At 70.0% G+C, this 57,671-nt stretch carries 49 protein-coding genes and 3 pseudogenes (1 of these 52 running past the window's edge); 33 read left to right on the top strand and 19 right to left on the bottom strand.

The window, feature by feature from the left end; all coding sequences use genetic code 11:
- The 4 genes from AB0D57_RS24725 to AB0D57_RS24710 all read left to right on the top strand — a co-directional run.
- Positions 1–158: the final stretch of a CinA family protein gene (locus AB0D57_RS24725; protein ID WP_362076836.1), read on the top strand. The gene continues 388 nt to the left of window position 1, outside the view; 158 of the gene's 546 nt are visible here — the last part of the coding sequence; the start codon falls outside the window, past its left edge; the stop codon is at positions 156–158.
- A gap of 109 nt (positions 159–267) precedes the next feature.
- Positions 268–645 carry a helix-turn-helix transcriptional regulator gene (locus AB0D57_RS24720; RefSeq protein ID WP_362076833.1) on the top strand — a complete coding sequence of 126 codons (378 nt, stop codon included), beginning with the start codon at positions 268–270 and terminating at the stop codon, positions 643–645.
- A 198-nt stretch (positions 646–843) separates the two neighbouring features.
- On the top strand, positions 844–1,314 hold the full coding sequence (locus AB0D57_RS24715) for a DNA starvation/stationary phase protection protein (protein ID WP_362076830.1): 471 nt from the start codon (positions 844–846) through the stop codon (positions 1,312–1,314).
- Between the two features lie 167 nt (positions 1,315–1,481).
- The gene (locus tag AB0D57_RS24710) at positions 1,482–1,739 is read left to right on the top strand and encodes a hypothetical protein (protein ID WP_362076827.1); all 258 of its coding nucleotides are present in this window, start codon (positions 1,482–1,484) and stop codon (positions 1,737–1,739) included.
- A gap of 96 nt (positions 1,740–1,835) precedes the next feature.
- Here the strand turns inward: AB0D57_RS24710 and AB0D57_RS24705 are convergent, their stop codons facing one another.
- From AB0D57_RS24705 to AB0D57_RS24695, 3 genes are read right to left on the bottom strand one after another with little or no spacing between them, the layout of a single operon-like run.
- Entirely contained in the window at positions 1,836–2,597 is a 762-nt protein-coding gene (locus AB0D57_RS24705) for an SDR family NAD(P)-dependent oxidoreductase (RefSeq protein ID WP_362076824.1), read from the bottom strand.
- 32 nt (positions 2,598–2,629) lie between these two features.
- Complete coding sequence (locus AB0D57_RS24700) at positions 2,630–3,466, bottom strand: DNA-formamidopyrimidine glycosylase family protein (RefSeq protein WP_362076821.1); 837 nt, start codon at positions 3,464–3,466, stop codon at positions 2,630–2,632.
- A gap of 35 nt (positions 3,467–3,501) precedes the next feature.
- The gene (locus AB0D57_RS24695) at positions 3,502–8,469 is read right to left on the bottom strand and encodes an ATP-dependent helicase (protein WP_362076818.1); all 4,968 of its coding nucleotides are present in this window, start codon (positions 8,467–8,469) and stop codon (positions 3,502–3,504) included.
- Positions 8,470–8,603: 134 nt separating this feature from the next.
- On the opposite strand from AB0D57_RS24695, the gene AB0D57_RS24690 reads away from it, so the two are divergent.
- Genes AB0D57_RS24690 through AB0D57_RS24680 form a run of 3 tightly spaced genes read left to right on the top strand, consistent with a single transcriptional unit; the run spans position 8,604 to position 10,554 of the window.
- Positions 8,604–9,497 carry an AraC family transcriptional regulator gene (locus tag AB0D57_RS24690; protein WP_362076815.1) on the top strand — a complete coding sequence of 298 codons (894 nt, stop codon included), beginning with the start codon at positions 8,604–8,606 and terminating at the stop codon, positions 9,495–9,497.
- On the top strand, positions 9,467–10,249 hold the full coding sequence (locus AB0D57_RS24685) for an AzlC family ABC transporter permease (protein ID WP_362076812.1): 783 nt from the start codon (positions 9,467–9,469) through the stop codon (positions 10,247–10,249). Before AB0D57_RS24690 ends, AB0D57_RS24685 begins: the two co-directional genes overlap by 31 nt.
- Positions 10,246–10,554 (top strand): AzlD domain-containing protein, encoded by a 309-nt coding sequence (locus tag AB0D57_RS24680; protein WP_362076809.1) that lies wholly within the window; start codon positions 10,246–10,248, stop codon positions 10,552–10,554. The genes AB0D57_RS24685 and AB0D57_RS24680 overlap by 4 nt, the downstream gene beginning before the upstream one ends.
- Positions 10,555–10,599: 45 nt before the next feature.
- Here AB0D57_RS24680 and AB0D57_RS24675 read toward each other — a convergent pair whose 3' ends face one another.
- Positions 10,600–11,544 (bottom strand): hypothetical protein, encoded by a 945-nt coding sequence (locus AB0D57_RS24675; RefSeq protein ID WP_362076806.1) that lies wholly within the window; start codon positions 11,542–11,544, stop codon positions 10,600–10,602.
- 80 nt (positions 11,545–11,624) lie between these two features.
- Here AB0D57_RS24675 and AB0D57_RS24670 point away from each other — a divergent pair, with 80 nt between their 5' ends.
- The 8 genes from AB0D57_RS24670 to AB0D57_RS24635 all read left to right on the top strand — a co-directional run bounded on the left by AB0D57_RS24670 (position 11,625) and on the right by AB0D57_RS24635 (position 21,382).
- Entirely contained in the window at positions 11,625–11,819 is a 195-nt protein-coding gene (locus AB0D57_RS24670; RefSeq protein WP_362076803.1) for a DUF3046 domain-containing protein, read from the top strand.
- A gap of 60 nt (positions 11,820–11,879) precedes the next feature.
- Complete coding sequence (locus tag AB0D57_RS24665) at positions 11,880–13,094, top strand: AI-2E family transporter (RefSeq protein ID WP_362076800.1); 1,215 nt, start codon at positions 11,880–11,882, stop codon at positions 13,092–13,094.
- A 602-nt stretch (positions 13,095–13,696) separates the two neighbouring features.
- Positions 13,697–14,821: a recombinase RecA gene (gene recA, locus AB0D57_RS24660; RefSeq protein ID WP_362076797.1), complete on the top strand. Its 1,125-nt coding sequence runs from the start codon at positions 13,697–13,699 to the stop codon at positions 14,819–14,821.
- A gap of 3 nt (positions 14,822–14,824) precedes the next feature.
- Positions 14,825–15,799 carry a recombination regulator RecX gene (gene recX, locus AB0D57_RS24655; RefSeq protein ID WP_362076794.1) on the top strand — a complete coding sequence of 325 codons (975 nt, stop codon included), beginning with the start codon at positions 14,825–14,827 and terminating at the stop codon, positions 15,797–15,799.
- Positions 15,800–16,358: 559 nt separating this feature from the next.
- A complete protein-coding gene (locus AB0D57_RS24650; RefSeq protein WP_362076791.1) occupies positions 16,359–17,990 on the top strand; it encodes an IS200/IS605 family accessory protein TnpB-related protein in 1,632 nt (543 codons plus the stop codon).
- A gap of 75 nt (positions 17,991–18,065) precedes the next feature.
- Positions 18,066–18,497 (top strand): helix-turn-helix domain-containing protein, encoded by a 432-nt coding sequence (locus AB0D57_RS24645; protein ID WP_362076788.1) that lies wholly within the window; start codon positions 18,066–18,068, stop codon positions 18,495–18,497.
- A 171-nt stretch (positions 18,498–18,668) separates the two neighbouring features.
- Positions 18,669–18,851 (top strand): hypothetical protein, encoded by a 183-nt coding sequence (locus AB0D57_RS24640; protein WP_362076785.1) that lies wholly within the window; start codon positions 18,669–18,671, stop codon positions 18,849–18,851.
- Positions 18,848–21,382 (top strand): FtsX-like permease family protein, encoded by a 2,535-nt coding sequence (locus tag AB0D57_RS24635; protein ID WP_362076782.1) that lies wholly within the window; start codon positions 18,848–18,850, stop codon positions 21,380–21,382. Before AB0D57_RS24640 ends, AB0D57_RS24635 begins: the two co-directional genes overlap by 4 nt.
- A 78-nt stretch (positions 21,383–21,460) precedes the next feature.
- On the opposite strand, the gene AB0D57_RS24630 is transcribed toward AB0D57_RS24635, so the two are convergent.
- The 7 genes from AB0D57_RS24630 to AB0D57_RS24600 form a co-directional block, all read right to left on the bottom strand.
- Positions 21,461–21,865, bottom strand: coding sequence for a rhodanese-like domain-containing protein (locus tag AB0D57_RS24630; RefSeq protein ID WP_362076861.1), 405 nt, complete (start codon positions 21,863–21,865; stop codon positions 21,461–21,463).
- Positions 21,856–22,404: a cysteine dioxygenase gene (locus tag AB0D57_RS24625; protein WP_362076779.1), complete on the bottom strand. Its 549-nt coding sequence runs from the start codon at positions 22,402–22,404 to the stop codon at positions 21,856–21,858. Before AB0D57_RS24625 ends, AB0D57_RS24630 begins: the two co-directional genes overlap by 10 nt.
- A gap of 326 nt (positions 22,405–22,730) precedes the next feature.
- Positions 22,731–24,515, bottom strand: a complete 1,785-nt coding sequence (locus AB0D57_RS24620) for an FAD-dependent monooxygenase (RefSeq protein WP_362076776.1) — start codon at positions 24,513–24,515, stop codon at positions 22,731–22,733.
- Between the two features lie 221 nt (positions 24,516–24,736).
- Positions 24,737–25,633: an amino acid ABC transporter permease gene (locus AB0D57_RS24615; protein ID WP_362076773.1), complete on the bottom strand. Its 897-nt coding sequence runs from the start codon at positions 25,631–25,633 to the stop codon at positions 24,737–24,739.
- Positions 25,630–26,298, bottom strand: a complete 669-nt coding sequence (locus tag AB0D57_RS24610; RefSeq protein WP_362076770.1) for an amino acid ABC transporter permease — start codon at positions 26,296–26,298, stop codon at positions 25,630–25,632. The genes AB0D57_RS24615 and AB0D57_RS24610 overlap by 4 nt, the downstream gene beginning before the upstream one ends.
- Positions 26,299–26,413: 115 nt before the next feature.
- Positions 26,414–27,259 (bottom strand): glutamate ABC transporter substrate-binding protein, encoded by an 846-nt coding sequence (locus tag AB0D57_RS24605; protein WP_362076767.1) that lies wholly within the window; start codon positions 27,257–27,259, stop codon positions 26,414–26,416.
- A gap of 82 nt (positions 27,260–27,341) precedes the next feature.
- On the bottom strand, positions 27,342–28,118 hold the full coding sequence (locus tag AB0D57_RS24600) for an amino acid ABC transporter ATP-binding protein (RefSeq protein WP_362076764.1): 777 nt from the start codon (positions 28,116–28,118) through the stop codon (positions 27,342–27,344).
- 283 nt (positions 28,119–28,401) lie between these two features.
- Between AB0D57_RS24600 and AB0D57_RS24595 the strand changes: the two genes are divergently transcribed.
- Positions 28,402–29,088, top strand: a complete 687-nt coding sequence (locus AB0D57_RS24595; protein WP_362076761.1) for a response regulator transcription factor — start codon at positions 28,402–28,404, stop codon at positions 29,086–29,088.
- Positions 29,089–29,097: 9 nt separating this feature from the next.
- Positions 29,098–30,504, top strand: coding sequence for a HAMP domain-containing sensor histidine kinase (locus AB0D57_RS24590; protein ID WP_362076758.1), 1,407 nt, complete (start codon positions 29,098–29,100; stop codon positions 30,502–30,504).
- Positions 30,505–30,525: 21 nt separating this feature from the next.
- Here AB0D57_RS24590 and AB0D57_RS24585 read toward each other — a convergent pair whose 3' ends face one another.
- Complete coding sequence (locus tag AB0D57_RS24585) at positions 30,526–31,524, bottom strand: TAXI family TRAP transporter solute-binding subunit (RefSeq protein WP_362076755.1); 999 nt, start codon at positions 31,522–31,524, stop codon at positions 30,526–30,528.
- Positions 31,525–31,620: 96 nt separating this feature from the next.
- Here AB0D57_RS24585 and AB0D57_RS24580 point away from each other — a divergent pair, with 96 nt between their 5' ends.
- Complete coding sequence (locus AB0D57_RS24580) at positions 31,621–32,058, top strand: MazG nucleotide pyrophosphohydrolase domain-containing protein (RefSeq protein ID WP_362076752.1); 438 nt, start codon at positions 31,621–31,623, stop codon at positions 32,056–32,058.
- Between the two features lie 33 nt (positions 32,059–32,091).
- Here AB0D57_RS24580 and AB0D57_RS24575 read toward each other — a convergent pair whose 3' ends face one another.
- Both AB0D57_RS24575 and AB0D57_RS24570 read right to left on the bottom strand, forming a co-directional pair.
- Complete coding sequence (locus AB0D57_RS24575) at positions 32,092–33,381, bottom strand: cation:proton antiporter (protein ID WP_362076749.1); 1,290 nt, start codon at positions 33,379–33,381, stop codon at positions 32,092–32,094.
- Between the two features lie 4 nt (positions 33,382–33,385).
- A complete protein-coding gene (locus tag AB0D57_RS24570) occupies positions 33,386–33,871 on the bottom strand; it encodes a TrkA C-terminal domain-containing protein (RefSeq protein WP_362076746.1) in 486 nt (161 codons plus the stop codon).
- A gap of 230 nt (positions 33,872–34,101) precedes the next feature.
- On the opposite strand from AB0D57_RS24570, the gene AB0D57_RS24565 reads away from it, so the two are divergent.
- The 4 genes from AB0D57_RS24565 (at position 34,102) to AB0D57_RS24550 (ending at position 38,251) form a co-directional block, all read left to right on the top strand.
- Positions 34,102–35,127, top strand: coding sequence for a HAMP domain-containing sensor histidine kinase (locus tag AB0D57_RS24565; protein ID WP_362076858.1), 1,026 nt, complete (start codon positions 34,102–34,104; stop codon positions 35,125–35,127).
- Positions 35,124–35,792 carry a response regulator transcription factor gene (locus tag AB0D57_RS24560; protein WP_362076743.1) on the top strand — a complete coding sequence of 223 codons (669 nt, stop codon included), beginning with the start codon at positions 35,124–35,126 and terminating at the stop codon, positions 35,790–35,792. The genes AB0D57_RS24565 and AB0D57_RS24560 overlap by 4 nt, the downstream gene beginning before the upstream one ends.
- 119 nt (positions 35,793–35,911) lie before the next feature.
- The gene (gene miaB / locus AB0D57_RS24555) at positions 35,912–37,432 is read left to right on the top strand and encodes a tRNA (N6-isopentenyl adenosine(37)-C2)-methylthiotransferase MiaB (RefSeq protein ID WP_362076740.1); all 1,521 of its coding nucleotides are present in this window, start codon (positions 35,912–35,914) and stop codon (positions 37,430–37,432) included.
- A gap of 99 nt (positions 37,433–37,531) precedes the next feature.
- Positions 37,532–38,251: a class III extradiol dioxygenase subunit B-like domain-containing protein gene (locus AB0D57_RS24550; RefSeq protein ID WP_362076737.1), complete on the top strand. Its 720-nt coding sequence runs from the start codon at positions 37,532–37,534 to the stop codon at positions 38,249–38,251.
- Between the two features lie 110 nt (positions 38,252–38,361).
- Here the strand turns inward: AB0D57_RS24550 and AB0D57_RS24545 are convergent, their stop codons facing one another.
- Positions 38,362–38,625, bottom strand: coding sequence for an antitoxin (locus tag AB0D57_RS24545; protein WP_362076734.1), 264 nt, complete (start codon positions 38,623–38,625; stop codon positions 38,362–38,364).
- A gap of 24 nt (positions 38,626–38,649) precedes the next feature.
- Positions 38,650–38,913, bottom strand: a complete 264-nt coding sequence (locus tag AB0D57_RS24540) for a hypothetical protein (RefSeq protein ID WP_362076731.1) — start codon at positions 38,911–38,913, stop codon at positions 38,650–38,652.
- A 183-nt stretch (positions 38,914–39,096) separates the two neighbouring features.
- On the opposite strand from AB0D57_RS24540, the gene miaA reads away from it, so the two are divergent.
- The 6 genes from miaA to hflX all read left to right on the top strand — a co-directional run bounded on the left by miaA (position 39,097) and on the right by hflX (position 47,501).
- Entirely contained in the window at positions 39,097–40,035 is a 939-nt protein-coding gene (miaA, locus tag AB0D57_RS24535) for a tRNA (adenosine(37)-N6)-dimethylallyltransferase MiaA (RefSeq protein ID WP_362076728.1), read from the top strand.
- A gap of 303 nt (positions 40,036–40,338) precedes the next feature.
- Entirely contained in the window at positions 40,339–40,785 is a 447-nt protein-coding gene (locus tag AB0D57_RS24530; RefSeq protein WP_362076725.1) for a hypothetical protein, read from the top strand.
- A gap of 48 nt (positions 40,786–40,833) precedes the next feature.
- On the top strand, positions 40,834–41,703 hold the full coding sequence (dapF, locus tag AB0D57_RS24525; protein ID WP_362076722.1) for a diaminopimelate epimerase: 870 nt from the start codon (positions 40,834–40,836) through the stop codon (positions 41,701–41,703).
- 302 nt (positions 41,704–42,005) lie between these two features.
- Positions 42,006–44,162, top strand: a complete 2,157-nt coding sequence (locus tag AB0D57_RS24520) for an HD domain-containing protein (RefSeq protein ID WP_362076719.1) — start codon at positions 42,006–42,008, stop codon at positions 44,160–44,162.
- A gap of 175 nt (positions 44,163–44,337) precedes the next feature.
- Entirely contained in the window at positions 44,338–45,837 is a 1,500-nt protein-coding gene (locus AB0D57_RS24515; protein ID WP_362076716.1) for a M1 family metallopeptidase, read from the top strand.
- A gap of 170 nt (positions 45,838–46,007) precedes the next feature.
- The gene (hflX, locus tag AB0D57_RS24510) at positions 46,008–47,501 is read left to right on the top strand and encodes a GTPase HflX (RefSeq protein ID WP_362076713.1); all 1,494 of its coding nucleotides are present in this window, start codon (positions 46,008–46,010) and stop codon (positions 47,499–47,501) included.
- A gap of 109 nt (positions 47,502–47,610) precedes the next feature.
- Here hflX and AB0D57_RS24505 read toward each other — a convergent pair whose 3' ends face one another.
- A complete protein-coding gene (locus AB0D57_RS24505; protein ID WP_362076710.1) occupies positions 47,611–48,840 on the bottom strand; it encodes a hypothetical protein in 1,230 nt (409 codons plus the stop codon).
- Between the two features lie 537 nt (positions 48,841–49,377).
- A pseudogene (locus AB0D57_RS24500) lies at positions 49,378–49,548 on the bottom strand (GTP 3',8-cyclase MoaA); the annotation flags it as partial.
- A 257-nt stretch (positions 49,549–49,805) separates the two neighbouring features.
- Between AB0D57_RS24500 and AB0D57_RS24495 the strand changes: the two are divergent.
- Entirely contained in the window at positions 49,806–52,097 is a 2,292-nt protein-coding gene (locus AB0D57_RS24495) for an FdhF/YdeP family oxidoreductase (protein ID WP_362076707.1), read from the top strand.
- A gap of 131 nt (positions 52,098–52,228) precedes the next feature.
- Positions 52,229–52,378 (top strand): annotated as a pseudogene (locus AB0D57_RS24490) (formate dehydrogenase accessory sulfurtransferase FdhD); the annotation flags it as partial.
- A gap of 36 nt (positions 52,379–52,414) precedes the next feature.
- Here the strand turns inward: AB0D57_RS24490 and AB0D57_RS24485 are convergent.
- A complete protein-coding gene (locus tag AB0D57_RS24485) occupies positions 52,415–53,335 on the bottom strand; it encodes a LysR family transcriptional regulator (RefSeq protein WP_362076704.1) in 921 nt (306 codons plus the stop codon).
- A 156-nt stretch (positions 53,336–53,491) separates the two neighbouring features.
- Here AB0D57_RS24485 and AB0D57_RS24480 point away from each other — a divergent pair, with 156 nt between their 5' ends.
- The 3 genes and pseudogenes from AB0D57_RS24480 (at position 53,492) to AB0D57_RS24470 (ending at position 56,914) form a co-directional block, all read left to right on the top strand.
- Positions 53,492–54,481: a Dyp-type peroxidase gene (locus AB0D57_RS24480; RefSeq protein WP_362076701.1), complete on the top strand. Its 990-nt coding sequence runs from the start codon at positions 53,492–53,494 to the stop codon at positions 54,479–54,481.
- The gene (locus tag AB0D57_RS24475; protein WP_362076698.1) at positions 54,478–55,320 is read left to right on the top strand and encodes a family 1 encapsulin nanocompartment shell protein; all 843 of its coding nucleotides are present in this window, start codon (positions 54,478–54,480) and stop codon (positions 55,318–55,320) included. Before AB0D57_RS24480 ends, AB0D57_RS24475 begins: the two co-directional genes overlap by 4 nt.
- A gap of 219 nt (positions 55,321–55,539) precedes the next feature.
- Positions 55,540–56,914: pseudogene (locus AB0D57_RS24470) on the top strand (AAA family ATPase).
- Positions 56,915–57,671: the final 757 nt, after the last annotated feature.

Here is a 57,671-nt window from a genome sequence, read left to right as displayed (position 1 = left end):
GTGGCGGGAAAGTGGCAGCGCTGCGGTTGAACGGCGGGCGGGCGGAAATCCGTATGGAGAGTGTACGGAGCGTACTCGCGCTGCTCCTGAAGGAGCTCGCGGGCGAACAGACCGGGAATGAGCGGGCACAGGATACGGAACAGAACGGGGGGACTTGATGTTTGCAGCCCTGAGTGAACACGACATCGCTCCCCGCACGGCCGCCGCGCAAGGCGGTACGGTGGGGCGTGAAGGATGCGGCTACGCGGTCCGAGGAGGGAGCCACCGATGATTCTGCTCCGTCGCCTGCTGGGTGACGTGCTGCGTCGGCAGCGCCAGCGCCAGGGCCGTACTCTGCGCGAAGTCTCCTCGTCCGCCCGAGTTTCACTCGGCTATCTCTCCGAGGTGGAGCGGGGGCAGAAGGAGGCATCCTCCGAGCTGCTCTCCGCGATCTGCGACGCGCTGGACGTACGGATGTCCGAGCTCATGCGGGAAGTGAGCGACGAGCTTGCTCTTGCCGAGCTGGCTCAGTCTGCAGCGGTTACCCAGCCGGTGCCTGCACCGGTGCGCCGTCCGATGCTGAACTCCGTATCGGTCACCGGTGTGCCACCGGAACGGGTCACTATCAAGGCGCCTGCCGAGGCGGTCGACGTCGTCGCCGCCTGACGCTCACGAGTTCGCGCTCATGAGCTGAACATGCTCGAGCGAAAGCCCCGGCCGGGGCTGCTTCAGGGAGACCTGGAGGAGGATCGGCCGGGGCTTTTGCTGTTCAGGGTGGGTTGCGTTGTCTTCGAACACCTTCGAGTGACCTGAATTGTGCGTATATGCCATGGTTGGTGGGGTCGAAAGAATCGGAGGATCCCGATGTACGTCGTGAAGAGCCCGTTGGCCGACGCCGACCTGAAGACCGTGGCCGAGGCGCTGCAAGGCGCACTGGTCGACCTGGTGGACCTCGCCCTCGTGTCGAAGCAGATCCACTGGAACGTCGTCGGACCGCGCTTCCGAACCGTCCATCTGCAACTCGACGAGGTCGTGGACACCGCGCGGCTGCACTCCGACACCGTGGCGGAGCGGGCCTCGACGCTGGGTGTCCCGCCCGACGGACGGGCCGCGACGGTGGCCGCCAGCAGCGGCATCGGCGCGACACCCGAGGGCTGGGTCAAGGACACCGACGCCGTGGGGGCACTCGTGAACGCGCTGGGCGCGGTGATCACCCGGATGCGGGAGCGGGTGGAGGCGACCGCCGAACCGGACCCGGTGAGCCAGGACATCTTCATCCAGATCACGGCCGACCTCGAGAAACATCACTGGATGTTCCAGGCGGAGAACGGGTGACGTCTGTGGGCTGCGGGCGGCTGCCTTCGGCGACCGCTGGGCGCTTCTTGGTGCCCACCGAGCGCCGCGGCCGGCCCCGCATGTGCCTGGGGTGCGCCGTTGTGCCGTTGGTGCGCCCTGCCGGTGGGTGAGGGCGCAGGTCTAGCTTCGGGCTGGAGGTGGACACCATGGCGGGGCGAATAGTGCGCTGGGGGGTGGCGCTGGGGCTCGGTGCGCTGTGGTGGTGGGGGGTGCTCCGGCTCGTGCTGGTGCCCGATGCCGGGGTGTTGGAGGGAGCGGTCGCTGCCGGGGGGTGGGGGCTGAGTCTGCTGCCGGTGCACTGTATGCCGAAGGCGCAGGCGGTGGGGGCCGCCGGGTCGGCTCAGTGGCTGGCGGGGTGGCGGCGGCGTGGGGTGCGCGGGGGGCGGGCGCCGGGCGCGCGGTAGGGGGTCGAGGCGTTCGGGTGGGGTGGGTGCGGGGGTATTGCGGCGGGGTGGTGCGTCAGGGGTGGTGGGGTGCGGCGGCGCCGAGGGGGGGGCGGGTTACCAAGGCATCGCGACGCCGCCGTTCGGGCGGAGGATCTGGCCCGTCGTGAACGCCGAGGCGTCGCCGGCCAGGTACAGCACGGCGTGGGCGACGTCCTCGGGTTCGCCGACCCGGTCGAGTGGTGACAGCCGGGCCATGGCCGCCTCGGTGCGGGCCTGTGCCTCACCGTGGCGGTCGGTCATCGGCGTACGCGTCCAGCCGGGCGCGACAGCGTTGACGCGGATGCCGTACGGGCCGATCTCGGTCGCCAGCGTCTTCGTCAACTGGACGACGGCTGCTTTCGTCACGCCGTAACAGAGCAGCCCGCGCCCTCCGGTGTCTATAGCGCCCGACGCCATGGTGACGATGCTGCCGCGGATGTCTTTCTCGATCATGAGGCGGGCGGCCTCCTGGCAGGCGTAGAGCACACCTTTGAAGTTGACGTTCAGTACTCGGTCGAGGTCCTCGTCCCGGGTCTCCAGAACCTCGCTGCTGTGCATGATCCCGGCCACCGCCGCCATCACGTCGAGGCGCTCACAGGACATGACGGCCCGCTTGAGCTGGGCGCGGTCGGTGACGTCGAGAGTGTGGGTGTGGGCTGTGCCGCCCTGGTCTTTGATGAGGGTCGCCGTCTCGTGCAGGCCCTGGGGGTCCCGGTCCGCGCAGTGGACGGCGGCTCCGGCCTCGGCGAGCAGGACGGCGGACGCGCGGCCGATGCCGCCGGCGGCGCCGGTGATGAATGCGGTGCGTCCGGTGAGGTCGTACGCCTTGACGGGCATATGGGGACGGTACGAGGGTTTCTGACGGACCGTCAATTGGTTGGGCGTCGGGGGCTTGCGTGGAGATTGGCGCCCGCTGGCGGGGTGGGGCCCACCTGGCACCTCGGGCACCAGTACGTGGGGCGCGCGCGGGAGCCGTCGCCCTGGTCGGCCGAGCGGATCGGGGTGCCGCAGCGCAGACAGGGGCGGGGTGTGCGGCCGTACACGAAGAGGTTCTGGTCGCGGCGGGCCGTGGTGCTGCGGACCGGGCGGTCACGGTTGGCCTCGAGCAGTTTCTTGGCGAGGACGGGCAGTTGGGCGGCGAGGGCGGCGGGAATTTCGCCGATGGGGAGCCAAGGGGTGACCCGCAGGAGGAAGCAGAGCTCGCTTTTGTAGACATTGCCGATGCCCGCGAGGTTGCGCTGGTCGAGCAGGGCCTCGCCGAGGGGGCGGTCGGGGTCCTTGAGCAGGTTCTCCAGGGCCTGATCGGGGTCCCAGTCCGGGCCGAGGAGGTCGGGGCCGAGGTGGCCGACGGCGCGGTCCTCGTCCGTGGTGCGCAGCAACTCCAGTACGGGGAGGCGGTACCCGACGGCCGTACGGTCCGCGGTGCCGAGGACGGCCCGGATCTGGTGGGCGGGGCCGCTCCAGCGCCCGCCGGTCACGTACACCTTCCAGGCGCCGTCCATGCGGAGATGCGAGTGCAGCGTCAGGCCACCCTCGATGCGGGTCAGGAGGTGCTTGCCGCGCGGGATGACGTCCAGGACCGTGCGTCCGGTGAGGTCGGCGGTGGCGTACTTGGGCACCCTGAGGTCGGAGCGGGCCAGCACCTTGCCCGCGAGTGCGATGTGCAGGCGCCTCGCGGTCTGCCAGACGGTGTCTCCTTCGGGCATGGGGTCCAGGGTGGCATGGATCGAGGGCGGGGTGCTTACGCGCGCAGGCGCAGTCCGCGGGGGGTCGCGATGAAGCCCGCCTCCTCCAGGAGGGTGCCGATGGGGGAGGTCAGGGCGGAGGCGCCGTTGACGCGCTCCACGGTGACCGTGCCGAGGGAGCCCGCGCGGGCGGCCGCGGAGAGGGCTTCGGCGGCGGCACGCAGACGTGCGTCCTCCGTGACCGCGCCGTCCGGGTCGGAGGGCCAGGCCAGCAGCGTCTTGCCGCCACGCTCCATGTACAGCGTCAGCTCGCCGTCGACGAGCACCACCAGGGAGCCCGCCTTGCGGCCCGGCTTGTGACCGGCGCCGGTGGGAGGCTCCGGCCAGGGCAGGGCTGCGCCGTATGCGTTCGCGGGGTCGGCGGCGGCCAGGACTACGGCTTGGGGGGTTCCGCGGGAGTAGGAGCGGGAGCGGTTGGGGAAGAGGGCGGGGCCGCCAGCCGGGTAGGCCGGGTCTGCGGAGAAGGCGGAGTCGGCTGAGAAGGCGGAGTCGGTCGTGAAGCCATGGTCGTCGGCGAAGCCGGAGTCCTCCGGAAAGTCGAAGGAATCCGGCCGGGCGTGATCGTCGGGGAAGGCGGGGTTGTCCGGACGTCCGCGGCCGCCGGGGAAGCCGGAGGCGAGCATGCGGTCGGTGTCGCTCGGGGAGGCGTGCGGGCCCGGGAATCCGTTCGATCCTGGGAATCCGTTCGGGCTCGGGAGGTCCGGGTCGGTCAGGGACTCGCCGCGGTCCCGCGCGTTCACCGCCGCGCGCAGGCGGTCCACCGCGCCGTCCATCGCGAACTGGGCGGCCCCGAGCCCCTCCACCACGTAGCCGCGGCGTGCCTGGCCGCTGTCCTCGAGGGCGGACAGGATGCGGTACACCGCGGAGAAGCCGCCCTCGACGCCTTCCGCGGCGACGGCGCCGCGCGTCACCACTCCGTGCCGGTCGAGCAGTGTGCGGGCGAGGGCGTGGGCGCGCACGGTGGAGTCGGGTTCACGGGTGGGGAGCAGTGACCAGCGGCCGGCCACGGTTGGCGGGCCGGTACGTGACTGGGGGCGGGCGGCGCCGGTCAGGGAGCCGTAGCGCCCGCGGGGGACCGTGCGCTTGGCGCGATGGGCTGTCGACCCGGCGGTGCGGCCCGAGCCCAGGAGGGAGCGCATCGGAGCGAGAGTGTCGTTCGTGAGCCGTCCGGACCAGGCCAGGTCCCAGATCGTGTCGGCGAGTTGGGGATCGGTGACATCGGGGTGCGTGGTGGCGCGGACCTGGTCGGCGATCTGGCGGAAGAACAGGCCGTAGCCGCCGGAGAGGGCGTCCAGGACCGACTGGTGCAGCGCGGTCGGCTCCAGGGGGTGCGGGGGCGGCAGGAGCAGGGGGGCCGCATCCGCCAGGTACACCGAGACCCAGCCGTCCTTGCCCGGCAGCGCACCGGCCCCGGCCCAGACCACCTCTCCGGAGGCGGTGAGCTCGTCGAGCATCGCGGGGGCGTAGCCGGAGACCCGGGAGGGCAGGACCAGCTTCTCCAGGGCGGAGGCGGGCACCGAGGCGCCCTGCAACTGCTCGATGGCGCGCACCAGCCCGTCGACGCCGCGCAGCCCGTGGCCACTGCCGACGTGCTGCCACTGCGGCAGGAACTGGGCTAGCGCGGCGGGCGGCACCGGCTCCAGCTCGTGGCGCAGGGCTGCGAGCGAACGGCGCCGCAGCCTGCGCAGTACGGTCGCGTCGCACCATTCCTGGCCGATGCCCGCCGGATGGAACTCCCCTTGGACGATGCGGCCACCCGCGGCAAGGCGCTGCAGAGCCCCGTCCGTGACGGCCGTGCCGAGACCGAAGCGGGCGGCGGCCGTGGTGGAGGTGAACGGGCCGTGGGTGCGCGCGTACCGCGCGAGGAGGTCGCCGAGCGGGTCCTTGACCGGCTCGGTGAAGGCCTCCGGGACACCGACGGGCAGCGCCGTGCCGAGCGCGTCGCGCAGGCGGCCGGCGTCCTCGATCGCCGCCCAGTGGTCGGCGCCGCCGATCCGGACGCGGATCGCGCGGCGGGCCGAGGCCAGCTCCTGAGCCCACTGCGGTTCGGCGCCGCGCTCGGTCAGCTCGGTGTCCGTGAGCGGACCCAGCAGGCGCAGCAGGTCCGCGATGCCTTCGGTGTCCTTGACACGCCGGTCCTCGGTGAGCCATTGGAGCTCCCGCTCCAGCTCGGTCAGGACATCGGCGTCGAGCAGCTCGCGCAGCTCGGCCTGGCCGAGGAGCTCGGCCAGCAGCCGCGAGTCCAGCGACAGCGCGGCGGCGCGCCGCTCGGCGAGCGGTGAGTCGCCCTCGTACAGGAACTGGGCGACGTATCCGAAGAGGAGGGAGCGGGCGAAGGGGGAAGCCTCCGGCGTGGTGACTTCGACCAGCCGCACCTTGCGCGACTCGATGTCACCCATCAGCTCGGTCAGCCCGGGGACGTCGAAGACGTCCTGGAGGCACTCGCGGACCGCCTCCAGGACGATCGGGAACGAGCCGAACTCGCTGGCCACCTGGAGCAGTTGGGCGGCACGCTGGCGCTGCTGCCACAGCGGGGTGCGCTTTCCGGGGCTGCGGCGCGGCAGCAGCAGCGCGCGAGCCGCGCACTCACGGAAGCGGGACGCGAACAGCGCCGAGCCGCCGACCTGGTCGGTGACGATCTGGTCGACCTCGCCCTTGTCGAAGGCGACGTCCGCCGCGCCGACGGGGGCCTGCTCGGTGTCGTACTCTCCGCCCCTCTTCGTGGACTCCTGGTCGAGCAGGTCCAGGCCCATCAGGTCGGCGTCGGGCAGGCGCAGCACGATGCCGTCGTCGGCGTGCATGACCTGGGCGTCCATGCCGTACCGCTCGGAGAGCCGGGCGCCCAGCGCGAGGGCCCAGGGGGCGTGGACCTGGGCGCCGAAGGGGGAGTGCACGACCACGCGCCAGTCGCCCAACTCGTCGCGGAACCGCTCGACGACGATCGTGCGGTCGTCCGGGATGTGTCCGCATGCCTCGCGCTGTTCGGCGAGGTAGGAGAGAACGTTGTCCGCGGCCCAGGTGTCCAGTCCGGCGGCGAGCAGCCTGAGCCGGGCGTCGTCCTTGGGGAGTGATCCGACCTCGCGGAGGAACGCGCCGACCGCGCGGCCCAGTTCGAGCGGGCGGCCGAGCTGGTCGCCCTTCCAGAAGGGGAGCCTGCCGGGGACTCCAGGGGCGGGCGAGACCAGAACACGGTCGCGGGTGATGTCCTCGATGCGCCAGGAACTCGTGCCGAGGGTGAAGACATCGCCGATGCGGGACTCGTAGACCATCTCCTCGTCGAGCTCGCCGACCCGGCCGCCGCCTTTCTTGGGGTCGGCGCCCGCGAGGAAGACTCCGAAGAGCCCGCGGTCGGGGATGGTGCCCCCGGAGGTGACGGCGAGCCGCTGTGCGCCGGGGCGCCCGGTGACCGTACCGGCGACGCGGTCCCAGACCACGCGGGGCCTGAGCTCCGCGAAGGCGTCGGACGGATAGCGGCCCGCGAGCATGTCGAGCACGGCAGTGAACGCCGACTCGGGGAGCGAGGCGAAGGGAGCCGCCCGGCGGACCGTGGCGAGCAGATCGTCGACCTGCCAGGTGTCGAGCGCGGTCATGGCGACGAGCTGCTGGGCCAGTACATCCAAGGGGTTGGCGGGGACCCTGAGGGACTCGATGGAGCCGGTGCGCATCCGCTCGGTGACCACCGCCGCCTGGACGAGGTCGCCGCGGTACTTGGGGAAGACGACGCCTGTGGAGACCGCGCCCACCTGGTGGCCCGCACGGCCCACGCGCTGCAGGCCGGAGGCCACGGACGGCGGGGACTCGACCTGGACGACCAGGTCCACCGCGCCCATGTCGATGCCGAGTTCGAGGCTGGAGGTGGCGACCACGGCGGGGAGGCGGCCCGCCTTCAGGTCCTCCTCGACGAGCGCTCGCTGCTCCTTGGAGACCGAGCCGTGGTGGGCGCGCGCGATGACGGCAGGTGCACCCTGGGCGGCGCCCGAGCCGCCCATCAGCTGGGCCGGGGCGTGGGCCTCCTCCAGGGGCGCGCCGGTCGCCCTCTCGTACGCGATCTCGTTGAGCCGGTTGCACAGGCGCTCGGCCAGGCGGCGGGAGTTGGCGAAAACGATGGTCGAGCGGTGGGACTGGACGAGATCGGTGATCCGCTCCTCGACGTGCGGCCAGATGGAGGGCTTCTCGGCGCCCTCGTTGCCATCGGAGACCGGCGAGCCACCCAACTCGCCCAGGTCCTCAACCGGGACGACCACCGACAGGTCGAACTCCTTGCCGGACGGCGGCTGGACGATCTCCACCTTGCGCCGGGGCGAGAGATAGCGTGCGACCTCGTCCACCGGACGCACCGTCGCCGACAGGCCGATGCGGCGTGCGGGCTTGGGCAACAGTTCGTCGAGGCGCTCCAGGGTGAGCGCGAGATGAGCGCCGCGCTTGGTGCCCGCGACCGCGTGCACCTCGTCCAGGATCACCGTCTCGATGCCTGTCAGCGCGTCGCGCGTCGCCGAGGTCAGCATCAGGAACAGCGACTCGGGCGTCGTGATCAGGATGTCCGGCGGGCGCGTGGCCAGCGCTCGGCGCTCGGCCGGTGGGGTGTCGCCGGAGCGGATGCCCACCTTCACCTCCGGCTCGGGCAGCCCGAGGCGCACCGACTCCTGCCGGATGCCGGTCAGCGGGCTGCGCAGATTCCGCTCCACGTCGACCGCGAGGGCCTTGAGCGGTGAGACGTACAGCACCCGGCAGCGCTTTCTGGGGTCGGCCGGTGGTGGGGTCGAGGCCAGTTGGTCGAGCGCGGCCAGGAACGCGGCGAGCGTTTTGCCGGAGCCGGTCGGGGCGACCACCAGCACGTCCGAGCCCTCGCCGATGGCCCGCCACGCCTCGGCCTGGGCCGCGGTGGGCGCGGAGAAGGCCCCCGTGAACCAGCCGCGGGTCGCGGGGGAGAAGCCGTTGAGTGCTCGGTGTGCGGAGCTGACCATGCGTCCATCCTGCACCCGGCCACTGACAATTGCCCTGACCTGCGGAAATGTGGCCGCAGGGCTCCTCGCCGCAGTGTTGGGGACGACGTCGCCGACGGCGTGGGCCGTCCTCGTACCTGGCGCAGAATGGGGGCATGGCAGGTTCGACGGAGCGGGCGCGGCACTGGCAGTACGCGGAACTGCCCGGTGTCGATCTGCTGCGTGCTCGCTTCGTCGAGAAGATCTTCGTGCGGCACACGCACGAGAACTTCGTCATCGCCGCCATCTCCCACGGGGTGGAGGTCTTCCACCACGGTGGCGGCGACCAGTACGCAGGCCCGGGCGCCCTCGCGCTGGTCAACCCCGACACCCCGCACACGGGCCGGGCGGGCGTCCCCGAGGGCTGGCGGTACGGGGCGGTGTACCCGTCGCCGGAGCTGGTGGCCGAGATCGCCGCCGAGACCACCACGATCCGTGGCACTCCCGGATTCAGCAGCCCGGTGCTCGACGACGCGCACGCCGCGGGGCTGGTCCACGAAGTGCTCCGCGCCGCCGAGGAGGGCAACGCGCTCGCCGCCGACACGCTGCTGCGGGTCGCCGTGACCCGGCTGCTGCGACTGAACGGAGGCCCGCTGCCGCAGCGAGCCGTGCACACCGCGGGCGCCCGGATCGCCGTACGCGCGCGTGCGGTGCTGGAGGAGCGGATGGCCGAGCCCCCGACCCTGGAACGGCTCGCGGCCGACTTCGGCACCAGCCCGTTCGCGCTGCTGCGCGCCTTCCGGGACACCTACGGCATGCCGCCGCACACTTGGCTGACGGACGCCCGTGTACGACGGGCTCGCCACCTCCTGGACGCCGGTAGTGCGCCCGCCGAGGCGGCCGTCGCCGTCGGCTTCACCGACCAGCCGCATCTCAACCGTCACTTCTCCCGGATCGTGGGCGTGCCCCCGGGCGCCTACCAGCGCGAGCGCAAGAACGTACAAGACGCCGACGGGCGGCCAGACCTACCGTCCAGGGCGTGGCAGAACAGACAGCACTCGCAGACATAGGCAGTGAAGACACCGGAAAACCCGACGCCGCCGTCGTCCGGGACGCCCTGGGAGTCGGGATCGCCGTCGGGCTGTCCGGCTTCGCCTTCGGGGTGACCTCGGCCGGCAGCGGGCTCACGGTGCTGCAGACCTGCGCGCTCAGCTTCCTGGTGTTCACCGGGGCCTCGCAGTTCGCGCTCGTGGGCGCGCTCGCGGCCGGGGGCAACCCGCTCACAGCGGCGGCGGGCGCGTTCTTCCTCGGTGTACGCAACGCCTTCTACGGCCTGCGTCTGTCGCAGCTGCTGGCCCTCCCGCGCGCGGTGCGCCCGTTCGCCGCGCAGTGGGTCATCGACGAGACCACGGCCGTGGCGCTCGCCCAGCCCACCCGCCGCAGCGTCCGCATCGGCTTCACCGTCACCGGACTCACCCTCTACGTGCTGTGGAACCTCACCACGCTGCTCGGCGCCGTCGGGGCCGAGGCCATCGGCGACACCGACGCCTGGGGGCTGGACGCGGCCGGGCCCGCGGTGTTCCTGGCGTTGCTCGCGCCGATGCTGAAGACCACCACGGAGCGTGCGGTGGCCGGTGTCGCGGTTCTTCTGGGACTCGGTCTGCTGCCCGTGCTGCCCGCCGGAGTCCCCGTGCTGGCGGCCGCGCTGGCCGCTCCCGCCGCCCTCTACCTGGAGGGGCGCCGTAGCCCGAGGACCTCCGGCGATCTGAAGACCGCCGATGAGCTGAAGACCGCCAACGACGCACCAAGGGAAGACCGTTGAACATCTGGATCGCGATCGGCGCGACCGCCGTCGGCTGTTATGCCGTGAAGCTCATCGGGCTGGCGGTTCCCGTCGGCGTCCTGGAGCGACCGTTCGTCAAGCGCCTCGCCGCCCTGCTCCCCGTTGCCCTTCTGGCCGCCCTCACGGCCCAGCAGACCTTCGCCGACGGGCGCGTCCTGGTCGTGGACGCGAAGGTCGCGGGACTCGCCGCGGCCGCCGTCGCACTGATCCTTCGCGCCCCCTTCCTGCTCGTGGTCGGCGCGGCCGTGGTCGTGACAGCGGGGGTACGGGCGATGACGGGCTGACGCCCTGGGCACGTCCGTCGGCGATCCGCGCACGCGCCCCTGGGGTCAGTCGATGGGCCGCCCGTACGCCCGTAGTGTGCGCAGCGCCTCGATCGTCACCATGGGGCGGCATTCAAGGGCGGTGCCCGGTGCCCATGGACGCCAGCGGATCGGCCAGCCGCCGTCCTCCTGCTGCTCGTTTGCCAGGAAGTCGAGCGAGCGCGCCATCTCCTCGTCGGTGAACCACGCGCGTGCGAGTGAGCCCGGGGCCTTCGCGTAGTCGGAGGGAAAGTGGCGCTCGCCCGGCGCGTAACCGGGCGCTACCGGGAACGCTTCGAGGTGCTCCGGATCCAGGACCGCGAGGCGGTGTTCGCGCACCAGACGGCCCAGCCGGTCGGCGGCGGCCTGCGCGCGCGGGCGGTCGGGAGCGGAGTCCAGGAAGGCCACGGCCGCCTCGATCTCGTACGGATGGGACTTCTCCAGGGACTCGACCGCCTGCCAGCAGAAGTCCGTGGCCCGGAACAGCCAGGCGTGCCACACCTCGTTGCGGTGCAGCAGACCCACCGCGGGTCCAGTGGCGAGGAGTTCGCTCGGCGGGTCGTCGACGACAGGCATGAAGGGAGCGTGTGGATAGCCGCGCTGGCTGGGATGGATCGCCGGCAGCGCGCCGTCCGGCGTGGACACGGAGGTCAGATAGCGGCATACGCGCTCCACGCGCTGTCCGCCGCAGCGCCCGATCGAGTCGAGGACGCGCAGTGCGTGCCCGGTGTGCAGCGGCTGGCTGACCGGGCCGCGCAGATCGGGCTCGAGCGCGTGACCGTACCCCCCGTCGTCGTTGCGGTAGGCGGTCAGCGCGGTCTCCACCGCTTCGGCGTCGCCGTCCAGAAAGTGATACGCGAAGCGGCGCTGTTCCAGCACTCGCGCGGTGAGCCAGATGAAGTGCTCGGCGCGCGCGAGCGGGGTGTGCGCCGAGGGCGTCGGGGGGAGTGGGGATGCTCCTGGTTCGGCCATGTGTCAGACCGTAGGACGGAAAGCGGTCTCGACGAGCGGTCCCGGTCGGTGCCCACTCTCAGGAGCGGGATACTGGGGTCATGCGGTTGACGGTCTTCTGGCAGCGGATGGCGGATCACTTCGGTGCGGGGTACGCCGACACCTTCGCGCGCGATCACGTGATGACGGAACTCGGCGGGCGGACCGTGCACGAGGCGCTGAATGCCGGCTGGGAGGCCAAGGACGTGTGGCGCGTGGTGTGCACGACCATGAACGTTCCGTACGAAAACCGCTGACAGGCCAAGAAGATCCGGCCCAGGGCACCGATTGTCGGTGGTGTGGGCGAGACTTGCACCGTGGCCCCGACAGACGAGACCGCGCAGGTCGACCAGCAAGCATCACCGTCCGGCACGACGCCGCCCACCCCGCCTCCGGGCGGGGACGCCGACGCGCAGGGCGGGCGCATGCCGCGCTGGCTGCCGCGCGCCATGGTGCTCGCGCTCACGCTCATCGCCGTGTTCCAGCTGGGCAGTTGGGCGTTCCACCAGCTGATCGGGCTGTTGATCAACATTCTCATCGCGTTCTTCCTGGCGCTCGCCATCGAGCCCGCGGTGAGCTGGATGGCCTCGCGCGGTATGCGCCGGGGGCTGGCCACCTTCCTCATGTTCTTCGGCCTGCTGATCGCGAGCGCCGGATTCATCACGCTGCTCGGCTCGATGCTCGCGGGCCAGCTCGTCAAGATGGTCGAGGGCTTTCCCGAGTACCTCGACTCGGTCATCAACTGGATCAACACGACCTTCCACACTGACGTGAGACGGGTGGACGTCCAGGACAGCCTGGTCCACTCCGACTGGCTGCGGAAGTACGTGCAGAACAGCGCGACCGGCGTCCTGGACGTGTCCGCGCAGGTGCTGGGCGGTCTCTTCAAGCTGCTGACGATCACGCTGTTCTCGTTCTACTTCGCCGCCGACGGACCCCGACTACGGCGCGCCCTGTGCTCCGTGCTGCCGCCCGCCCGCCAGGCTGAGGTGCTGCGCGCGTGGGAGATCGCCGTCGACAAGACCGGCGGCTATCTCTACTCGCGCGGCCTGATGGCGCTGATCTCCGGCATGGCGCACTACATCCTGCTGGAGTCGCTGGGCGTGCCCTACGCGCCCGTGCTCGCCGTCTGGGTAGGCCTGGTCTCGCAGTTCATCCCCACCATCGGCACGTATCTCGCGGGCGCCCTGCCGATGCTGATCGCCTTCACGGTCGACCCCTGGTACGCACTGTGGGTGCTGATCTTCGTCGTGATATATCAGCAGTTCGAGAACTATGTGCTGCAGCCGAAGCTGACCGCCAAGACCGTGGACATCCATCCCGCCGTCGCTTTCGGTTCGGTCGTCGCGGGCACCGCGCTCCTCGGCGCCGTCGGCGCCCTGATAGCCATCCCCGCGGTCGCCACGCTGCAGGCGTTCCTGGGGGCGTATGTGAAGCGGTACGACGTCACGGACGACCCCCGGGTGCACGGACACCGGACCAGGGTCTCGCGCTCCCTCTTCGCGCGCCTGCGAGGGCTGTTCAGCAGATGAGGATCGCTGTGTGAGCGCCGCCCACAGCCCGGCGGCCAGGACCGACGCCGTGTAGCAGCCGACTGCGGTGTACATGACGTGCTGTCGTGTTCGGCTGCTCCATGACGTGCGCGACAGAAGCCAGGCCGGCGCGGGCAGGACCAGGCCGGCGTGCAGGCTCACAAGTTTCCTTCGGTGTCCGTAGCGATGTGTCATCCGTCGTGTTGTGTGTCCGGTACCAGGCGAGAACATCGGACCCCACCGTCTTCCGGACGTCCGGATCAGGCATCGCGGGGTGTGTCGCACCCCTGGCGGGCTATGTGACGCACCTCTCGTGGGCGGGTGTGCCGCATCCCCGTCCTACCGGGGCGCGGACCTGGGATCCGGCCGTTGCCAGACCGCGAACGTAGGCTCGTAGGTGCCGCATGGTGCGCTTGACACCAAAATCGAACATCCATTCTTATGGAATCTCCGGCGGAGTTCTCGACGGGATTTCGTCGGGGTTTTCATGGAGATGTGCCCGAGTTATCCACAGGCCGGACGGGCGTCGGGGCGCATTGTCAGTGGCAGGCGTTAGCGTCTTTGACGTGAAGCGATCGACTCAAGCAAACCGGGTGGAACCCATGGCAGGTACTGACCGCGAGAAGGCGCTCGACGCCGCGCTCGCACAGATTGAACGGCAATTCGGCAAGGGCGCGGTGATGCGCCTGGGCGAACGGCCGAATGAGCCCATCGAGGTCATCCCCACCGGGTCGACTGCCCTCGACGTCGCCCTCGGTGTCGGCGGCCTGCCGCGCGGCCGAGTGGTGGAGGTGTACGGCCCGGAGTCCTCCGGTAAGACGACGCTGACGCTGCACGCGGTGGCGAATGCGCAGAAGGCCGGCGGCCAGGTGGCCTTCGTGGACGCCGAGCACGCCCTCGACCCCGAGTACGCGAAGAAGCTCGGCGTCGATATCGACAACCTGATCCTGTCCCAGCCGGACAACGGCGAGCAGGCGCTGGAAATCGTGGACATGCTCGTCCGATCCGGCGCGCTCGACCTGATCGTCATCGACTCCGTCGCCGCCCTGGTGCCGCGCGCGGAGATCGAGGGCGAGATGGGCGACTCGCACGTGGGCCTGCAGGCCCGTCTGATGAGCCAGGCACTGCGGAAGATCACCAGCGCGCTCAACCAGTCGAAGACCACCGCGATCTTCATCAACCAGCTCCGCGAGAAGATCGGCGTGATGTTCGGCTCCCCGGAGACCACGACGGGTGGCCGGGCGCTGAAGTTCTACGCCTCGGTGCGGCTCGACATCCGGCGCATCGAGACGCTGAAGGACGGCACCGACGCGGTCGGTAACCGCACCCGCGTCAAGGTCGTCAAGAACAAGGTCGCGCCTCCCTTCAAGCAGGCCGAGTTCGACATCCTCTACGGCCAGGGCATCAGCCGCGAGGGCGGTCTGATCGACATGGGCGTGGAGAACGGCTTCGTCCGCAAGGCCGGTGCCTGGTACACGTACGAGGGCGACCAGCTCGGCCAGGGCAAGGAGAACGCGCGCAACTTCCTGAAGGACAACCCCGACCTCGCCAACGAGATCGAGAAGAAGATCAAGGAGAAGCTGGGCGTCGGTGTGAAGCCGCAGGAGCCCACCGCCGAGCCGGGCGCGGACGCGGCGGTCTCGACCGCCCCGGACGATGCCGCGAAGACGGTGCCCGCTCCCGCGGCCAAGGCCACCAAGTCCAAGGCCGCGGCGGCCAAGAGCTAGCCCATGACGCGACGAACCGACTGGGCCGAGTACGCCTACCCCGTTGCCTTGGAGGGGCAGGGGTACGGGGAGGACGGCGGCTCGGCCAGAGACGGTGGAGGATCGCACGGCGGGGTCGAGACGCCCGGAGATCGGGCGTACGGAGGCCGGGCCGGCGAGATGTACGGAGCCGAGGGGCTTTACGGCGGAGATCCGGACGGCCATGGTTCGGACGGCGATCGTTCGCCGAGCGGCGGCTCACTCGGTCGTGTCGGCCCGCATGGCGGCAGTGACAGCCTGACGCGCGACGGTGACGGCCTGGCGGGCGGTCACAGTTCGCCGAGTCGTGATTCGCGCCGTGGCGGTGGCGGTCGGAGCGGCGACGGAGGGCCGCGTGGACGAGGGCGTCGGAGACGTGGCGGTTTCGGCGAGCCGTCCGGTGCCCCACAGGACGGAGGCGCTCCTTCCTCGTCGAGGGCCGGGGAGGGGGAGCCCCCGGCGGACCCGGCTGAGCGGGCGCGGGCGATCTGTCTGCGCCTGCTCACCGGGACCCCGCGCACGCGCAAGCAGCTCGCGGACGCACTGCGTAAGCGCGAGATCCCCGACGATGTGGCGGACGAGGTGCTGTCACGGTTCGAGGAGGTCGGCCTGATCAACGACGGCGCTTTCGCCGACGCCTGGGTGGAGTCCCGGCACCACGGCCGGGGTCTGGCCCGGCGGGCACTCGCGCAAGAACTGCGGACCAAGGGCGTCGACTCGACGCTGATCGACGAGGCCGTCGGGCAGCTCGACTCCGAGCAGGAGGAGGCGACAGCGCGCGAGCTCGTGGCGCGCAAGCTGCGGGCCACGCGTGGCCTCGACCGTGACAAGCGGCTGCGGCGCCTCGCAGGCATGCTTGCCCGCAAGGGCTATTCCGAGGGCATGGCCTTGCGAGTGGTCCGCCAAGCCCTGGAGGAAGAGGGCGAGGACACGGAGGGGCTCGGGGACGAGGGTTTTTGACCTCACGGGGTTCCCCGCCGGGGGTTTCTGGCCGGGGCCCATGAGTTCTCAGCAGAGGGTTTCTGGCTCCGAGGGTTCACGGCAGGGGGTGCCCCGGCGAGCGTTGCTGCGTCGGCTCTCCTGGGGATGCCCCAGGGCCGACGGTTGCGTCCGGCGGCGAGGGACGGGCCGATCTCGGCGTCCTGAACACGGGGCCGAGTGGAGGCGCCGACCGCGCTCAGGGCACGCACGCATGCTCGAGCCCAGGAGCGACGCATGTCCGGGCCCGCGCGCCATGTGTGTCCGGGGCTCAGGAGCGAGTGTCCGAGCCCCGGCGGCACCGTCCAACTCCCCATCGCTGAGGTGGGGTCTGGAGCTGCTGACGCTGGAGTGTGCTCAAGGTTGTTCTGGTGAGCGGGAGCGAGTGCCGGTGGTCTTGCTTGTGCCGTGCGTCTCGGCGATAGCGTCGGCCCTGCGGCGCGGGAACTGATGTTCTTGCGTCGAATAGGTGACCTTTCCGGGCGGTGCTCGTTGGATGCGGCAACGGGATCTTCGGGGTGGGTCAGGGCGGGGGTGAAGGGTGGGCGGTCTGAGGAAGGTGGCGGAGCCGTTCGTCGTCTCCGGTCCGAGTGGTGTGGCGGTCCGTGCCCGGCTGGGGCAGCTGACACCCGGGGATGAGAAAGTGCTGCGCCTGGTCGGCGCGCACCTGGGGGCACTGGCCTCGAAGGACCTCAAGACGCGCTGCCAGGCTGGCCTTCAACATTCCGCCGACGCGTGGGCGGTCCGCAAACGGGAGCTCACGGCGGTGTCGTCGTCGCGCTGGGCGGGCAGCATCACCAAGGCGTCGCACGACCAGTGGGCGCTGGCCCGCCGCTGCCAACTCACGCACATCCAGTCCCTGGAAGCGGGCATCCGCACCATCGAGCACCGGCTGTCCCTGCCCCTCGGACAGAAGGGATCCAAGCGGGCACCCGGGGGTTACCGGTCCCGGCAGGAGTGGCATGCCAAGGCTCGTCGTCTGCACGTGCTTCAGGACCGGCTGGCCGCTGAGCGGGCCGACCGCGAAGCCGGACTCGTGCACGTCGTGCGCGGCGGCAAGCAGCTGGCCCGCACCCGGCTCCATCTCGACGCCGCGCAGCTCACCGAGGCGCACTGGCATCGGCGTTGGGAAACGGAGCGCTGGTTCTGCCAGGCCGACGGCGAGTCGGGGAAGCGCTATGGCAACGAGACCATCCGCGTCAGCCCGGAGGGCGAGGTGAGCATCAAGCTCCCCGCACCAATGGCGCATCCGGCGAACGCCCCGCACGGCCGGTACGTACTCGCGTCCGGGGTGCGGTTTGCGCACCGGGGTGCCGAGTGGGCGGACCGCGTCGAGGCCAACCGGGCGATCGCCTACCGCATCCACCTGGACGTGGGCCGGGACCGCTGGTATCTGACCGCGTCTTGGCAGATCCCGCCCACCCAGACCATCCCGCTCGAGGCCGCACTCACCGATGGTGTGATCGGTGTCGACATGAACGCCGACCACCTCGCCGCCCGACGCTTGGATGTCCACGGCAACCCGACCGGCACCCCGCGCCGCTTCCTCTACGACCTGTCCGGCACCCGCCAGCACCGCGACGCCCAGGTGCGGCACGCCCTGACCCGGCTGCTGCACTGGGCCCGGGCCTGCGGCGTGAAGGCCATCGCGGTCGAGGACCTGGACTTCACCGTGGAGAAGACCCGCGAGAAACACGGACGCAAAAAGCGGTTCCGCCAGCTCATCTCCGGCATGCCCACCGGCAGGCTCCGCGCCCGGCTGACCTCGATGGCCGACCACACCGGCATCGCGATCATCGCTGTGGACCCGGCCTACACCAGCCGCTGGGGCGCCCGGCACTGGCAAAAGCCCCTCACTGGCAACAACCGCAAGACCACTCGCCACGACGCAGCCGCCGTGGCGATCGGAAGGCGCGCCCAGGGACACCCGATCCGGCGACGGACGACACCGCCCCCTGCTCACCGGAGCGATGAGCAGGGGCATCGGACCGTCCAGGCCCGACCGGAGGTTCCTGGGCGTGAGGAAACCCGCCCCCGTATCCCCGGACCACGGACACGATCCGCCGGCGCCGGACGCGGAGCGAACGCGGGGGACCAGTGTGCCCAACACCGTTCGGGGCACGCGGCTGAGCACGGGTCCTGGCAACAGGACTCACTCCCGCTCAGTCTGTAGGTACGGTTAACCCCCGGTTGAAGACGCCGGACCGCCGCAATGCACAAGTACCTGTGCACAGACGACTGTGTACGCATGGCACAGGAACCCGGCGCGACAGACCTCCCGGTGAGGCGAACCGCGGAGACGACCTCGCACACCCCCACCGAGCTCTCCGACCTCGCCACGCTCAAGGCCCTCGCGCAGCCCCGTCGGCAGCGTGTGCTTCAGCACCTCACCGTGCACGGCCCCGCCACCTCGGCGACGCTGGCCCGGGCACTCGGGCTCAACACCGGAGCCACCAGTTACCACCTGCGCGAGCTCGCGCGGTACGGCCTCGTGGAAGAACTGGCGGAGCAGGCCAAGGAAAGCGGCCACGGCCGGGAACGCTGGTGGCGGGCCGTCCCCGGCGACCGGCGCTTCCCGCCGCGCAGCCGCCAGAGCCCCGAGATGCGGCTCGTCATGGACGAGCTGAACCACCACGCGTACGCCGCCGACCTCGAACTCTTCGAGCAGATGCAGCTGTAGACGCAGCTTCAGGGGGCCGCGGACGGTGACCCTTGGTCCGACGCCTTCCCTTACTCGCGCGGAAGCATCCGGCTGACCCTCCCCGAACTCCGCGCGTTCTTCGAGGAGTACATCGCGCTGATCAACCGCTTCAAGCGCCCCGAGGCCGACACCCCGCCCGGCGCCCGCACCGTGCTCACCCGGTTCCTCGCCTTCCCGGCCCCTGACGCCACGCCCGGAAGCAACCCGGCGCCCGACGACACCGATGAACTGCGCGGCGACACCGACGAACACACCGACGAATTGCCCCACGACGCCAAGGGGCTGCCCCATGGCGGACCTTCCCACAACGCAACGGAGAGCGGCCCCTCATGATGCTGCGTTATGCCCTGCAGACCGTCCGAGCCCGCAAAGGCGGCTTCCTGGGCGCCTTCCTCGCCCTGATGTGCGCGGCCGCTCTGATCACCGCCTGCGGCACCCTCCTCGAAACGGGCCTGCGTGGCACGATCGCCACCGAGCGGTATGCCGCGACCCCCGTGGTGGTCTCCGCCGACCAGAACGTTCACCAGACCACCGTCAAGCACAAGAAGGGCAAGACCAAGGTCAAACACAAGGCCAAGCCGATCGCCGAACGGGCCTGGCTCCCCGACGACCTCGCCGCCAAGCTCCGCCGGGCGCCCGGAGTGCGCGAAGTCATCCCCGAACTGACCTTTCTGGCCGAGCCGTTGACACCCGGGGGAACCGTCGACAAGGACCGGCCCGGCTATGGCCATGCCTGGGACTCCGCCGCGCTGACCCCGTACACGCTCACCGCAGGCGTCGCGCCCAAGGACGACGGCGATCTTGTCGTCGACCGTTACCTCGCCGAACGCGCCCACCTGAAGACGGGCGACCGCCTCACCGTTCAGTCGACGCAGAGCCCGCGCACCTACCGCGTGACCGGAATCGCCGCGCCCGCCCAGGACATGCGCCACCAGACCTCCCTCTTCTTCTCCACCCAGGAGGCCCGTCGCCTCGCCGCCCACCCCGGACAGGTCACCGCATTCGGGGTGCTGCCCGCCGAGGGGACGGACACGGCCGGGCTCAAGCAGGCCGTCGCCAAGGCATTGCACGGGACGACCGCGCAGGTCAGCGCCGGTGACGGCCGAGGACCGGTGGAGTTCCTGGACGCGGCCACCGCGCGTACGAAGCTGGTCAGCATGGGAGGCGCGATGGGCGGCACGTCCTTGCTCGTGGCCGTCCTCGTGGTCGTCGGCACCTTCGCGCTGTCCGTGCAGCAGCGCCATCGCGAACTCGCCCTGCTGCGCGCCATCGCCGCGACATCGGGCCAGATACGCAAACTCCTCGGCCGTGAGGCGCTGATCGTCGGGGCGGCCGCCGGCATGACAGGGGCGCTCGCCGGGCTGCCGCTGGGCAGTTGGCTGCACAGCCGGTTCGTGGCCATGGGCGCCGTCCCAGCCACGCTTCAGCACACCGTCAGCGTCTTCCCGCTGTTCGCGGCGGTCTCCGCGACGCTCCTCGGAGCCTGGGCCGCCGCGCGTATCTCGTCCCGCCGGATCGCCCGGATTCGCCCGGCCGAGGCGCTCACCGAAGCCAGGGCCGAACGCATCCGTCCGGCCTGGGGACGGATCCTCGCGGGTCTCGTCCTGCTCGCCGGTGGCGCCGTCCTCGTCGCCGTGCTCAGCGTCCTGCGCACCGAGCCCGCCTCAACCCCGGTGACCTTCCTGGCCGTCGTGGTCCTCGCCGCAGCGGTCGCGCTGCTCGGCCCGCTGCTGGTCGGGGCAGCCGCTGCCGTCCTCGGGGGTCCGCTGCGGCTGATCGGTCCCGGAGGTCGGCTGGCGCGCGCCAACCTGCGCGGGCATGCCGCCCGGATGGCTTCCGTCGTCACTCCCCTCACCCTTCTCATCGGCATGACCTGCACGGTTCTCTTCGTCCAGCCGACCCTGGGCAACGCGGCCCGGGCCCAGGCCCGCGAGGGCGTCCGCGCCGACTGGGTGCTGGCCGCCCAGGGCCCCGGCGTACCGGCCGAGGCCGCACGGCAGCTGCGTACGCACCACGACACCGCCACCGAAGTGGTCCGTACGACCGTCCGCGTGGGCCTCGACAAATACGCGGCCCAGGGCGTCACGCCCCGGGGCCTCACCCGCACCTGGGACCCGGACGTCACGGCCGGCTCCCTGGAGAGGCTCGCCGAAGACACCGTCGCCATCAGTGAACTGGCCGCCGACCAACTCCACCTGAAGCCCGGCAGCACCCTGAAGCTCACGCTCGGCGACGGCACGCCCGCCACACTCACCGTCGTCGCCGTCTATGCCAAGGGCCTCGGCTTCGGCGATCTCACCTTCTCCCACGACCTGGTCGCACGCCATGTGGACAACCCACTCGCCTTCACCGTCCTTGTCAGTACCACCCGTACACAGACAGAACTCGCGGCTACCCTCCGTGAGTTCCCGGGCGTCCACGTCCTCGCGCCGGCCACAGCCGACTCGATCCAGGCGGAACGGCAGCAGGCGAACGCCGAGGTCAACTACCTCGCCATGGGGCTGGTCCTGGCCTTCACCGCCATCGCCGTCGTCAACACGCTGGCCATGTCGGTCTCGGAGCGGGTCCGCGAGTTCGCGCTGCTCCGCCTCGCCGGGGCGACCCGTCGACAGGTGCTCGGAATGCTGCGCACGGAGGCGCTCTCGGTCCTCCTGCTCGCGACCGCGCTCGGCAGCGGAATCGCACTCGCCGTCCTGACCGCCTTCAGCGTCGGCATGACGGGAAGCGCGGCTCCGTCGGTCACGCCCCTGGTGTACGGCACCGTGGTCGCGACGGCCGGCCTGCTCGCCCTCGTTGCCACCGCACTGCCGGGCAGGGTGGCCTTGAGGGTGCGCCCCGTCACGGCGGCCACGGCCAAGGAGTGAGGGTCAGTGCGTAAGCGGTAAGGGCCGATACGCAAGAGTGGGCGCCCCTTACAACAGGGGGCGCCCACCCTCGCGTACTTACTGGACGGTCACCGGGAACCCCGCCGCCTTCCACGCCTGGAATCCTCCGACCAGGTCGGTCGCCCGGTGCAGCCCCAACTGCTGCAGGGACACGGCCGCGAGGCTGGACGCGTATCCCTCGTTGCAGATCACCACGACCCTGAGATCGTGGCTCGTGGCCTCGGGGGAGCGGTGGCTGCCCTGCGGGTCGAGCCGCCACTCCAGTTCGTTGCGCTCGACGACGAGGGCGCCGGGGATCAGCCCGTCGCGCTCGCGCAGGGCGGCGTACCGGATGTCGACCAGAAGGGCTTCGCCCGACTGTGCGGCTTCGTACGCCTCCGTGGCCTCCACCCGGTCGAGGCCCTCGCGGACCCGTTCCAGCAACTCGTCGATTCCCACTGGGCGTCGGCTGCTCACTGCCAGTCCTCCGGACGCTCGACCTGCTCGAGGCGCAGCACCTGCCCCGTACGGCTGTAGCGACGGATCCGGGGCAGGGGCGGGTAGTACGCGTGGACGGAGATCGCGTGCTCCTCGGTGGACTCGTTGAGCACCTCGTGCACATGGTGGCGGCCGAAGGAGCGGCCCTTGCCGGCAGACAGTCGCCGTTCGCGGTCGACGTCCTCGGTGAGTTCGAGGGTCTTCCAGCCGTCGGTGGGCAGTCGAGCGGCGAGCGAGTACTCCTTGAGTTCGCCCGACGCGGTGAGGAAGGCGCCGACCGAGTCCGCGTGGTCGTGCCAGCCGGTTCCCGTGCCGGGCGGCCAGCCGATGAGCCAGGCCTCACTGCCGCCGGGACCCTCGAGGCGTACCCAGGTACGGCCCTCGGGGTCGAGCGGGAGCGAGGCGATCAGCTCGGTGTCGGCGGCCGTACGGCGCACGAAGTCGAGCAGATCGGCCTGCGTGGGGGCCTGAACCGGCGCGGAGAGGGAAGCGGGGAGGGAAGGGGAGGAGGGGGACACAGACACGGGTACCGTCCTGAGCGTTCGCGTGGGAGCGTGCGGCAGCGGATGAGCGGCGCGCGCGGAGGAAAGAAATGCGAATTCAGCAGGACGGACGACACAGGCAGCCTGGATAGCGGACGAGGTCCAAATGGACCTTCCGCCACAGGTGCACACAAGTGTCGGTCACGATCCGGAGTAGACCATGCCGGTGCAGGCCGGTCAACTGGCAGTCACTATATGGACCACACGGTGACCGAGCAGGCACCAGGCGGTCCGACGGCCCGAAGGTCACTGTGGATCAGCGAATGGATCAGTGAATCAGCGGATCAGTGGGCCGGTGGGCCATTGGGTCAGCTGGTACTCGCCGCGGCCTCCTCCTTCTCCGCTCGCGCCCGCTCCGCCTGCGCGGGGCCGCCCAAGGTCGCCTCGGCCGCCGCGTAGAGGTCGGCAGGGCGCACCCCGCTGAGCGCGGTGACCAGGTGGCCGTCGGGGCGGATCAGCAGCACGGTGTGCGGGGCGGCGCCCGGGTAGCTCTCCGCGACCAGGAGCTCGGCGGGATGCGGCAGCGCTGTCACGGCAGCCGCGAGCCGGGGCATGATCCCGGCCGTCACCCAGTGCTTCCGCTCCCACACGCCCGTACCCGGTGCGATCAGTACGACGAGCAGCACCCCGCGCCCGAGCCGTTCCCGCAGCCGTACGAACGAGCCGTCCTCCGCGGTCACCCGCACATCGGCGACCTGCGCACCGGGCGTCGTGTCCACAGGGGCCTGCGACTCGGCGTGCGGAGGCGCGAGCGGCGAATCGGTGTACGCCCCCGGCGCGCCCAGCGGGCCGCGCCCCAGATGACCGTCGGTGAGCAGCGCGTCGTGGCCGCGGGCCGATCCGGGGACGTACGAGCGCAGGCCTCCGCCGCCGCGCAGCAGCGGCAGCGCCTGGTCGGCGGCGCGCAGCCGGGCGGTGACGATGCCGCGCCGCTCCACCTGGTAGCTGTCGAGCAGCGCCTCGTGCGGGCCGTGGTGCCAGGCCAGCGCCAGCTTCCAGGCGAGGTTGTCGGCGTCCCGCAGACCTTCGTCCAGGCCCTGGGTGCCGAGCGCGCCGAGCAGATGCGCGGCGTCCCCGGCCAGGAAGACGCGGCCGACCCGCCACCGGCGGGCGAGGCGGTGGTGGACGGTGTGGACCCCGGTGTCGAGCAGTTCGTACGGAGGTGTGGACCCGCCGCTCCAGCCCGCGAGAGTTTCCCGGATGCGCGCCACCAGCAGGTCGGGTGTGACCAGGTCCTTGCCGGGCGGCAGCAGCCAGTCCAGCCGCCACACGTCCTCGGCGAGGGGACGTGCGGTCACCTCCCCGGCCGAGGGGCCCGACGCCCGCCACGGCGGCATCCGGTGCAACAACGCTTGGCCCGGCCAGGGAAGTTCCGTACGCAGCGCCGCCACGGCGTGTCGCTCGACGGCAGTACGTCCCGGGAAGCGGATGTCCTGGAGCTTGCGCACGGTCGAGCGCGGTCCGTCGCAGCCGACGAGGTAACTGCCGCGCCACCAGGTGCCCTTGGGGTCGCGGGTGTGCGCGGTGACGCCCGAGGTCTCCTGCTCGATCGAGTCGACGCGGCTGTGCACGGCGACCTTGATCAGCCGCTGGTGGGTGATGGCCTCGCGCAGGGCCGCGGTCAGCGTGTGCTGGGCGAGGTGCAGCGGGGCGGGCACGTCGGCGCCTTCGGAATCCTGCGCGCCGCCTCCCAAGCCGTGTGCGCCGCTTCCCGAGCCGTGCGCGGCACCCCCCGAGCCGTGCGCGTCAGCACCGAGCCCGCGACCGACGGTGTCGAGGCCGCGAGCCCCGGCATCCAGGCCCCGAGCGCCGGTGTCGGCCCCCTCCGCGTCGAACCCGATCTCGCGCATCACCTGCTTGCGCCGCATCGACCGCCATCCGGCCCAATGGAACCCGGCCTCGGAGAGGGGCAGTCCGGTCAGGCGCTCGACGAGCGCGGCCGTGTCCTCGCGCAGCACCACTGTCCGCGCGAGCCGCTGTTCGTCCTTGCTCGGCCCCTCGTCGAGGACCACGCAGGGTACTTCCTGGCGGGCCAGCGCCAGGGCGAGCGTGAGCCCCACGGGCCCCGCTCCGACGATGATCACCGGGTCCACGGCGCGCGGCCCCCTGCCCGGAGCGGTGTCCTGAGGGACGTAGGGGAACAGGCAGATGGGGCGGGGTGCGCGATCACAGAACGTATGCAACCCATTGCCAGTGCTTGCGTCAAGCGACGGGGGCAGTGGCGGTCACGCCACTGCCCCCGGTTGCTCATATCTCGTCAGTTCTTAGGCCAAAAAGCCCTCTTGATCAGAGCTTCTTGGTTACAGCTTCTTGGTCACGGCGTCTTGATCACGTCGGTGTGCTCGCCAGGAGCGGCGAGTTCGGCGACGGCATCCACGCCGACGACCGCACCGGTGGACTTCTTGCTGCGGCGCAGCCTGTTCTCCAGCCAGCTCGCGAAGCTGGTGAGGAGGAAGTTCAGCACGATGTAGATGACGGCCACCACGATGAAGCTCGCGACGACGTTGGCGTAGTTGGCCGCGAGCGTGCTGCGCGAGTTGAGCAGCTCGGTGAAGTTGAGCATCACGCCGCCCAGTGCGGTGTCCTTCACGATGACGACGAGCTGGCTGACGATGGCCGGCAGCATCACGGTGACGGCCTGCGGAAGCAGGATGCTCGACATCGTCTGACCCTTGCGCAGACCGACCGCGTAGGCGGCCTCCGTCTGGCCCTTGGGCAGCGCGAGGATGCCGGCCCGTACGACCTCGGCGAGGACCGAGGCGTTGTAGAGCACCAGGCCGGTGACGACCGCGTAGAGGGGCCGGTCCTCGCTGCTGATGTCCGTGGAGCGGACGTAGAACTCGAACGCGAACAGCATCATCAGCAGCACCGGGATCGACCGGAAGAACTCGACCACCGCAGCGGCCGGAATGCGGACCCACCGGTGGTCGGACAGGCGTGCGATGCCGAACAAGGCGCCCAGGGGAAGGGCGATGACCATGGCGAGTGCCGCGGCCTTCAGCGTGTTGCCGAGGCCAGGCAGCAGGTAGGTCGTCCAGGCCTGGGATGTGGTGAACGGCTCCCACAGGGCCCATTTCAGCTGTCCCTTGTTGTCCATCGTCCGCCAGATCCACCACAGGAACAGGGCGAGCAGGACGAAGAAGACCACAGAGAAGATCAGATTGCGCCGCTTGGCCCGGGGGCCTGGGGCGTCGTAGAGAACGGAGGTCACCGCTTCACCGCCAGTCGCTTGCTCAGCCAGCCGAGGAGGAGGCCGGTGGGCAGGGTCAGAACCACGAACCCGAACGCGAAGACGGCGCCGATGGCCAGCGTCTGGGCCTCGTTCTCGATCATCTTCTTCATCAGGCTGGCTGCTTCGGCCACGCTGATGGCGGCTGCCACCGTGGTGTTCTTGGTCAGTGCGATCAATACGTTGGCCAGCGGGGCGATGACCGAACGGAAGGCCTGCGGCAGCACGATGAGCCACAGTGTTTGGCTGAAGCTCAGCCCGATGGCGCGTGCCGCCTCCGCCTGCCCGACGGGCACGGTGTTGATGCCGGAGCGCAGCGACTCGCAGACGAAGGCCGCGTGGTAGGCGACGAGGCTGAGCACCGCCAGCCGGAAACCCTGGAGCGGGAAGTCGTCGGACGCTCCCATCGTCATGCCGAAGATGTCGGCGAGGCCGAGTGAGCTGAAGACGATGATGACCGTCAGGGGGATGTTCCGGACGATGTTCACATAGGCGGTGCCGAATCCGCGCATGAGCGGGACCGGGCTGACCCGCATTCCGGCCAGCAGGGTGCCCAGGACGAGGGAGCCGAGGGCGGAGAGGGCGGTGAGTTTCACCGTCATCCAGAACGCCGCTAGGACGTCGTAGCCTTCAAGAAAGTCGAACACGATCTCCCGCGCTTCCGGGTGTGTGGGGTACGTGAAGGACGCGGCGCGCCGCCGCCGTGATCGCGGCGGGCGGCGGCGTGCCTGCGAAGTCCTGCGTTACGTGCGGATCTCCGCGTCAGCTGACGATGTCGCCGATCTTCGGGGCGGGCTCGTTCTTGTAGTTCGCGGGACCGAAGTTCGCTTCGACAGCCTTCTGCCAGGAGCCGTCGCTGACCATCTTCTCCAGGGCGGTGTTGACGTCGTTCAGGGTCGTCGTGTCGCCCTTCTTGACGCCGATGCCGTAGTTCTCGTTGCTCAGCTTGAGTCCGGCGAGCTTGAACTGGCCCTTGTACTTGTCCTGGGCGGCGAAGCCCGCGAGGATCGAGTCGTCGGTGGTCAGCGCGTCCACGGAGCCGCTCTGCAGGCCGGCGAGGCACTCCGAGTAGCCTGCGTTCTCACGCAGGTTGGCCTTCGGGGCGATCTCCTCCTTGACGTTCTGTGCCGAGGTCGAGCCGACCACGGAGCAGAGGTTCTTGCCGTTGAGGTCGGTGCCCTTGGCGATGTCGGAGTCCGCCTTGACGAGCAGGTCCTGGTGGGCCAGCAGGTAGGGGCCGGCGAAGTCGACCTTCTGCTTGCGCTCGTCGTTGATCGAGTACGTCGCCGCGATGAGTTTCACGTCGCCGCGGGCGAGTGCGTTCTCACGGTCGGCGCTCTTGGTCTCGACGAACTCGATCTGGTCAGGCTTGTAGCCGAGTTCCTTGGCCACGTAGGTCGCCACGTCCACGTCGAAGCCGGAGAAGGAACCGTCGGGCTCCTTCAGACCGAGTCCGGGCTGGTCGTACTTGATGCCAATCTTGATCGTCTTGCTGTCGCCGGAGGCGGAGGAGTCGCTGTCGTTCTTGTCCTCGGAGCCGCACGCCGTGGCGGTGAGGGCGAGTGCGAGGACGGCGGCCGAGGCTGCGGTGACCTTGCGGAGCTTCATGGTGAACATCCTTTGAGTGGTGAAGAGATGCGGGTCTTCAGTGGTGACCTTCAGTGATGAAGAAATGAAGAGACGCGGGCCGTCAGTGGTGAAGGATCTTCGACAAGAAGTCCTTGGCGCGGTCACTGCGGGGATTGCTGAAGAACTGATCCGGCACGGCCTCTTCGACGATGCGGCCGTCGGCCATGAAGACCACCCGGTTGGCAGCCGAGCGAGCGAAGCCCATCTCATGGGTGACCACGACCATGGTCATGCCGTCGCGCGCGAGTTGCTGCATGACCTCGAGGACCTCGTTGATCATCTCGGGGTCGAGTGCCGAGGTCGGCTCGTCGAAGAGCATGACCTTGGGGTTCATCGCCAGCGCCCGCGCGATCGCGACCCGCTGCTGCTGGCCGCCCGACAACTGCGCGGGGTACTTGTCCGCCTGCGTGCCGACGCCCACGCGGTCGAGCAGTCCGCGGGCGTTCTCCTCCGCCACCTTCTTGTCGGTCTTGCGGACCTTGATCTGGCCCAGCATCACATTCTCGAGCACCGTCTTGTGCGCGAAGAGGTTGAAGGACTGGAAGACCATGCCCACATCGGCCCGCAGCCGGGCCAGTGCCTTGCCCTCATGGGGCAGCGGCTTGCCGTCGATCGTGATGTCGCCCGAATCGATCGTCTCCAGGCGGTTGATGGTGCGGCACAGGGTGGACTTCCCGGACCCGGAGGGCCCGATGACCACGACGACCTCGCCACGGGCGATCGTCAGGTCGATGTCCTGGAGCACGTGCAACGCGCCGAAGTGCTTGTTGACGCTCTTCAGGACGACCAGGTCCTCGGTCGCGGCCACGGCATCCTTGGCCACCGATACTTCGGTCATCGCTCTTGGGCTCCGTCCTCCTCGGTTTCGGAGGACAGTAGTGAGCCGCTACGACCAACGTCATTACATCTGAGGGTAACTTGAGCATCACGATCCGGTAGCAACCGGACATGAGTCGTAGCACTCGTACGCAACCGCGTACCGGCTGGGTAACGGAAGCCCTCCGCAACCCGAAGTCCCTTGACGCCGTCCTTGTCCATCGGCGTGACTTCCATGGTGCACGCGCGCGTGCCTGCGTTCTACAAGCCGAAACGGTATGACCGATGAACCGGAGGGGGCCGGAATGAGACTGCTCCTCGTCGAGGACGACAACCATGTCGCCGCCGCCCTGTCCGCGGTGCTGGCGCGACACGGCTTCGACGTCACGCATGCCCGCAGCGGCGAGGAGGCCTTGCAGGCGCTGGTCCCGGAGAGCGACGGCTTCGGCGTCGTCCTGCTCGACCTGGGCCTGCCCGACCAGGACGGCTACGAGGTCTGCGGCAAGATCCGCAAGCGCACCAGCACCCCGGTGATCATGGTCACGGCCCGTGCCGACGTACGCTCTCGGATCCATGGCCTCAACCTCGGTGCCGACGACTACGTGGTGAAGCCCTACGACACCGGGGAACTGCTCGCCCGTATCCACGCCGTCAGCCGGCGCAGCGTCCCCGACGACATCGCGGTACCCGGCGAGAACGCACTGCGGCTCGGGCCGGTCCGCATCGAACTGCCCACCCGCCAGGTCAGCGTGGACGGTTCGGTCGTCCAACTGACCCGTAAGGAGTTCGACCTTCTCGCGCTGCTCGCCCAGCGGCCCGGAGTGGTGTTCCGCCGGGAGCAGATCATCAGCGAGGTGTGGCGCACCAGTTGGGAGGGGACCGGACGCACCCTGGAGGTGCACGTCGCCTCCCTGCGCTCCAAGCTGCGCATGCCGGCGCTGATCGAGACCGTGCGCGGCGTCGGGTACCGGCTCGTCGCCCCCGCGGCGTAGCGTGCACCGGTGCGCACCCGTCTGCTTCCCCTGCTCATCGTCCTGATGGCCGCCGTGCTGCTCGCGCTCGGTATCCCGCTCGCCGTCAGCTTCGCGGCCGCCGAGCAGCAGCGTGTGGTCGTCGACCGCATCGACGACACGGTGCGCTTCTCCGCCCTCGCCCAGTTCGTCACCGACCGGCCGAGCGGCTCCCGGGTGGGCACCACGGACGAACGCCGCGAAACCCTGCGCAAGGAACTCGCTGCGTACCACGACGTGTACGGCATCCGGGCCGGCGTCTTCTACCGCAACCTCGACCCGATGGCCAACGCGCCGGAGAACTGGTACCTGCCCGAGGGGGGCGAGGGGCGCGAGGCCTTCAACGAGGCGCTCCTGGGCCGCCGCAGCCATGACCCCGAGCAGGTCTGGCCCTGGCAGCGCCACCGGCTCGTCGTCGCGTCCCCGGTCATCAGGGACGGTGACGTCATCGCCGTGGTGGTCACCGACTCGCCCACCGGTCAGATGCGTTCGAAGATCCTGCGCGGCTGGGTGATCATCGGTGCGGGCGAGGTCGCCGCGATGCTCCTCGCCCTCGGCGCCGCGCTGCGCCTGACCGGCTGGGTGCTCAGGCCCGTACGGGTCCTCGACGCCACGACCCACGACATCGCGACCGGACGCCTCAATGCCCGGGTCGCGGTCGCCGGAGGTCCGCCGGAACTCAGGCGTCTGGCCCGGTCGTTCAATGAGATGGCGGACAACGTCGAGGATGTCCTGGAGCAGCAGCGTGCCTTCGTCGCCGACGCCTCGCACCAGTTGCGCAACCCGCTCTCGGCGCTGCTGCTGCGCATCGAACTGCTCGCTCTCGAACTGCCGGAGGACAATGAGGAGATCGCCTCGGTCCGCACCGAGGGCAAGCGTCTCGCCCAGGTCTTGGACGACCTGCTCGACCTCGCGCTCGCCGAGCACGCCGAAGCGGACCTGCGGCTCACCGACATCGGCGAGCTGACGGCCGAGCGCGTCGCCTCCTGGTCACCCCTCGCCGGCAGCAAGGGCGTACGACTGGCCGGGACCTGCCCGGCCACCACCGCCTGGGCCGACCCGATCACGCTGTCCAGCGCCCTGGACGCGGTGATTGACAACGCGCTGAAGTTCACGCCGGAGGGGGAGGGCGTAGAGGTGGAGGTCTCGTCGAACGGCGAGGTCTCGACGGTCGTCGTCACCGACCGCGGGCCCGGTCTCAGCGACGAGGAGCTGGCCCGCATCGGCGACCGCTTCTGGCGCAGCGCCGGGCACCAGAACATCAAGGGCTCGGGCCTCGGCCTGTCCATCTCCCGGGCGCTGCTCTCGGCAGGAGGCGGCTCCATCACGTACGCGCATCACGAGCCGCACGGGCTGCGGGTGACGGTGACGGTGCCGAGGTCGAGGCCCGGCTCCTGAGCGGGAGTGGTCCGGCCAGTGCTACGGCTTGACCGAGCGGTAGTAGCGCCGCGCACCCTCGTGCAGTTGCAGCGGGTCCGTATAGATGGCCGTCCGCAGGTCCACCAGCTGAGCCGCGTGCACCTGGGCGCCGATGCGGTCACGGCTGTTGATCACGGTGTGGGTGAGTTCCTCGGTGAGCCCCGGGTCCGAGTCCTCGCGGGTGATCAGGAAGTTCGCCACCGCCAGCGTCTGCACGGACGAGCCCTGCTGCGCCTCGGGATAGGCGTCGGCGGGCATCACCGCGGCCCGGTAGTAGCGGGAGGCGCCGCCCTGCTCGTGCAGCTTCGCGATCAGGTCGCTGCCGATCGCCACCAGCCGGATGTCGGACCTCTCCGAGAGCTTCTGGACGGCGCTCGTCGGCAGACCGCCGGACCAGAAGAAGGCGTCGATCTTGTGTTGTCGGAGCAGGTCGGGCATGGTTCCGATGCCGTCCGGGACCGGCGAGATGTCCTTCTGCGGGTCGAGCCCGGCTGCCTCGAGCACATGGTCCGCTATCAGCCTCACCCCGGAACCGTCCGGCCCCACGGCGACTTTCTTGCCCTTCAGATCCGCCACGGACTGCACGGACGAGGAGCGCGGGACCACCAGGTGCACGTAGTCGTCGTACAGCCGCGCGCAGCCGCGCAGCTGGTCCGCTCCGGGCTTGTTCTTCAGGATGTACGTCTCCACCGCGTCCGCCGCCGCGATGGTGAAGTCGGCCTGTCCCGTGGCCACCCGTCGTACGTTCTCCTGTGAACCGTCGCTGTTGAGCAGCTGTACATCCAGGCGCGGCATGTCGTTCGCGATCGCGGCCTGCAGGAGCGTGCCGTACTTCTGGTAGACCCCGGTCGGTGTGCCCGTGCTGAACGTGATCGTCCCGTCCGGCGACTCCTCGCCCAGCGGCAGCAGCCACCACAGCAGCAGCCCGAACACCACGAACGCGGCCGCCGAGCCGAACAGCGCGCGGCGCTTGCCGATACGGGGGAGTGCCTGGAACATGCGCGCGATCCTGCCAGCCCGGACGCCGTCCTGACCAGGGCCGGGCACGCGGGCCGGGCTCACGAGGGAATGGGATCGGGTCGGTAGGGTCGGCGGATGCAGTCTTCTCCCGCTTCCGTTTCTGCCGCTCCCCTTTCTCCCGCTTCCCTGGTCCGCGAGTTCCACCGCGCCTTCGGCCTTGACACCCGCAGCACTCCGACGGAAGTCTCGCCGGACCTTGCCGCCCACCGCGGCGAACTGCTCGCCGAGGAGGCCGCCGAAGTCGCCGAGGTCTCGATCACGGGCCCACTCGACCGGCTCGCGCACGAGCTGGCCGATGTCGTGTACGTGGCGTACGGCACCGCGCTCGTCCATGGCATCGACCTCGACGCGGTGATCGCCGAGGTCCACCGGTCCAACATGACGAAGCTGGGCCCCGACGGCAGCGTCGCCCGGCGGGCCGACGGCAAGGTCCTCAAGGGGGAGAGCTATCGGGCTCCGGATGTGGCGGAGGTTCTGCGGAGGCAGGGATGGAGGGAGGTGGCGGACGCGTAGATCCGTTCCGCTCTCCGCCGGATGCAGGTTTGCTCAGTCGCTGACGGCTGTCTGTTGCCGTGCCGCTCCACCCGATTCCGGGTCCCGTTCCGTTTCCGCTTTTGTTTCCGTTTCCGTCTGGGTTTCTGTCGGTCGTGCCGCGGCGCTCCGGCGTTCGGGATGGCCGGCGAACCTGGTGGTGAGCCTGGTGGCCAGGGGCTGGGTGTAGCGGGCGGTGAGCGGGCCGACGACCACCAGGATCAGCACGTACGCCGTGGCCAGCGGACCGAGCGAGGGCTCGATGCCGGCAGTGACCGCGAGTCCGGCGATGACGATGGAGAACTCGCCCCGCGCGACCAGCGCTCCGCCCGCCCGCCACCGGCCGTTGACGGAGATGCCGGCCCGACGCGCGGCCCAGTATCCGGTCGCGATCTTCGTCAGGGCCGTGACGGTGGCCAGCGCGAGCGCGGGCAACAGCACGGGCGGGATGCTCGCCGGGTCGGTGTGCAGCCCGAAGAAGACGAAGAAGATGGCCGCGAACAGGTCCCGCAGCGGGCTGAGCAGCGTGTGCGCGCCCTCCGCGACCTCACCGGACAGGGCGATACCGACCAGGAACGCGCCGACGGCGGCGGATACTTGGAGCTGCTGCGCGAGGCCGGCGACCAGGATCGTCAATCCGAGCACGACCAGCAGCAGCTTCTCGGGGTCGTCGCTGGAGACGAAGCGGGAGATGACGCGGCCGTAGCGGAGGGCCACGAACAGGACCAGTCCCGCGGCTCCCAGGGCGATCGCCAGCGTCACACTGCCCGCGGCCAGCCCGACCCCGGCCACCAGCGCGGTGACGATGGGCAGGTAGACCGCCATCGCCAGGTCCTCCAGGACGAGGATGCTGAGGATGACGGGTGTCTCGCGGTTGCCGACCCGGCCCAGGTCGCCCAGGACTTTGGCGATGACACCGGAGGACGAGATCCAGGTGACGCCCGCCAGGACCACGGCGGCGACCGGCCCCCAGCCGAGCAGCAGCGCGGCGGCCGCGCCCGGCAGGGCGTTGAGGGTGAAGTCGACCAGGCCCGACGGATAGTGGGCCTTGAGGTTGGAGACCAGATCGCTGGCCGTGTACTCCAGGCCGAGCATCAACAGCAGCAGGATGACGCCGATCTCGGCGCCGGTGGCGATGAACTCCTCGCTCGCGCCGAGCGGGAGCAGTCCGCCCTCGCCGAAGGCGAGACCGGCCAGCAGATAGAGCGGGATCGGGGAGAACCGCAGCCGGGCGGCCGCCCGGCCGAGCAGGCCGAGACTGAGGATGATGGCGCCGAACTCGATCAGCAGAACCGCGGAGTGCACGTGCTCACTCCCGTCCGAGTATCGCCGCGGCGCCGTCGACGCCTTCGCGGGTGCCGACGACGATCAGCGTGTCCCCGCCTGCCAGCCGGAAGTCCGGGGTGGGGGAGGGGATCGCCTCGGCGCGGCGCAGCACCGCCACGACGGAGGCACCGGTCTCGGTCCGCATCCGGGTGTCCCCGAGCACCCGGCCGTTCCAGTGCGACGTCGCGGCGACTTCGACGCGCTCGGCGATCAGCCCGAGATCCGTGGTGTACAGCAGACTCGGACTGTGGTGGGAGGGCTTCAGCGCGTCGATCAGCGAGGCCGCCTCGCCACTCGTCAGTCGCAGCGACTGCGCACAGGAGTCGGGGTCGTCGGCCCGGTACACGCTCACCGTGCGGGCGCCGTCACGGTGTGCCACCACCGACAGGTGGCGCTGTTCGCGCGTCATGAGGTCGTACTGGACCCCGATGCCCGGCAGTGGCGTCGCCCGAAGGCGTGGAGCGGACATGATCTCCCCTTGCTGGTCGGCACGGCTGGTGTTGCTGGTCGGCACGTTGGTACGCGCAAAACGGTCATCCTGCCATCTCCACGTACCGTGGCGACATGGGTGCTGGCACGGATGGACAAGGCCGCTCGGCGGGCACGAAGCTGACCCGGCCTGCGGCGTGGCCGCAGGCCGGGAAGGACGGGGTGCCCGCTGCGGGGCGGGCGACGGCCGGAAGGGACGGACAGAGGAACGTGTCACTGTTCCGGCGGATCTTCCTGCTCAATGCCGCTGGTCTGACCATGGCGACCGCGTCGCTGCTGGGCCCGGTCACCGTGTCGACGCCGATACTGCCGGGCGAGGCGCTGGTCGTGGTCGCGGGGCTGGCGGTGTTGCTGGTCGTCAACGCGATCGTACTGCGGATCGGACTGGCTCCGCTCGGACGGCTGGGTCGCGCCATGGTCACCGCGGACCTGCTGCACCCAGGGGCCCGGGCGCCCGTCACCGGCCCCGCGGAAGTCGCCGAGCTGATCACGACGTACAACACGATGCTCGACCGGCTCGAGACCGAGCGCGCCACCAGTTCGGCCCGCGCGCTGTCCGCGCAGGAGAGCGAACGACGGCGTATCTCCCAGGAGCTCCATGATGAGGTGGGCCAGACCCTGACCGCCGTACTCCTGCAGCTCAAACGGGTCGCCGACCGGGTGCCCGGAGATCTGCGTGAAGAGGTGCGCCAGGCACAGGAGGCCACGCGTGGCAGCCTGGACGAGATCCGCCGCATCGCCCGCCGTCTGCGTCCGGGTGTCCTGGCGGAGCTCGGTCTGCACAGCGCGTTGCGTTCCCTGGCGGCCGAGTTCACCGGGCACGGGCTGTCCGTACGCCACCACCTCGACGGCGACCTGCCGCCGCTGACCGAGGAGACGGAACTCGTGGTCTACCGAGTGGCCCAGGAAGCGCTCACCAACACCGCACGGCATGCCGGCGCCGATCGCGCGGAGCTCCGGCTGCGGCGCGTCCCGGACGACCTCGAGGGTGCCGGTGGAGTGGGGGGCGTCGAACTGCTCGTACGCGACAACGGCAAGGGGCCCGGCCAGGTGCGGGAGGGGGCGGGGATCCGCGGCATGCGTGAACGGGCCCTGTTGATCGGCGCCGCGTTCTCGCTCGGGGCCGGGCCCGAGGCAGGAACCGACGTACGGCTGCGCATCACGACGACGACCGGCGGACCGTCGCGGCTCCCGTCGCAGCTCCACACCGACGCCGATTTCGGCGGGGACCGATGATGCCCGCGCCCGCCCGGCAACCCACTCGCGTCCTGCTCGCCGACGATCACACGCTCGTGCGCCGTGGGGTACGACTCATCCTGGACGGCGAACCCGACCTGAGCGTCGTGGCCGAGGCGAGCGACGGCGCCGAAGCCGTCGCCCGGGCCCGCGACACGGACGTGGACCTCGCCGTCCTCGACATCGCCATGCCCCGTATGACCGGACTGCAGGCGGCCCGAGAACTCTCCCGCCGCCTGCCCGACCTGCGCATCCTCATCCTGACGATGTACGACAACGAGCAGTACTTCTTCGAGGCGCTCAAGGCCGGTGCCTGCGGTTACGTCCTGAAGTCGGTCGCCGACCGCGACCTGGTCGAGGCGTGCCGGGCGGCCATGCGCGACGAACCGTTCATCTGTCCCGGCGCCGAGACCGCGCTCGTACGCAGCTATCTCGACCGCGTCCGGCGCGGCGAGGGACTGCCCGCGCGCGCCGTCACCGAGCGCGAGGAGGAGGTGCTCAAGCTCGTCGCCGAGGGCCATACGACGAAGGAAATCGGCGAGCTCCTCTTCATCAGCGCCAAGACCGTGGAGAGCCACCGGGCGAACCTCCTGCAGAAACTCGGCATGCGCGACCGCCTGGAACTCACCCGGTACGCGATCCGCGCGGGGCTCATCGAGCCGTGAAGGTCGGTCGTGATCTCCGCTTCGGCCATGGAGCCGATCTGGATCCAGGCCGGCGGCCCGGGTTCACGCGACTCCGTCGCCGTCGCGGGCGTACCTCGGGAACCGCCTACCCTTAGGGCATGAGCAGCAGCGACCGGAGCCAGGCAGTGGACGTCAATCGAAGCTATGAGATCCGCACCTATGGGTGCCAAATGAACGTCCACGACTCCGAACGGCTCTCGGGGCTCCTTGAGGACGCCGGCTATGTTCGCGCGCCCGAGGGCTCGGACGGTGACGCGGACGTCGTCGTCTTCAACACCTGCGCGGTACGGGAGAACGCCGACAACCGGCTGTACGGCAACCTCGGCCGGCTCGCTCCGATGAAGACGAAGCGCCCCGGGATGCAGATCGCGGTCGGTGGCTGTCTGGCGCAGAAGGACCGCGACACCATTGTGAAGAAGGCGCCCTGGGTGGACGTCGTCTTCGGCACGCACAACATCGGCAAGCTGCCGGTCCTCCTGGAGCGCGCCCGCGTGCAGGAAGAGGCGCAGGTCGAGATCGCCGAGTCGCTCGAGGCGTTCCCCTCCACGCTGCCCACGCGCCGCGAGAGCGCGTACGCGGCCTGGGTCTCCGTCTCCGTCGGCTGCAACAACACCTGCACCTTCTGCATCGTCCCGGCACTGCGTGGCAAGGAGAAGGACCGCAGGACGGGCGACATCCTGGCCGAGATCGAGGCGCTGGTCGGGGAGGGCGTCTCCGAGATCACGCTGCTCGGGCAGAACGTCAACGCGTACGGCAGCGACATCGGCGACCGCGAGGCGTTCAGCAAGCTGCTGCGGGCCTGCGGGCAGATCGACGGTCTGGAGCGGGTGCGCTTCACCTCGCCGCATCCGCGCGACTTCACGGACGACGTGATCGCGGCGATGGCCGAGACGCCGAACGTGATGCCGCAGCTGCACATGCCGCTGCAGTCCGGTTCGGACACCGTTCTGAAGGCGATGCGCCGCTCGTACCGGCAGGAGCGTTACCTGGGGATCATCGAGAAGGTGCGGGCCGCCATCCCGCACGCGGCGATCACCACCGACATCATCGTGGGCTTCCCGGGCGAGACCGAGGAGGACTTCGAGCAGACGATGCACGTCGTCCGTGAGGCGCGCTTCGCGCAGGCCTTCACCTTCCAGTACTCCAAGCGTCCCGGGACCCCCGCCGCCACCATGGAGAACCAGATCCCCAAGGAGATCGTCCAGGCGCGCTACGAGCGTCTGGTCGCCCTCCAGGAAGAGATCTCCTGGGACGAGAACAAGAAACAGGTCGGCCGCACCCTCGAGCTGATGGTCGCCGAGGGTGAGGGGCGCAAGGACGGCGCCACCCACCGCCTCTCGGGGCGCGCCCCCGACAACCGCCTGGTCCACTTCACCAAGCCCGAGCAGGAAGTGCGCCCCGGCGACGTTGTCACCGTCGAGATCACGTACGCCGCCCCGCACCACCTCCTCGCCGAGGGCGCCGTCCTGAAGGTGACCCGTACGCCCGCGGGAGACGCCTGGGAGAAGCGGAACGCCGCCGAGGCGGTCAAGCCGGCCGGCGTCATGCTCGGGCTGCCGAAGATCGGCGCCCCGGAGCCGCTGCCGGTGGCCACGGGCAGCGGGTGCGGCTGCGACTGACGTCGGCACGCGGCGGGACGGAGTGCAGGCCATCGCTCTCGCGGGATGTGCGGATCGAGGAATGACGCTCGACCGCCGCGCGGGGTTACGCTGCCGATCATGCTTGTCGCTGCCGCAGTCTGCCCCTGTCCGCCGCTGCTCGTCCCTGAGGTCGCCGCCGGCGCGGCGCCCGAAATGGCCGCCGCGCGTGCCGCGTGCGCGGACGCGCTGGGCGTGCTGGCCGCCTCGCGGCCCGACCTGCTGGTCGTTGTGGGGCCCGCCGAACAGAGCGGGCGCGGGCCGCACCCGGAGGGCACGCGAGGCTCGTTCCGAGGGTTCGGCGTCGATCTCGATGTGCGCCTCGGGGGAGACAAGGCGCGCGCGGGGGCGGCGGAGCGTGAGCTTCCGCCCTCGCTCGCCGTTGCCGCCTGGCTGCTGGGGCGCACGGACTGGTCCGACGCCCCGGTCGAAGGCCTCGGCGTGGGGGAACCTCTCGCGGCCGAGCGGTGTATTCAAGTCGGGAGGGAGATTGTCGCGCAGGCAGAGCGGGTGGCCCTGCTGGTGATGGGCGACGCAAGCGCTTGCCGGACGCTCAAGGCGCCCGGCTATCTCGACGAGCGCGCGGCAGGCTTCGACGCGGAGGTCGCGCGTGCGCTGGGCACGGCGGACGTGGCCGCCCTGAAGGCGCTGGACGCCGAGTTGGCGTACGAGCTGAAGGCCTCCGGCCGCGCGCCCTGGCAGATCCTCGCTGGTGCGGCCGAGGGCGCGAACCTGGGCGGTGCCCTGCTCTACGAGGACGCGCCCTACGGGGTGGGGTACATGGTGGCGGCCTGGTCGTAGGGCCCGCACCACGCAGGGCAACAGGACGGGGCGGTGCGCGTACGCGGCGGACGGCCGCGAGCCGTGGTTGCTCCGTAGCCGTCCGCCGATGTGTTGCGCTGCGCGCTGGTTCAGGAAGCCGGAGGGGGTGGAGGCGCGTCCGGCGGAGGCATGGGGCCGCCGCTGTCCTTGTGCGCGAGTCGATCCATTGCGCCCTTCGCCTTGCCCGTGCCCGTCTGGATCTTGTTGCTGTACTTGTGCTTGGTCTTCTCGTCGACCACCTTCGCGGCCTTGTCGAGACCGTGAGTGACCTTGTCTCCGTGCTGTTGCGCGAGGTCCGAGACCTTGTCCTTGGCGGGTGCCAGTTTGGCTTTCAAATTGTCCAGGAGGCTCATGGTCCACCTTCCCTCGCGGGACAGTTACTTGCGGGCGCCCTCGCCGGCCTCGTTGTCGGCGGCCTTCTCTGCGGTCTGCTGCTGGGGGATCTCGACGTCCTCCGTGGTGGTGGTCTCCGCGGTCTGTGCCGCCTCGGCCTCGCCCCCGCTTTCGGGCGACCCCTTCGCCTCTTCCGCCACTTCAGCCTCCGCCCCGGCATCGGCCGTCTGCGTGTCGGCCTGCACCTCGGCGGTTGACGCCTCCTCCGTAGCCTTCGACCTCCGGAGAAGCCGTGCAAAAACGCCCATATCCACTCCATACGTTACTCGTGAGGGCGAAATCCCGCGTTGCCCGGTGCGTCCCATTGCGTCGCCCGGGTCACCGGTTCTCGAAAACCGGCGGCTGGAACCTCGCAACAGGGAACGACCCCGGACCCGTGGCGTCACGTAACTCGTTCGAGGAAGGGCTGTGAGGTTTGCGAGACTGGGGCGGTGAGTAGCGCACCCCCCGTCCCCCGGGTCATCGCCGTCGTCGGACCTACCGCGGCAGGAAAGTCCGATCTGGGCGTTTTCCTTGCCCAACGTCTCGGAGGAGAGGTCGTCAACGCCGACTCCATGCAGTTGTACCGAGGGATGGACATCGGCACCGCCAAGCTGACGCCCGGGGAACGCGGCGGAATTCCGCACCACCTCCTGGACATCTGGGACGTGACCGAGACGGCCAGCGTCGCCGAGTACCAGCGGCTCGCCCGCGCCCGCATCGACGCGCTGCTCGCCGAGGGCCGCTGGCCCATCCTGGTGGGCGGCTCCGGGCTGTACGTCCGTGGGGCCGTCGACCATCTGGAATTCCCCGGCACCGACCCCGAGGTGCGCGCCCGCCTGGAGGAGGAGCTCACGCTGCGCGGCTCCGGCGCGCTGCACGCACGGCTGGCCATGGCCGACCCCGAGGCCGCCCACGCGATCCTGCCCAGCAACGGCCGCCGCATCGTCCGCGCCCTCGAGGTCATCGAGATCACCGGCAAGCCCTTCACCGCCAATCTCCCCGGCCATGACTCGGTGTACGACACCCTCCAGATCGGCGTCGATGTGACGCGGCCCGAGCTCGACGAGCGCATCGCGCGCCGAGTCGACCGGATGTGGGAGGGAGGGCTCGTGGACGAGGTGCGCGCGCTGGAGGCGAAGGGCTTGCGGGAGGGGCGCACGGCGTCGCGAGCGCTCGGGTACCAGCAGGTGCTGGCGGCGCTCGCCGGGGAATGCACCGACGGCGAAGCGCGTGCCGAGACGGTGCGCGCCACCAAACGCTTCGCGCGCCGCCAGGACTCCTGGTTCCGGCGGGATCCCCGGGTGCACTGGCTGAGCGGCGCTGCGACGGATCTCACGGAACTGCCGGAGCTCGCAATGGCGTTGGTCGAACGACCGGTTACAGCCTGATCACGTCATGGCATCGGGACGCCCCGGCCGTCAACCAGGCCTCCGGTGCCGTGCCATCATCGAGCTTCGATCGACCAAGTGGAGTCCTAGTTGGGAGGGCGCGTGGCGATGGAGGCCGGCCCTCGCAACACCGCACAGGACGCGGCGCACGAGTCCGCGCAGGAGCAGCAGGAACCGCAGGAGACACCGGATCACGAAGGGGATCGGCTCAGCCCGGACGGGTATCGGCCGAGTCCTGACGGGGACAGGCTTAGCCCTGACGTGGCCGGCCTGAGTTCCGACGGGGACACGCTTAGTCCTGACGTGGACAGGCTGAGTTCCGACGGGGACAGTCTGAGTTCCGACGGTCCCGACGAGGCCCCTGGCGGCGTGACCGCCGACGGGCCGGGCCTGGACGAGATGTCCCCGGAGCCCGAGGTCGAGGTCGAGCTGCGCCCGCAGCGTCGGCTGCGCATCTGGCAACTCGCCCCCATCGTGGCCCTGGCCGCGATCGGCTCGCTGATGTTCGCGTTCCCGCTGGCCTTCGAGTTCGGTGACGGCGGCGCTGTGGTCGCCATGCTCGGCCTGCTGATCTGCTCGTGCGCCGCGGGCTGGGGCATGATGGCGGCCCGCCGGGTCGGCTACACCTGGCCGGGCCTTCCGCCGCGCGGCTCCGGCCGCCGTCTGAACTGGCGTGTGGTGCTCGCGTACGCCGTGATGGTCGCGGTGGTGGTGGTGCTCGCCGTGTGGCGCGTCGCCCGCCTGCGCTGAGGCCCCCGCCAGGGCCGGAGTGTCGGACCGGCATCGTACGATCGAGGAATGAGCACGCGAATCGCCTTCCTCAAGGGGCACGGGACCGAGAACGACTTCGTGATCGTCCCGGACCCGGAGAACGCCGTCGACCTGCCCCCGGCCACCGTGGCCGCCCTGTGCGACCGGCGCGCGGGCATCGGCGGGGACGGACTGCTGCACGTCGTGCGGTCCGCCGCGCACCCCGAGGCCCAGCAGATGGCGGCCGAGGCGGAGTGGTTCATGGACTACCGCAATGGCGACGGCTCGGTCGTGGAGATGTGCGGCAACGGAGTGCGTGTGTTCGCGCGCTACCTCCAGCGTGCCGGGCATGTGGCCGAAGGGGACATCGCGGTCGCCACACGCGGAGGCGTGAAGAGCGTGCACCTCGCCAAGGACGGGGACATCACCGTCGGCATGGGCAAGGCGCTCCTCCCCGAAGGAGACGTCACCGTGAGCGTCGCCGAGCGCAGCTGGCCCGCGCGCAACGTCAACATGGGCAACCCGCATGCCGTCGCCTTCGTGGACGACCTCGCGCACGCCGGCGATCTGTTCGAGCCGCCGCCGTTCACCCCGGCATCGGCGTACCCGGACGGGGTGAACGTCGAATTCGTGGTCGACCGAGGCCCGCACCACGTCGCCCTGCGCGTTCACGAACGCGGCGTCGGGGAGACCCGCTCGTGCGGCACGGGCGCGTGTGCCGTGGCCGTCGCCGCGGCCCGCCGTGACGGCGCCGACCCGGCCCTGACCGGAGCTCCGGCGACGTACACCGTGGATGTGCCCGGCGGACGTCTGGTGATCACCGAGCGCCCGGACGGCGAGATCGAGATGACCGGCCCCGCGGTGATCGTCGCCGAGGGCGAGATCGACGCGGAGTGGCTCGACGCCGCGAGACGGTGAGCGGAGAACTCGGCGCGGGCGGGACCGGGGCCGAGACTGAGCACATGGCTCGACACGATGCCCGTTGGGGCCCCGGGTGGCTCGGTGCGGTCACCCGCGACCATTCGCCTGGCCCAAGACCGTAAACCTCTGATCCTTCGCTCGAATGGGTGATCCGTTTCACGCTCGGCGAGAGGCGGTCAGTCGCGCGTGCTGGGCTCGGTAGCATCAAGCACCGGCCCGGACGGGGGATCGACACCAACCCCTGAGCCGTGTACGCCATGGGGCACCCCGTCCGCCGGTCTAGGCAGCCGGAGGTGCCCATGAGTGCGGAGGCGACGAACCCCGCGACGCCAGGCCCTGCAACGCCAGGCTCTGCAGCGCCCGGAGCGCACCGCAGGAAGGGCCGTCCCCGGATCGACCTGCGTCGCCTCGGACGGGCCGCGCTGCTCGGCCCGGCGGCCCGTGACCGGTTGCCCGACGCGATCGGTCATGTGGCCGAGGCGCACCGCGCCCACCATCCCGACGCGGACCTGGAGCCGCTGCGCCGGGCCTATGTACTGGCGGAGTCCTCGCACCGCGGCCAGATGCGCAAGAGCGGCGAGCCGTACATCACACACCCTCTCGCCGTGACCCTGATCCTCGCCGAACTCGGCGCGGAGACCACGACGTTGACGGCTTCCCTGCTTCACGACACCGTCGAGGACACGGAAGTGACCCTCGATCAGGTGCGTGAGCAGTTCGGCGACGAGGTCTGTTATCTGGTCGACGGCGTCACCAAGCTGGAAAAGGTCGACTACGGCGCGGCGGCCGAGCCCGAGACGTTTCGCAAGATGCTCGTCGCCACCGGCAACGACGTCCGCGTGATGTCGATCAAACTCGCCGACCGGCTGCACAATATGCGGACCCTCGGCGTCATGCGTCCCGAGAAGCAGGCGCGAATCGCCAAGGTGACCAGGGACGTTCTGATTCCGCTCGCCGAACGGCTCGGCGTCCAGGCGCTCAAGACCGAGCTCGAGGACCTCGTCTTCGCCATCCTGCACCCCGAGGAGTACGAGCACACCAGGGAGCTGATCGTCGACAACGCGTCGCGCGACAGCGACCCGCTCGCGGAGATCGCCGAAGAGGTCCGTACGGTCCTGCGCGAGGCCGGACTGCAGGCTGAAGTCCTCATCAGGCCACGGCACTTCGTCTCCGTACACCGCGTGTCGCGCAAACGCGGCCCTATGCGCGGGTCCGACTTCGGACGGCTCCTGGTGCTCGTGAACGAGGACGCCGACTGCTACGGAGTCCTCGGCGAACTGCACACCTGTCTCACGCCGGTCGTCTCGGAGTTCAAGGACTTCATCGCGGTCCCCAAGTTCAACCTCTACCAGTCGCTGCACACGGCCGTCGCCGGCGGTGACGGCGAGGTCGCCGAAGTCCTCATCCGCACCCACCAGATGCACAAGGTCGCCGAGGCCGGGGTCATCGCGCTCGGCAATCCCTACGCTCCTCCTTCGGAGGAGCAATCGGACGGTGACGGCGAGCGCCCGGCCGACGGTGAGCGGGTGGACCCCACCCGCCCCGGCTGGCTCTCCCGGCTCCTCGACTGGCAGCAGGGCGCCTCGGACCCGGACACGTTCTGGTCCACGCTGCGCGAAGACCTCGCGCAGGACCGCGAGATCACCGTCTTCCGCGCCGACGGCGGTCCGTTGGGCCTTCCCGAGGGCGCCAGCTGTGTGGACGCCGCGTACGCGCAGTACGGCGAGGACGCGCACGCCTGCATGGGCGCCCGCGTCAACGGCCGCCTGGCGACGCTGAGTACGGTCCTGAGGGACGGCGACACCGTGCAGCTCCTGATGGGGCAGGACCCGGCCGCGGAGCCCTCCAGGGAGTGGCTGGAGCACGCGCACACGCCCGCCGCCAGGATCGCCATCCAGCGCTGGTTGGCCGCGCATCCCTCGCCCGGCGATGCGAAGCCCCCCGAGACCCCCGCCACGACCCCCAGGCCGTCCACCGACGCGCCCGCCGCCCGCCCTGCCGCCGCGAACGCCGTCGTCGAGCAGGCCGGCGCCTCCGTACGCCTCGCCGGCTGCTGTACGCCCGTACCGCCCGACGAGGTGACGGGCTTCGCCGTACGTGGGGGAGTGGTGACCGTCCACCGCGTCGGGTGCGCCGGAGTGGCGCGCATGAAGAGCGCGGGGCGCGCGGAGGTCGGCGTGCGCTGGGGCGACACCACCGAGTGCCGGGTCACGCTGGTCGCCGAGTCCTTCGGGCGCCCGCATCTGCTCGCCGACCTCACCGAGGCCATCGCCATGGAGGGCGTCGCGATCGTCTCGGCGACCGTCGAACCCCCCACTCAGCAGCGCGTACGCCACACGTACACGCTCCAACTCCCGGACGCGGCCCACCTTCCCGGGCTGATGCGGGCGATGCGGAACGTGCCGGGCGTGTACGACGTGAGCCGGGCGCAGCACCCGGCGGCAGCCGTGCAGTAGGGCGGACAGGGTAGATGGGGCGGACAGAGGAGATAGGTCGGGTACGGCAGGTAGGTCGGACAGGGCAGATGGGGAAGTGGGGCAGATAGGACAGTAGGGCTCAGGGCCGACCCGTTCGAGTGGGCTCGGCGCGAGTCGTCGGCGGATCGCGGGTGTGCGCTGGTAGCGATGGTCCATGCCGCTCACGCCCCGCCCCACGATCCCCCGTCTCCCGTCCCGCCGCATCAAGTCCGCGCTGCTCGCCTCGGCCGTGTCCGTCTGCCTGGTCGCCGCGAGCGCCCCGTCCCCGGCCACGCCCCTCGGCGTCGGCGACCGTCTTTTCCCGTACCTGGGCAATCCCGGGTACGACGTCGCGTCCTACGACCTGTCCTTCACCTACACCGGCGCCAACAACAAGCCGCTCGCGGCCGTCACCACGATCGACGCCGTGGCGTCCGAGCGGCTCAAGCGCATCAATCTCGACTACGCGCACGGAACCGTGGAATCGGTCGAGGTCAACGGAGCGTCGGCGTCGTTCGCGAGTGCCGAAGAAGATCTCGTGGTGACGCCCGCGGAGCCGGTGCCCGCCGGCGGCTCGATGCGGATCACCGTGCGGCACACGAGCAATCCGGTCGCCGCCGAGAACCAGGACGGCGGCTGGGTGCAGACCAAGGACGGGCTGGCCATGGCCAACCAGGCCGACGCCGGGCACCTGGTCTTCCCGTGCAACGACCACCCGTCCGACAAGGCGATGTTCACCATCCGTGTCACCACGCCCGACGGCTACACGGCCGTGGCCAACGGCCTGCCGAGCGGCGTGGACCGTGCCCGCCGGTCCACGACCTGGACGTATCGCACCGAGCACCCCATGGCCACCGAACTCGCCCAGGTGTCGATCGGCCGTTCCACCGTGCTGCACCGCTCCGGGCCGCACGGCCTGCCGGTACGCGATGTCGTGCCCACCAAGGACCGCGAACGGCTCGAACCGTGGCTCAAGAAGACGCCCGACCAGATCGCCTGGATGGAGAGCAAGGTCGGCCGGTACCCCTTCGAGACGTACGGGCTGCTGATCGCCGAGGCGCGGACCGGCTTCGAACTGGAGACACAGACGCTCTCTCTCTTCGAGAGAGAGCTCTTCAAGGAGGCCGCGTACCCGAAGTCGTACGTCGAGTCGATCATGGTGCATGAGCTGTCGCACCAGTGGTTCGGCGACAGCGTCAGTCCGCGCACCTGGTCCGACCTGTGGCTCAACGAGGGGCACGCCACCTGGTACGAAGCGCTGTACGCCGAGGAGAAGGCGGACAAGCCCATGGAGACGCGCATGAAGGCGGCCTACCGCGCGTCCGACAGCTGGCGGGCCGCAGGGGGGCCGCCCGCGGTGCCGAAGGGGCCCAAGCCCGGCCAGAAGATCAGCATCTTCCGGCCGAATGTCTATGACGGGGCCGCGCTGGTCCTGTACGCGCTGCGCCAGGAGATCGGACACCCCGCCTTCGAGCGCCTGGAGCGGATCTGGGTGAGCCTCCACCACGACGGCGTCGCGTCGACGGAGGACTTCGTGAACCTCGCTTCCAGCGTCGCGAACCGCGACCTGGACGGGTTCTTCCAGGCCTGGCTGTACGGCGGGAAGACGCCGCCGATGCCCGGTCACCCGGACTGGAAGAGCGACACCCCGCAGGCGCGCAAGGGCGCCCGATAACTCGCGTGACGAGACGGGCCGTGCCGTGCGACCATCTTCGAGTCGGCGGCGCGGCCCCACGGAGGGTTGGCCCTGCGGAAACCGGGAATCTCCCGGTGGCCTCGGACGTTGTTCACCGTGACGGGCGGTGTCCGTCGTCGCATCGCTGTTCCCATCGACGTAAGGATCCAATGACCTCCTCTTCTTCCCCTTCCCAGGACGCGCAGAGCCTCGCGCAGAACTACCCCGAAGGTCTTCGGGCCGATGCCCTGATGGAAGAGGACGTCGCCTGGAGCCACGAGATCGACGAAGAGCGGGACGGCGACCAGTTCGACCGCTCCGAGCGCGCGGCCCTGCGCCGTGTCGCCGGCCTCTCCACCGAGCTCGAGGACGTCACCGAGGTCGAGTACCGACAGCTCCGCCTGGAGCGCGTGGTGCTCGTCGGCGTGTGGACCACGGGGACCATTCAGGACGCGGACAACTCGCTCGCCGAGCTGGCGGCGCTCGCGGAGACCGCGGGCGCGCTCGTGCTCGACGGCGTCGTCCAGCGCCGTGACAAGCCCGACGCGGCCACCTACATCGGCTCCGGCAAGGCCAATGAGCTGCGGGACATCGTCCTGGAGACCGGCGCCGACACCGTGATCTGCGACGGTGAGCTGAGCCCCGGCCAGCTGATCCACCTCGAAGACGTCGTCAAGGTCAAGGTCATCGACCGTACGGCCCTGATCCTGGACATCTTCGCCCAGCACGCCAAGTCCCGAGAGGGCAAGGCGCAGGTCGCGCTCGCGCAGATGCAGTACATGCTGCCGAGGTTGCGCGGCTGGGGCCAGTCGCTGTCCCGCCAGATGGGCGGCGGCAAGGGCGGCGGCCTCGCCACCCGTGGTCCCGGTGAGACCAAGATCGAGACGGACCGGCGTCGTATCCGCGAGAAGATGGCGAAGATGCGCCGGGAGATCGTGGACATGAAGACCGGCCGCGAGATCAAGCGCCAGGAGCGCCGCCGCAACAAGGTGCCCTCGGTCGCCATCGCCGGCTACACCAACGCCGGTAAGTCGTCCCTGCTCAACCGCCTCACGGGCGCGGGCGTGCTGGTCGAGAACTCGCTGTTCGCGACCCTCGACCCGACCGTGCGCCGGGCCGAAACCCCGAGCGGTCGGCTGTACACCCTGGCCGACACGGTCGGGTTCGTACGCCACCTGCCGCACCACCTCGTCGAGGCGTTCCGCTCCACCATGGAGGAGGTCGGCGACTCCGACCTGATCCTGCACGTGGTGGACGGCTCGCACCCGGCGCCGGAGGAGCAGCTGGCCGCCGTGCGCGAGGTCATCCGCGACGTGGGCGCGACCGAGGTGCCCGAGATCGTGGTGATCAACAAGGCGGACGCGGCCGACCCGCTGGTACTCCAGCGGCTGATGCGGATCGAGAAGCGCTCCATCGCGGTCTCGGCCCGCACGGGCCTGAACATCGACGAGCTGCTCGCGCTCATCGACAACGAGCTGCCGCGCCCCTCGGTCGAGGTCGAGGCACTCGTGCCGTACACACACGGCAGGCTGGTGGCGCGCGCCCACTCCGAGGGCGAGGTGATCTCCGAGGAGCACACCCCGGAGGGCACGCTGCTCAAGGTGCGGGTGCACGAGGAGCTGGCGGCGGATCTCGCGCCGTACGTTCCGGCACCGGCGCTCTAGTCCGACGTACGAAGGCCCGCCCCCCTCTCGCACAGGGGGGCGGGCCTTCGTCATGGGTGAGCGCGGTGCCTACTGTCGCCGCTGTACGGCCCCGGTCACGCCCGGCGCGTCACTGGCCCGCGAACTTCTCGCTCACCGAGTCGTACACGCCCTCAGCCACATCGCCGAGGTGCGGACCCGCCAGCCAGCCCGCACTGACCGGTCCGATGGAGGTGTTGGACACCAGTGCGGGCCGGCCGTCCGACCCGGTCGCCACCCAGCCGCCGCCGGACGAACCACCCGTCATGGTGCATCCGATGCGGTACATCGTCGGATCCGCCTCGGCGATCGAGAGCCGGCCGGGCGCGTCCGTGCACTGGTACAGAGTCTCCCCGTCGAACGGCGCCGCCGCCGGATAGCCGGTCGCCGTGATGCTCGCCACTTCCTGCACCGCCGGAGCATTGAAGTCCACCGGGAGCGCCGAACCGACCGTCTCCTCCAGGGACTTGCCGTTGCTGCCCTTCTCCGGCGTCACATGCAGGACCGCGAAGTCGTACGATGCGCCCTCGCCGCCCGTGGAACCACCCTGCTCGATCCACTGGTCCGAGGTCTGCGTCCAGTCGCTCCACCAGACGCCGTACGGAGCGACCTCCTCCCTGGTGGCGTTCGTCAGTTGGGCGGCCGTCCTGGCGTCGTTGTTGTACGAGGGCACGAAGGCGATGTTGCGATACCAGCCGCCCTTCTTGCCCGCGTGCACACAGTGCCCCGCGGTCCATACGAGGTTCGACTTGCCCGGGTGTGCCGGGTCCTCGACCACGGTCGCCGAGCAGACCATCGTGCCCTCCGGGGAGTCGAAGAACACCTTGCCCGCCTCGGCCGCGTTGTCGTGGTATGCGGCGTTCACGGCCTTCGCCGTCACGGGGGCCGGGGTCGGGTCGGTGACGCCCTGGTCACCGGCGAGGTCGTTCTCGTCGACGCCCTTGTTCTTGTCCGGGTCGTCGGCGTCGCGCATCCGGTCCGGGTCCCACAGCCCCTTGATGATGGGGTTGATGAAGTCGTTGGCCTCGCGCAGCCAGTCGTCCTTGCTCCAGTCCTTCCAGGCGCCGTTCTTCCAGTTGTCGATGTCGATGCCGTGCTCTTTGAGCTTGTCCTTGATGTTGTCGGGGATCTTGATCTTGTCGTCGCCGTTCTGGGACGCCGACGCGCTGGACCCGTCGCTCGCCGTGGTGTCGCCCGAGCCGCAGGCGGTGGCGGTCAGCGCCAGCGCCGCGGTGAGGCCGACGGCGGCCAGCACGGGGGAGGTTCCGCGGCGCGCGCTCCTCCCTCGACGAGCGGCGAAGGGCGGGCGTATGGATCGCATGGTGTGAACTCCCCCTGGGATTAAGAGAACTCTGCGCTGCTCGAGCGGTTGCGTACGAGCCGCTGCGTGCTTGTACATGTTCGTACCCGCAGCTTCGTATGGATGTGCCGAACCGGACCCACTTGGTACGGGACCGCGGGTGCTGATCGGCCGGTGATCACTCGGTATCGCCGAACGGCACCAAAGACTATGCGGTCGCTGTGGGGGACGTCCGACGGAACGGCAACGGTTTCGCTACGGGCCGTCTGAGCTGGGCTGTCGGCCCCCGTCGATGCCAACAAGCGATGCCGGCCAGCTGCGTTGACATCGGCCTCTGAGCGCCCGGTTCCCCGGGGTTCTGCCCAAATCGAAGCGGCTGCCGGTGCGTTGGCGGAAGCGCGGCTGCGGTTCGCCAGGACGCCTGGAACACCTGTCTGGCCTGGGCCGGAGAAGCGGTCGGCAGCTTCGCTTCCTTCGGAGTGGTGGGATCGCAGGTCGTCTGGCATGACGTCCAGGTGATTCCCGTCGTGAAGATCGGGGACGGGCCCACCATCATTTGACCTTCACGGGAGCCAGGCCCGCAGCCCACGCTGTGCGCAACACGTCGAGCACGTCGGTGAGTCGGTCACACCGGGTGATCTCGGCGTAGCGTTCCGGGCGCAGTGTGTCCAGGCTGACGTCGACCCGGTCCAGCACCGCCTCGCGCAGGGCGACGGCGCATTTTCCGATGGGGTCGAACAGGTCCTTCCGATTGCGTGATAGGCGGCGGTTATCCAGATGTTTGTGCAGGTGGTAAGCCGGTGAGGGCGATGGGGGAGCCGTAGATAAGCGTCGCCTATCCGGTTATCGGCGCCACTTCTTTGACGTATTCCCGGGAATTGCTGGAAGCTGCACTCGCCGCGAGGGAGGGGCCATTCCCCGGCTCCTCGGCGGGCCTGCGACCACCCCGCTGAGACGTGCCGGCAGAGGCAGAGAAGAGGCAGACAATGAGCGGCATCGAGGACCCGAGCGACGACCTGTCGGTCACCTCGCCCAAGCGCTGGGCAACGGGCGTGCCCGGGGTGGCGCACGCGCTGGAGTACTCCCTGGAGCAGACGTCCGTACGACGTACCGCCTTGACGCTGCTGAACATCAACCAGGTCAAGGGGTTCGACTGCCCGGGCTGTGCCTGGCCCGAACCCGCGCCAGGCAAGCGGCACTTCAACGAGTACTGCGAGAACGGCGCCAAGCACATCACCGACGAGGCGACCTCGCGACGGGTCACCGCCGACTTCTTCCGCCACTACTCGATCGCCGAACTGGACACCAAGTCCGACTACTGGCTCAACCAGCAGGGCCGGCTGACCGAGCCCATGGTCAAGCGCCCCGGCGCGGAGTACTACGAGCCCATCGGCTGGGACGAGGCACTGGACCTCCTCGCCGAGGAACTGCGCCGCCTGGATTCCCCCGACGAGGCCCTGTTCTACACGTCCGGCCGGCTCAACAACGAGGCCGCATTCCTCCTGCAGCTCTTCGCCCGGGCCTATGGCACGAACAACCTGCCGGACTGCTCCAACATGTGCCACGAGTCCAGCGGATCCGCGATGCGGGAGACCCTGGGCATCGGCAAGGGGAGCGTCTCCCTGGACGACATCCACCACGCCGACCTGATCTTCGTGGTGGGCCAGAACCCGGGCACCAATCATCCGCGGATGCTCTCCGCCCTGGAGGAGACCAAGCGCAACGGCGGACGCATCGTGGCGGTGAACCCGCTCCCCGAGGCCGGCCTGATCCGCTTCAAGCACCCGCAGAAGGCGCGAGGGGTGATCGGCCGCGGTACGCAGATCGCCGACGACTTCCTGCAGATCCGCCCCGGCGGCGACCTCGCTCTTTTCCAGGCGCTCAACCGGCTCCTGCTGGAAGCCGAGGACCTCGCACCGGGCGTCGTGCTCGACCACCGCTTCATCGACACCTCCACCACCGGCTTCGCCGACTTCGCCGAGCACGCCCGGAAGATCTCCTGGGACGACATCCTCGCGGCGACCGGACTCACCCGCGAGGAGATCGAACGCGTCCACGACCGGGTCCTGGAGAGCAAGAGCGTCATCGTCTGCTGGGCGATGGGACTGACCCAGCACAAGCACGGCGTACCCACCATCCGGGAAGTCGTCGACTTCCTGATGCTGCGCGGCAACATCGGCAAGCCCGGCGCGGGTGTGTGCCCCGTTCGCGGTCACAGCAACGTCCAGGGCGACCGCACCATGGGCATATGGGAGCAGATGCCCCAGGAGTTCCTCGACGCGCTGGGCCGCGAGTTCGGCTTCACCCCGCCCACCCGCCATGGCCTTGACTCGGTCAACGGCATCAGGGCCATGCGCGACGGCCACGCCAAGGTCTTCCTCGGCGTGGCCGGCAACTTCGTCCGGGCCACGCCCGACAGCCGCGTCACCGAGGAGGCGATGCGGCGCTGCCGGCTCACCGCGCACATCTCCACCAAGCTGAACCGCTCCCACACGGTCTGCGGCGACACCGCCCTGATCCTGCCCACCCTCGGCCGCAGCGACCGCGACATCCAGGCAGCCGGTGAGCAGTTCATCACCGTCGAGGACTCCATGAGCGAGGTGCACGCCTCCCGCGGACGTCTCGCCCCGGCCTCGCCTCATCTGCTCAGCGAGGTCGCCATCATCGGCCGACTGGCCCGCAGGACCCTGGGCGGTACGCCACCCGTCCCGTGGGAGGACTTCGAGGCCGACTACGACACCATCCGCGACCGGATCGCCCGCGTCGTGCCCGGTTTCGAGGACTTCAACGCCCGGGTGGCCAAGCCCGGCGGCTTCCGGCTGCCCAACCCCGTCAACCAGGGGATCTTCCCCACGCCGAGCGGCAAGGCCGTCTTCACCTGCAACGAGTTCACGATGCCGCACATACCCGAGGGGCAGCTGCTGCTGCAGACCCTGCGTTCCCACGACCAGTGGAACACCATCCCCTACGCGATGAACGACCGCTACCGCGGCATCCACAACGCCCGCAGAGTCGTCCTCGTCAACCCCGTGGACCTGGCCGCCCTCGGGCTCGCCGACCGCGACCGGGTGGACCTCGTGACCACCTGGCACGACGGGATCGAACGCCGCGCGGAGGACTTCCGAGTGGTCGCCTACCCCACCACCCTCGGCTCGGCGGCCTCCTACTACCCCGAGACCAACGTCCTGGTGCCGCTGGACAGCGTCGCCGACATCAGCAACACCCCGACGTCCAAGGGCGTTCTGGTCCGCCTGGAGCCGACCGGCTCGGCCGAGTGAGCCGGCGGACGACAGGAAAGCGGTCCGGGCCACCGCGGGCCTGCCCTGCCCGGTGGGCACGGCGTGGCACAGCCGTCGGCACCTTCCCCGACGCCGTCGGCAGCTTCCTCGACCACAGGGAGACACAGCGGCAGAAGGCGGTGACGGCTGGGATCCCCGTGCCGGCGGCCGTCTCCGCACCGTCCTCGCCGGCCGTGGACCTGGCGGCGGAGAGCGGGGTGACCCTGGTCGGTTTCCTGCGCGGAGCTTCGATGAACGTCTACGCGGGCGCCGAGCGACTGCAACGCTGCCCGTGGGCCGACGGGAGAACGGGATCATCAGCGCGCGCCGGGCAGGCGTTCCAGAGCGGCCATGATGTCGGTCTGCCGGGCGATGTCCGTCAGTGCGCGGGCCATCACCGATCCGGGCTCCCGGGCGGTGATCACGAGCCCGACCGGCACGGTGCGTGCGGGCTCGACCAGCGGCACGGCCCGCATGCCGGACGGAACGCCGAAGACATGCAGCCACGCGTGCGGCACGACGCTCGCCCACTGACCGGTCCTGACGTGGGCGAACAGCGTGCCGACCGAGTCGGTCTCGACCCGTGGGGACGGCTGCAGCCCGGCCTCCGCGAACAGGCCGTCCACCATCCGTCGGCCCTGCATGGTCCCGGTCAGCAGACACAGCGGCAACCGTGAGGCGTCGGCCCACGTGGCCGTCGGCCGACGCCCCGGACCGTCGGCGCCCGTGGTCAGCAGCACATACCGTTCGTCGTACAGCGGGACCGTCCGGAATCCCTCCGGCAGGTCCTCGTGCAGATACGTGATGCCGGCGTCGAGCTCGAAGTTCTGCAACTGCCGCAGAATGTCCTGCGACTGCAGATCCGCCATGACCTCCACGGTGACCAGTGGGTGCGTCGCGCAGAACGGGGCAGTCAGCAGGGAGACGGCGCCGGACGCGGTGGGCACCGAGCCGATCCGCATCCGGCCGCTCAGGCCGGTGCGCAGGGCACCGACCTCGTCCTTGAGGGCGTCGCGGTCGGCCAGGATGCGCTGCGCCCACACCACGATGCGCTCGCCCTCCGGCGTGAGCCCCTCGTACTTGCGGCCGCGTCTGACCAGCGGTACGTCCAGCTCGTCCTCCAGCTTCCGGATCGCCTCGGAGAGGGCAGGCTGGGAGACGTGGCAGGTCTGGGCCGCACGGGCGAAGTGGCGCTCACGGGAGAGGGCCACCAGGTATTCGAGTTGGCGAAACAGCACGTCACGGGTGTACCCGACCGTTCCGTGGATTGCCAGTCCGCCCCCGTCACGCCTTGTTCTCGCGCGGTTTCCGCCGGGACGAAACAGGATGGGAAGAGGGGCCGACCGTCCGCCGTACACGACAGATACGTCCGCATCTCATGAGGAGGCCGACGCGTGGTTGAGTCGCAGGCCGTGATCGTCCCACCGGCCAGGGTCGCCGTGTTCCTCGTGGTCACCATCGCTCCAGGCCACGAGGACATGGTCCGCGGTCTGCTGCAGGACCTCTCGGGCCTGCGGCGCTCGGTCGCCTTCCGCGCACCCGACGACGAACTCAGCTGTGTCGTCGGCATCGGATCGGTGGCCTGGGACCGGCTGTTCAGCGGGCCGCGCCCCAAGGGACTGCATACGTTCGTGGAGTTGGCCGGTGAGCGCCACCGGGCCCCGTCCACGCCGGGAGACCTCCTGTTCCACGTGCGGGCCCACCGCATGGACCTCTGTTTCGAACTGACCCGCCTGATTGCGGAACGGCTGAGCGGCGCGGCCACGGTGGTCGACGAAGTACATGCCTTCAAGTACTTCGACGAGCGCGACCTCCTCGGCTTTGTCGACGGCAGCGAGAACCCCCAAGGGCGGCCCGCGGCCGATGCCGTGTTCATCGGCGACGAGGACCACGCGTTCAAGGGGGGCAGCTACGTGATCATCCAGAAGTACGTGCACGACCTGGCCGCGTGGAACGCCCTGCCGTCGAACGAGCAGGAGAACGTCATCGGGCGGACGAAGCTGGCCAACGTCGAACTCCCCGACGATGTCAAGCCCGGCGATTCCCATGTAGCACTCAACACCATCACCGACGAGGACGGCACCGAACGCAAGATCGTGCGCGAGAACATGCCGTTCGGCAACGTCGGAGAGGGCGAGTTCGGCACTTTCTTCATCGGCTACGCCCGTACCCCGGACGTGACCGAACAGATGTTGAGGAACATGTTCCTCGGCGCCCGGCAGGGCCTGCACGATCGCATCCTCGACTTCTCCACCGCGATCACCGGATGCCTGTTCCATGTGCCGGCCGTCACCTTCCTCGACGACCTTCCCGCCGCTCCCCGCAGGAAGGCCCCGGTGGACGGCTCTCTGGGGATCGGCAGCCTCAAAGGAGACGGAACATGACCGCGCTCGACGGCACCAGCAATCTGCATCGCGAACTCGCCCCGATCACGCCCGCGGCATGGGCCGAGATCGAGGACGAGGCGCGCCGCACATTCCGGCGCAACCTCGCGGGGCGGCGGGTCGTGGACGTTTCGGGACCCGACGGCCCCGAACTCGCGGCTGTGGGGACGGGCCATCTGTCCGGCATAGACGGGCCGGCACCCGGTGTCGGGGCACGGCTGCGCCAGGCACAGCCCTTGGTCGAGATGACCGTGCCGTTCAAGGTGAGCCGCGCCGCCGTCGACGACGTCGACCGCGGCGCCAAGGACTCCGACTGGCAGCCGGTGAAGAACGCCGCGCGCATCATGGCGTTCGCCGAGGACCGGGCCGTCTTCAACGGGTACCCGGCGGCTCGCGTCGACGGACTGCGCGGGCGCACCTCCCACCCCGTTCTCCGCCTTCCGGCAGAGCCACGCGACTTCCCGGACGCCGTCAGTCGTGCCCTGACCACCCTCCGCCTGGCAGGCGTCCAGGGCCCGTACTCCCTGCTGCTGGGTGCCGAGGCGTACACGGCGGTCAGCGAGACCTCCGACCACGGCTACCCCATCGCCGCCCACCTCGGCCGGATGCTCGACGGCCGGCTGATCTGGGCGCCCGCCATCGAAGGGGCCTTCCTGCTCACCACCCGGGGCGGGGACTACGAGTTGAGGCTCGGTGAGGATCTCGCCATCGGCTACACGGCGCACGACGCCACCGACATCGAACTGTACTTCCGCCAGACCCTGACGTTCCTGGTCTACACGGACGAGGCCGCGGTGGCACTCGACGCGTCGGCGGGCGCAACCGCAGGGACGGCCTGATCCCGCGAGGTCCGGCGGCATCAAGGGCGACCCATCAGGACACCCTTCGACATCTTCGACATCTTCGACTTTGACACCTCCCGGAATGCGAATTCCATGGGAGAACGAGCCCGAAATACCGCCCGGTAAATCGCCCAATTCACAGGAGTTCGTTCCACTTGCGGAGTACTCGGCATCGCGTTTTGGTCGAGGGGACCCGCCGCCGCATCAGGAGCTGCCATGTCGATGTCGTCGTTCGGTTTCGGCTCGTCCGATCCATTCAGCGAACTGTTGAATCGGTTCTTCGGCATGTCGCCCGCTTCGTCGCCCCCGGCGGTACAACGAGTGCCGATCGGACGGCTGTTGACCGAGTCCTCGCAGGAACTCCTCAACCTGGCTGCGCGACGGGTGGCGGAGGACGGGGCGTCCGATCTCGACACGGAGCACCTTCTGTGGGCGGCCACGAAGGTCGATCCCGCACGCGCGCTCCTCGCTCAGGCGGGGCTGGATCCCGACGCGCTCGCCTCTCAGATCGCCGAGATCCTTCCCCGCGAGTCGGGCGAACCGTCCTCGGAACCCGGTCTCACGCCGGCGGCCAAGCGCACACTCGCCACCGCGTTCGCCCGCTCTCAGGCGGCCGGGGTGTCCTACATCGGGCCCGAACACATCCTCGGCGCGCTCCTGGACGACGCCGACACGGGTGCTGCCCGGCTGCTGCGGGCAGAGGGCGAGGACGTGAACAAGCTGGCGGGCCTCACCGAGCAGGCGGCCCGAGCGGACGGACTGCCCACTGAGCGCAAGGAGCCCGCCACGACCCTGGACGAGTTCGGGCGGGACCTGACGGAGGAGGCGAAGGCCGGGAAGCTCGACCCCGTGGTCGGGCGGGCCGAGGAGATCGAACAGACCATCGAGATCCTGTCGCGGCGGTCCAAGAACAACCCCGTGCTCATCGGGGAACCCGGTGTCGGAAAGACCGCGATCGTGGAAGGGCTGGCGCAGCGCATCGTGGCCGGTGAGGTGCCCGACACCCTGAAGGACAAGAGAGTGGTCGCTCTCGACCTGTCCGGGATGGTGGCGGGTGCGCAGTGTCAACACGCTGCTCCAGATCCTTGACGACGGGCGCCTCACCGACGCCCAGGGCCGTACCGTCGGCTTCCGGCACTGTGTCGTGATCATGACGTCCAATATCGGTGCCCACCGCATCCTCGATCACAAGGGCGACGTGTCCGAGCTGAAGGACGAGCTGATGGACGAGCTGCGGACCCGCTTCCTGCCGGAGTTCCTCAATCGCATCGACGACATCATCATCTTCCACGGCCTCACCGCGGACGATCTGGGGCAGATCGTGGATCACCTGCTGGACCAGAGCGAGCGCCGCGTCCACGCGCAGGGCATGAAGCTGGAAGTGACAGAAGCCGCCAAGAAGCTGCTGATCGCCCACGGTCACCAACCGGAGTTCGGTGCCCGCCCGTTGCGGCGCACGATCCAGTCGGAACTCGACAACCGCATCGCGGAACTCCTGCTCGGCGGCGAGGTCGAGCCCGGCGACACGATCGTCGCCGATGTGCGGGACGACTCGCTCCACTGCACCGTGCGCAAGAGCCACTCGGACTGACTCGCGCAGGGACGCCATCACCGCGGTCGCCTGTCCCTCGGGTGGCCCGAAATGGCGAATTCCGGTCTTGGTATGCGATACCGCGCCGAATCGCGCCGCCTTGTGCGGTGTGGAATCGTGGTTGGCCAGAGTTCAGGATGCTTCCTGATGTCCTGTAGGTGCGGGAGGTTGCCATGTCCTCAAAGCGACGCCGGAAGAAGAAGGCTCGCCGCAAGCACGCCGCGAACCACGGGCGACGGCCGCAGTCCTAGGCTCCGCGGTCGTCCCGTACGACAGCGCGCGGGTCGGGGCGCGGCGGGTACTGATGCCCGGTCGGTGCCTGCCTGCCCGCGCGTGAGGGGCGACTCGCCCGCTTCGTGCGCCCCGGAGGCGATCCGGCACAAGGTCGTCCGCGACGATCCGGCACAAGGGAGTCCGCGACACCGTGCTCCGGAGACAGGCGCCCACTCGGCGGGCACGGAGATGCCGCCGATGCCGAGCGCGTCGGATGTCGCGTGGCATCGCCCCAACCACCTGCCTAGCCTGGGATGAAGTGCCGGTGACCGGCTCACGCTCGGACGGTGAAAGGGTGAGAGTTTTGAGCGCCTCTCCTGACGACCAGGGCGGGCTGGAGCCCCGAGTCGGGCCCGACCCCAAGGGCGAACCGGATTTCCATCCCTACCCTGTCAGCTGCCGCCCTACTTCGGTCTTCTGGCAGTGGACGCAAAAGATTCGACCCGCCTACCATCGATTCAGCACGCGCCGCTCAGCAGGTTCA

This window comes from Streptomyces sp. NPDC048275 (genome assembly GCF_040652275.1).
In the GTDB taxonomy this organism is placed as follows: Bacteria; Actinomycetota; Actinomycetes; order Streptomycetales; family Streptomycetaceae; genus Streptomyces.
Note: the sequence above shows the minus strand (reverse complement) of the source record. Positions and strands in the feature narration are given on the sequence as shown.

Bases quoted from the DNA above. Each gene is read 5' to 3' on its own strand.
- AB0D57_RS24720 (WP_362076833.1), top strand. From the start codon at position 268: ATGATTCTGCTCCGTCGCCTGCTGGGTGACGTGCTGCGTCGGCAGCGC.
- AB0D57_RS24715 (WP_362076830.1), top strand. From the start codon at position 844: ATGTACGTCGTGAAGAGCCCGTTGGCCGACGCCGACCTGAAGACCGTG.
- AB0D57_RS24710 (WP_362076827.1), top strand. From the start codon at position 1,482: ATGGCGGGGCGAATAGTGCGCTGGGGGGTGGCGCTGGGGCTCGGTGCG.
- AB0D57_RS24705 (WP_362076824.1), bottom strand. From the start codon at position 2,597: ATGCCCGTCAAGGCGTACGACCTCACCGGACGCACCGCATTCATCACC.
- AB0D57_RS24700 (WP_362076821.1), bottom strand. From the start codon at position 3,466: ATGCCCGAAGGAGACACCGTCTGGCAGACCGCGAGGCGCCTGCACATC.
- AB0D57_RS24695 (WP_362076818.1), bottom strand. From the start codon at position 8,469: ATGGTCAGCTCCGCACACCGAGCACTCAACGGCTTCTCCCCCGCGACC.
- AB0D57_RS24690 (WP_362076815.1), top strand. From the start codon at position 8,604: ATGGCAGGTTCGACGGAGCGGGCGCGGCACTGGCAGTACGCGGAACTG.
- AB0D57_RS24675 (WP_362076806.1), bottom strand. From the start codon at position 11,544: ATGGCCGAACCAGGAGCATCCCCACTCCCCCCGACGCCCTCGGCGCAC.
- AB0D57_RS24670 (WP_362076803.1), top strand. From the start codon at position 11,625: ATGCGGTTGACGGTCTTCTGGCAGCGGATGGCGGATCACTTCGGTGCG.
- recA (WP_362076797.1), top strand. From the start codon at position 13,697: ATGGCAGGTACTGACCGCGAGAAGGCGCTCGACGCCGCGCTCGCACAG.
- recX (WP_362076794.1), top strand. From the start codon at position 14,825: ATGACGCGACGAACCGACTGGGCCGAGTACGCCTACCCCGTTGCCTTG.
- AB0D57_RS24645 (WP_362076788.1), top strand. From the start codon at position 18,066: ATGGCACAGGAACCCGGCGCGACAGACCTCCCGGTGAGGCGAACCGCG.
- AB0D57_RS24635 (WP_362076782.1), top strand. From the start codon at position 18,848: ATGATGCTGCGTTATGCCCTGCAGACCGTCCGAGCCCGCAAAGGCGGC.
- AB0D57_RS24605 (WP_362076767.1), bottom strand. From the start codon at position 27,259: ATGAAGCTCCGCAAGGTCACCGCAGCCTCGGCCGCCGTCCTCGCACTC.
- AB0D57_RS24600 (WP_362076764.1), bottom strand. From the start codon at position 28,118: ATGACCGAAGTATCGGTGGCCAAGGATGCCGTGGCCGCGACCGAGGAC.
- AB0D57_RS24595 (WP_362076761.1), top strand. From the start codon at position 28,402: ATGAGACTGCTCCTCGTCGAGGACGACAACCATGTCGCCGCCGCCCTG.
- AB0D57_RS24585 (WP_362076755.1), bottom strand. From the start codon at position 31,524: ATGTTCCAGGCACTCCCCCGTATCGGCAAGCGCCGCGCGCTGTTCGGC.
- AB0D57_RS24580 (WP_362076752.1), top strand. From the start codon at position 31,621: ATGCAGTCTTCTCCCGCTTCCGTTTCTGCCGCTCCCCTTTCTCCCGCT.
- AB0D57_RS24570 (WP_362076746.1), bottom strand. From the start codon at position 33,871: ATGTCCGCTCCACGCCTTCGGGCGACGCCACTGCCGGGCATCGGGGTC.
- AB0D57_RS24560 (WP_362076743.1), top strand. From the start codon at position 35,124: ATGATGCCCGCGCCCGCCCGGCAACCCACTCGCGTCCTGCTCGCCGAC.
- miaB (WP_362076740.1), top strand. From the start codon at position 35,912: ATGAGCAGCAGCGACCGGAGCCAGGCAGTGGACGTCAATCGAAGCTAT.
- AB0D57_RS24550 (WP_362076737.1), top strand. From the start codon at position 37,532: ATGCTTGTCGCTGCCGCAGTCTGCCCCTGTCCGCCGCTGCTCGTCCCT.
- AB0D57_RS24545 (WP_362076734.1), bottom strand. From the start codon at position 38,625: ATGAGCCTCCTGGACAATTTGAAAGCCAAACTGGCACCCGCCAAGGAC.
- AB0D57_RS24540 (WP_362076731.1), bottom strand. From the start codon at position 38,913: ATGGGCGTTTTTGCACGGCTTCTCCGGAGGTCGAAGGCTACGGAGGAG.
- dapF (WP_362076722.1), top strand. From the start codon at position 40,834: ATGAGCACGCGAATCGCCTTCCTCAAGGGGCACGGGACCGAGAACGAC.
- AB0D57_RS24520 (WP_362076719.1), top strand. From the start codon at position 42,006: ATGAGTGCGGAGGCGACGAACCCCGCGACGCCAGGCCCTGCAACGCCA.
- AB0D57_RS24515 (WP_362076716.1), top strand. From the start codon at position 44,338: ATGCCGCTCACGCCCCGCCCCACGATCCCCCGTCTCCCGTCCCGCCGC.
- hflX (WP_362076713.1), top strand. From the start codon at position 46,008: ATGACCTCCTCTTCTTCCCCTTCCCAGGACGCGCAGAGCCTCGCGCAG.
- AB0D57_RS24505 (WP_362076710.1), bottom strand. From the start codon at position 48,840: ATGCGATCCATACGCCCGCCCTTCGCCGCTCGTCGAGGGAGGAGCGCG.
- AB0D57_RS24495 (WP_362076707.1), top strand. From the start codon at position 49,806: ATGAGCGGCATCGAGGACCCGAGCGACGACCTGTCGGTCACCTCGCCC.
- AB0D57_RS24475 (WP_362076698.1), top strand. From the start codon at position 54,478: ATGACCGCGCTCGACGGCACCAGCAATCTGCATCGCGAACTCGCCCCG.